General features: G+C 54.1%; 41 protein-coding genes and 1 other RNA gene (1 of these 42 cut by a window edge). 23 read left to right on the top strand and 19 right to left on the bottom strand.

Annotated features, from left to right (window positions below; all coding sequences use genetic code 11):
* The 3 genes from yidC to rpmH all read right to left on the bottom strand — a co-directional run.
* A protein-coding gene (yidC, locus tag RZA33_RS11985; protein ID WP_317507948.1) for a membrane protein insertase YidC crosses the window boundary here: on the bottom strand, positions 1 to 317 show its 5' end (the start). The gene continues 1,372 nt to the left of window position 1, outside the view; only the first 317 of its 1,689 coding nucleotides appear in the window; its start codon is at positions 315 to 317; its stop codon lies off the left edge, out of view.
* A gap of 121 nt (positions 318 to 438) precedes the next feature.
* Positions 439 to 831, bottom strand: coding sequence for a ribonuclease P protein component (rnpA, locus tag RZA33_RS11990; protein WP_317507949.1), 393 nt, complete (start codon positions 829 to 831; stop codon positions 439 to 441).
* A gap of 13 nt (positions 832 to 844) precedes the next feature.
* Positions 845 to 979: a 50S ribosomal protein L34 gene (gene rpmH, locus RZA33_RS11995; RefSeq protein ID WP_088698236.1), complete on the bottom strand. Its 135-nt coding sequence runs from the start codon at positions 977 to 979 to the stop codon at positions 845 to 847.
* Positions 980 to 1,512: 533 nt separating this feature from the next.
* Here rpmH and dnaA point away from each other — a divergent pair.
* From dnaA to gyrB, 4 genes are all read left to right on the top strand, one after another.
* Positions 1,513 to 2,979 (top strand): chromosomal replication initiator protein DnaA, encoded by a 1,467-nt coding sequence (dnaA, locus tag RZA33_RS12000; protein ID WP_317507950.1) that lies wholly within the window; start codon positions 1,513 to 1,515, stop codon positions 2,977 to 2,979.
* A 60-nt stretch (positions 2,980 to 3,039) separates the two neighbouring features.
* Positions 3,040 to 4,143, top strand: a complete 1,104-nt coding sequence (dnaN, locus tag RZA33_RS12005; RefSeq protein ID WP_317507951.1) for a DNA polymerase III subunit beta — start codon at positions 3,040 to 3,042, stop codon at positions 4,141 to 4,143.
* 131 nt (positions 4,144 to 4,274) lie between these two features.
* A complete protein-coding gene (recF, locus tag RZA33_RS12010) occupies positions 4,275 to 5,378 on the top strand; it encodes a DNA replication/repair protein RecF (RefSeq protein WP_317507952.1) in 1,104 nt (367 codons plus the stop codon).
* A gap of 96 nt (positions 5,379 to 5,474) precedes the next feature.
* Positions 5,475 to 7,895, top strand: a complete 2,421-nt coding sequence (gene gyrB, locus RZA33_RS12015) for a DNA topoisomerase (ATP-hydrolyzing) subunit B (protein WP_317507953.1) — start codon at positions 5,475 to 5,477, stop codon at positions 7,893 to 7,895.
* A 250-nt stretch (positions 7,896 to 8,145) separates the two neighbouring features.
* Here gyrB and gmhB read toward each other — a convergent pair whose 3' ends face one another.
* The 3 genes from gmhB to glyQ form a co-directional block, all read right to left on the bottom strand.
* Positions 8,146 to 8,694, bottom strand: coding sequence for a D-glycero-beta-D-manno-heptose 1,7-bisphosphate 7-phosphatase (gmhB, locus tag RZA33_RS12020; RefSeq protein ID WP_317507954.1), 549 nt, complete (start codon positions 8,692 to 8,694; stop codon positions 8,146 to 8,148).
* Between the two features lie 168 nt (positions 8,695 to 8,862).
* Entirely contained in the window at positions 8,863 to 10,929 is a 2,067-nt protein-coding gene (gene glyS / locus RZA33_RS12025; protein WP_317507955.1) for a glycine--tRNA ligase subunit beta, read from the bottom strand.
* Positions 10,930 to 11,901, bottom strand: coding sequence for a glycine--tRNA ligase subunit alpha (glyQ, locus tag RZA33_RS12030; RefSeq protein WP_317507956.1), 972 nt, complete (start codon positions 11,899 to 11,901; stop codon positions 10,930 to 10,932).
* A gap of 104 nt (positions 11,902 to 12,005) precedes the next feature.
* Here glyQ and rfaD point away from each other — a divergent pair, with 104 nt between their 5' ends.
* Together rfaD and waaF are read left to right on the top strand one after the other, a co-directional pair.
* The gene (gene rfaD, locus RZA33_RS12035) at positions 12,006 to 12,962 is read left to right on the top strand and encodes an ADP-glyceromanno-heptose 6-epimerase (RefSeq protein ID WP_317507957.1); all 957 of its coding nucleotides are present in this window, start codon (positions 12,006 to 12,008) and stop codon (positions 12,960 to 12,962) included.
* Positions 12,955 to 13,998: a lipopolysaccharide heptosyltransferase II gene (gene waaF, locus RZA33_RS12040; protein WP_317507958.1), complete on the top strand. Its 1,044-nt coding sequence runs from the start codon at positions 12,955 to 12,957 to the stop codon at positions 13,996 to 13,998. The genes rfaD and waaF overlap by 8 nt, the downstream gene beginning before the upstream one ends.
* Here waaF and RZA33_RS12045 read toward each other — a convergent pair.
* From RZA33_RS12045 to RZA33_RS12060, 4 genes are all read right to left on the bottom strand, one after another.
* The gene (locus RZA33_RS12045) at positions 13,988 to 15,640 is read right to left on the bottom strand and encodes a sulfatase-like hydrolase/transferase (RefSeq protein WP_317507959.1); all 1,653 of its coding nucleotides are present in this window, start codon (positions 15,638 to 15,640) and stop codon (positions 13,988 to 13,990) included. The genes waaF and RZA33_RS12045 overlap by 11 nt on opposite strands.
* A gap of 161 nt (positions 15,641 to 15,801) precedes the next feature.
* Positions 15,802 to 16,596, bottom strand: a complete 795-nt coding sequence (locus RZA33_RS12050) for a glycosyltransferase family 32 protein (RefSeq protein WP_317507960.1) — start codon at positions 16,594 to 16,596, stop codon at positions 15,802 to 15,804.
* A 32-nt stretch (positions 16,597 to 16,628) separates the two neighbouring features.
* The gene (locus RZA33_RS12055; RefSeq protein ID WP_317507961.1) at positions 16,629 to 17,384 is read right to left on the bottom strand and encodes a glycosyltransferase family 2 protein; all 756 of its coding nucleotides are present in this window, start codon (positions 17,382 to 17,384) and stop codon (positions 16,629 to 16,631) included.
* Complete coding sequence (locus RZA33_RS12060) at positions 17,385 to 18,413, bottom strand: glycosyltransferase family 9 protein (RefSeq protein ID WP_317507962.1); 1,029 nt, start codon at positions 18,411 to 18,413, stop codon at positions 17,385 to 17,387.
* 84 nt (positions 18,414 to 18,497) lie between these two features.
* Here RZA33_RS12060 and RZA33_RS12065 point away from each other — a divergent pair, with 84 nt between their 5' ends.
* On the top strand, positions 18,498 to 19,616 hold the full coding sequence (locus RZA33_RS12065; RefSeq protein ID WP_317507963.1) for a glycosyltransferase family 4 protein: 1,119 nt from the start codon (positions 18,498 to 18,500) through the stop codon (positions 19,614 to 19,616).
* Between the two features lie 230 nt (positions 19,617 to 19,846).
* Positions 19,847 to 20,635: a hypothetical protein gene (locus RZA33_RS12070; RefSeq protein WP_322976210.1), complete on the top strand. Its 789-nt coding sequence runs from the start codon at positions 19,847 to 19,849 to the stop codon at positions 20,633 to 20,635.
* Between the two features lie 12 nt (positions 20,636 to 20,647).
* Here the strand turns inward: RZA33_RS12070 and RZA33_RS12075 are convergent, their stop codons facing one another.
* The gene (locus RZA33_RS12075; protein WP_317507965.1) at positions 20,648 to 21,361 is read right to left on the bottom strand and encodes a 3-deoxy-D-manno-octulosonic acid kinase; all 714 of its coding nucleotides are present in this window, start codon (positions 21,359 to 21,361) and stop codon (positions 20,648 to 20,650) included.
* On the opposite strand from RZA33_RS12075, the gene RZA33_RS12080 reads away from it, so the two are divergent.
* Genes RZA33_RS12080 through waaA form a run of 3 tightly spaced genes read left to right on the top strand, consistent with a single transcriptional unit; the run spans position 21,360 to position 25,166 of the window.
* Positions 21,360 to 22,457 carry a glycosyltransferase family 9 protein gene (locus tag RZA33_RS12080; protein WP_317507966.1) on the top strand — a complete coding sequence of 366 codons (1,098 nt, stop codon included), beginning with the start codon at positions 21,360 to 21,362 and terminating at the stop codon, positions 22,455 to 22,457. The two genes, RZA33_RS12075 and RZA33_RS12080, sit on opposite strands and share 2 nt — an antisense overlap.
* Positions 22,447 to 23,877 (top strand): bifunctional D-glycero-beta-D-manno-heptose-7-phosphate kinase/D-glycero-beta-D-manno-heptose 1-phosphate adenylyltransferase HldE, encoded by a 1,431-nt coding sequence (gene hldE / locus RZA33_RS12085; protein ID WP_317507967.1) that lies wholly within the window; start codon positions 22,447 to 22,449, stop codon positions 23,875 to 23,877. Before RZA33_RS12080 ends, hldE begins: the two co-directional genes overlap by 11 nt.
* A complete protein-coding gene (waaA, locus tag RZA33_RS12090) occupies positions 23,877 to 25,166 on the top strand; it encodes a lipid IV(A) 3-deoxy-D-manno-octulosonic acid transferase (RefSeq protein ID WP_317507968.1) in 1,290 nt (429 codons plus the stop codon). The genes hldE and waaA overlap by 1 nt, the downstream gene beginning before the upstream one ends.
* 24 nt (positions 25,167 to 25,190) lie before the next feature.
* Here the strand turns inward: waaA and rpiA are convergent, their stop codons facing one another.
* Positions 25,191 to 25,865 carry a ribose-5-phosphate isomerase RpiA gene (gene rpiA, locus RZA33_RS12095; protein WP_317507969.1) on the bottom strand — a complete coding sequence of 225 codons (675 nt, stop codon included), beginning with the start codon at positions 25,863 to 25,865 and terminating at the stop codon, positions 25,191 to 25,193.
* Between the two features lie 184 nt (positions 25,866 to 26,049).
* On the opposite strand from rpiA, the gene ilvA reads away from it, so the two are divergent.
* Complete coding sequence (ilvA, locus tag RZA33_RS12100) at positions 26,050 to 27,564, top strand: threonine ammonia-lyase, biosynthetic (protein WP_317507970.1); 1,515 nt, start codon at positions 26,050 to 26,052, stop codon at positions 27,562 to 27,564.
* Positions 27,565 to 27,973: 409 nt separating this feature from the next.
* On the opposite strand, the gene RZA33_RS12105 is transcribed toward ilvA, so the two are convergent.
* The 3 genes from RZA33_RS12105 to RZA33_RS12115 all read right to left on the bottom strand — a co-directional run bounded on the left by RZA33_RS12105 (position 27,974) and on the right by RZA33_RS12115 (position 29,265).
* Positions 27,974 to 28,645 (bottom strand): 5-formyltetrahydrofolate cyclo-ligase, encoded by a 672-nt coding sequence (locus tag RZA33_RS12105; protein WP_317507971.1) that lies wholly within the window; start codon positions 28,643 to 28,645, stop codon positions 27,974 to 27,976.
* 38 nt (positions 28,646 to 28,683) lie between these two features.
* A non-coding RNA gene (ssrS, locus tag RZA33_RS12110) (6S RNA) lies at positions 28,684 to 28,866 on the bottom strand.
* 99 nt (positions 28,867 to 28,965) lie between these two features.
* Entirely contained in the window at positions 28,966 to 29,265 is a 300-nt protein-coding gene (locus tag RZA33_RS12115) for a cell division protein ZapA (protein ID WP_317507972.1), read from the bottom strand.
* Between the two features lie 181 nt (positions 29,266 to 29,446).
* Here RZA33_RS12115 and RZA33_RS12120 point away from each other — a divergent pair, with 181 nt between their 5' ends.
* The 4 genes from RZA33_RS12120 to RZA33_RS12135 all read left to right on the top strand — a co-directional run bounded on the left by RZA33_RS12120 (position 29,447) and on the right by RZA33_RS12135 (position 34,082).
* On the top strand, positions 29,447 to 30,025 hold the full coding sequence (locus RZA33_RS12120) for a YecA family protein (RefSeq protein ID WP_317507973.1): 579 nt from the start codon (positions 29,447 to 29,449) through the stop codon (positions 30,023 to 30,025).
* 30 nt (positions 30,026 to 30,055) lie between these two features.
* On the top strand, positions 30,056 to 31,426 hold the full coding sequence (gene pepP / locus RZA33_RS12125) for a Xaa-Pro aminopeptidase (protein WP_317507974.1): 1,371 nt from the start codon (positions 30,056 to 30,058) through the stop codon (positions 31,424 to 31,426).
* A gap of 94 nt (positions 31,427 to 31,520) precedes the next feature.
* Positions 31,521 to 32,762 (top strand): 2-octaprenyl-6-methoxyphenyl hydroxylase, encoded by a 1,242-nt coding sequence (ubiH, locus tag RZA33_RS12130; RefSeq protein WP_317507975.1) that lies wholly within the window; start codon positions 31,521 to 31,523, stop codon positions 32,760 to 32,762.
* Between the two features lie 39 nt (positions 32,763 to 32,801).
* A complete protein-coding gene (locus RZA33_RS12135; protein ID WP_317507976.1) occupies positions 32,802 to 34,082 on the top strand; it encodes a UbiH/UbiF/VisC/COQ6 family ubiquinone biosynthesis hydroxylase in 1,281 nt (426 codons plus the stop codon).
* A gap of 10 nt (positions 34,083 to 34,092) precedes the next feature.
* Here the strand turns inward: RZA33_RS12135 and RZA33_RS12140 are convergent, their stop codons facing one another.
* The 3 genes from RZA33_RS12140 to gpmI form a co-directional block, all read right to left on the bottom strand.
* Positions 34,093 to 35,406, bottom strand: coding sequence for a S41 family peptidase (locus RZA33_RS12140; RefSeq protein WP_317507977.1), 1,314 nt, complete (start codon positions 35,404 to 35,406; stop codon positions 34,093 to 34,095).
* A gap of 116 nt (positions 35,407 to 35,522) precedes the next feature.
* Positions 35,523 to 36,659 (bottom strand): murein hydrolase activator EnvC family protein, encoded by a 1,137-nt coding sequence (locus RZA33_RS12145; protein ID WP_317507978.1) that lies wholly within the window; start codon positions 36,657 to 36,659, stop codon positions 35,523 to 35,525.
* An 8-nt stretch (positions 36,660 to 36,667) separates the two neighbouring features.
* Positions 36,668 to 38,236, bottom strand: a complete 1,569-nt coding sequence (gpmI, locus tag RZA33_RS12150; RefSeq protein ID WP_317507979.1) for a 2,3-bisphosphoglycerate-independent phosphoglycerate mutase — start codon at positions 38,234 to 38,236, stop codon at positions 36,668 to 36,670.
* 366 nt (positions 38,237 to 38,602) lie between these two features.
* Between gpmI and RZA33_RS12155 the strand changes: the two genes are divergently transcribed.
* The 7 genes from RZA33_RS12155 to ruvX all read left to right on the top strand — a co-directional run bounded on the left by RZA33_RS12155 (position 38,603) and on the right by ruvX (position 43,307).
* A complete protein-coding gene (locus RZA33_RS12155) occupies positions 38,603 to 39,025 on the top strand; it encodes a rhodanese-like domain-containing protein (protein WP_317507980.1) in 423 nt (140 codons plus the stop codon).
* Between the two features lie 41 nt (positions 39,026 to 39,066).
* Positions 39,067 to 39,579, top strand: a complete 513-nt coding sequence (gene secB / locus RZA33_RS12160) for a protein-export chaperone SecB (RefSeq protein ID WP_317507981.1) — start codon at positions 39,067 to 39,069, stop codon at positions 39,577 to 39,579.
* 3 nt (positions 39,580 to 39,582) lie between these two features.
* Positions 39,583 to 40,359, top strand: coding sequence for a 16S rRNA (uracil(1498)-N(3))-methyltransferase (locus RZA33_RS12165; RefSeq protein ID WP_317507982.1), 777 nt, complete (start codon positions 39,583 to 39,585; stop codon positions 40,357 to 40,359).
* Between the two features lie 127 nt (positions 40,360 to 40,486).
* Positions 40,487 to 41,179: a S1 RNA-binding domain-containing protein gene (locus tag RZA33_RS12170; RefSeq protein WP_317507983.1), complete on the top strand. Its 693-nt coding sequence runs from the start codon at positions 40,487 to 40,489 to the stop codon at positions 41,177 to 41,179.
* A gap of 86 nt (positions 41,180 to 41,265) precedes the next feature.
* The gene (gene gshB / locus RZA33_RS12175) at positions 41,266 to 42,222 is read left to right on the top strand and encodes a glutathione synthase (RefSeq protein ID WP_317507984.1); all 957 of its coding nucleotides are present in this window, start codon (positions 41,266 to 41,268) and stop codon (positions 42,220 to 42,222) included.
* Between the two features lie 72 nt (positions 42,223 to 42,294).
* Positions 42,295 to 42,852, top strand: coding sequence for a YqgE/AlgH family protein (locus RZA33_RS12180; protein ID WP_317507985.1), 558 nt, complete (start codon positions 42,295 to 42,297; stop codon positions 42,850 to 42,852).
* Entirely contained in the window at positions 42,852 to 43,307 is a 456-nt protein-coding gene (gene ruvX / locus RZA33_RS12185) for a Holliday junction resolvase RuvX (RefSeq protein ID WP_317507986.1), read from the top strand. The genes RZA33_RS12180 and ruvX overlap by 1 nt, the downstream gene beginning before the upstream one ends.
* 39 nt (positions 43,308 to 43,346) lie before the next feature.
* Here ruvX and pyrB read toward each other — a convergent pair whose 3' ends face one another.
* Positions 43,347 to 44,372: an aspartate carbamoyltransferase gene (gene pyrB / locus RZA33_RS12190; RefSeq protein WP_317507987.1), complete on the bottom strand. Its 1,026-nt coding sequence runs from the start codon at positions 44,370 to 44,372 to the stop codon at positions 43,347 to 43,349.
* Between the last annotated feature and the right edge of the window lie 379 nt (positions 44,373 to 44,751).

Raw genomic sequence — 44,751 nt, forward strand, 5'->3', positions numbered from 1 at the left:
TAAACGATATCGCCACCGTGTGGATCGATGCGCACATCGAGGACATCGGTTGTTACCGCAATGAAATCCCGGCTTGACGTCTCATTTTCAGTTGCGTCAGAGATCCCTTCACCGACGTCGCTTTGCGGCGATGAGGTGCTCGGAACCGCTAAGCCTTCAGCATTCTCGACGTTACTAGGAGGCGCCGAGTTGCTGCGTTGCGTTGTTTCAGGTATCGAATCGTAATTCGGCTGCCCGTAATCCTGATTCCACTGGACGACTAGCAGGTACGCCAGTACGGCTAGTGGAATCAGTAATAAAAGTCGTTTTACGTCCATGAGGGTTCTGCCCGCTGGGTGGTGAACATGCTAATGGCGCAGTGTCATTTACTTGACTCTTGACACACGAAAGCCTGCCAGGCGGCAGGCCGAAGTCGAGCGGCAAGGTGTGCACCTAATGTCACGTGTTACGCTCTGGCGTTGGTGCTGCGATCATTGCCTGTGCGTCACGCTGAAGTCGTTTCCACATGCCGTGTAGCTGGCGATGTAAGGTGTCGTTGTCTAGGTCCTGAACGCCACGCCGAGCAAGCACCACAATATCTACAGAGGGTAAGTGATCTTGACGAAGACGTACGGATTCTCGAACGAGACGCTTGAAACGGTTGCGGTCGACGGCGCGTTTAACATTTTTTTTGCTGACCACAAGTCCAAGCCGAGGATGCCCTCGAGTACTTAAGCGAACTAATGCCATCATACCTTTGCCGTGCACTTTTAGATCAGCTTGCTCAAACACGTGACTGAAGTCCCCAGCATTTAGTAACCGTAATTGCCGGGGAAAGCCTTGCTGCGGCACACGCAATCCTAGATCAAGCGCTCAGACGCTTGCGGCCTTTGGCACGACGACGTGCCAGGATAGCGCGACCATTTTTGGTAGCCATACGAGCACGGAAGCCATGCGCGCGCTTGCGCTTAAGAACGCTAGGTTGAAAAGTGCGTTTCATAACTCGTTATTCCCACGTGGTTTAGGACGGAAAGTAAATTCCAAAAAGCCCGGTCCAGTGAGGAACTAGCCGGGGAGATTCAATTCAAGACCGGAAATTGTAGAGACTTCCTCCGCTGCGTGCAATTTTTCCTTGCACAAAAAGCATGATCGCGTCCCAGCCAGCTTGCTTTGCCAGTCTAGAGTAGCCGCTAATGTTGTCACTATTATTACTAATAAGTAGTTCTTAATCTGTTGTTATTAATAGTGGGGATACTATTTGTGGATAAGTGCTTTTAATTATTTTATTTCAGATGCTTATGCGTATAAAAAATCTGTGTGTAAGTCGCGTATAAGCAGGCGATAAGCTGTTATTTTAATGTGATTAACCGCTTTGTAAGTAGTGATATTGACGTTTATCCTTATCTATTCACAACGTTTTCCCCGCGGCTCATGAGAAGTTGTCCACAGGGGGCGTCGATACCTAAACCTGTGTGGATAACCGCGGCTTTGGGCGCTACAATGGTCGGCCGTTTTCAACCGATGGTGAGATGAGTGTCACTGACGCTTTGGCAACAGTGCCTGGACAACCTGCAGGATGAACTGAATTCACAACAGTTCAACACCTGGATACGCCCACTGCAGGCAGAAGAAGGAGAGTCCAACGAGCTGCGCTTATTAGCGCCGAATCGCTTTGTGCGCGATTGGGTGAGCGATAAGTATGCCAAGCGGATTAGTGAGCTAATGCGTGAATTGGCACCGGCTAAACCGCCTAAAGTCAGTTTGACGGTAGGTAGCCGCCGTCCAGCCACCCACGCACCCCAGCATCGCGATTTGGGCAATCCAGTCTCAGCGTCACCGTCGCGGCCTTCAGCGCCAGCGGTGCACACGCCACCTCGCGGCGACATACCCGATGAGCGCGAACTAGATAATCAGCGCGAAGCGGCTTCCGGCCGGCGTACCAATGAGCGCCAGGTCCAAGTCGAAGGCAGCCTGAAGCATGGCAGCGGACTAAATCCGAATTTTACCTTCGACACCTTTGTGGAAGGTAAATCAAACCAGCTAGCCCGCGCGGCGTCTCGTCAGGTGTCAGAAAACCCCGGTGGTGCTTACAACCCTTTGTTTTTATACGGGGGAGTGGGCCTGGGTAAAACCCACCTAATGCATGCGGTGGGCAATGCGTTAGCTACCCGGCGCGAGAATGCGCGGGTTGTGTACCTGCATTCAGAGCGTTTCGTGGCTGACATGGTCAAAGCGCTGCAGCTAAATGCGATAAATGATTTCAAGCGCTTTTACCGCAGCGTCGACGCCTTATTGATTGATGATATTCAGTTTTTTGCTGGCAAAGAGCGCTCACAAGAAGAGTTCTTTCATACTTTCAATGCGCTTTTGGAGGGTGGCCAGCAAATGATCCTCACCTCTGATCGCTATCCGAAAGAGATCAGCGGTGTTGAAGAGCGGCTTAAATCACGTTTTGGTTGGGGCCTGACGGTGGCAATTGAACCCCCTGAGCTTGAAACCCGCGTGGCTATTTTGATGAAAAAGGCTGACCAGGCGAAGGTCGATTTGCCGCATGACGCGGCTTTCTTTATCGCTCAGAAAATTCGTTCCAATGTGCGCGAATTGGAAGGCGCCTTGAAAAAAGTCATCGCTGACTCCCACTTCATGGGTAAAACGATTACCCAGGATTTCATTCGTGAATCGTTAAAAGATCTGTTGGCGCTTCAAGATAAGCAGGTAGGTGTTGATAATATTCAGCGCACGGTGGCTGAGTACTACAAGATTAAGGTCGCGGACTTGCTTTCCAAGCGCCGTTCGCGCTCTGTGGCACGCCCACGGCAAATGGCCATGGCGTTGGCTAAAGAGCTGACCAATCATAGCTTGCCGGAGATTGGCGACGCCTTTGGTGGTCGCGATCACACAACAGTGTTGCATGCTTGTCGCAAGGTGAAATCCTTACAGGAAGAGAGCGCGGATATTCGAGAAGACTATAAGAATTTACTGCGCCTATTAACCAGTTAATCATTCCATGGCCGGACCTGACGTAAAACAGGTTTTCCAGGATATAGAACCGGAGTATTGATGAAATTTTCGATTTCCCGAGAGGCGCTGCTACGTCCGCTGACTCTGGTCGCTGGCGTAGTCGAGCGGCGTCAGACATTGCCCGTGCTCTCCAATGTCCTTATTCAAGTCGAGGGTGACCAGGTGTCACTCACCGGCACAGACTTGGAAGTCGAGTTGATTGGGCGCACCGTGGCCAATCAGGTCGAGCAGGCTGGTTCCGCTACTGTACCTGCCCGTAAGCTGATGGATATTTGTAAATCACTGCCCGATCAGTCGGATATTCAGCTTGCCGTGGAAGATGGTCGTGCCGTGCTGCGCAGCGGACGCTCACGCTTTACGCTATCAACACTGCCAGTGGCTGAGTTTCCCAATATTGAAGATGCTGACGGGAGTCAGGAAATCAGTGTGCCGCGTGGCACTTTGAAGCACCTGATTGAAACAACGTCGTTTGCCATGGCGCAGCAGGACGTACGCTACTACCTCAACGGCATGCTGTTGGAAATTCAAAGTAATTTGCTGCGCACGGTCGCCACAGACGGCCACCGTTTAGCGATGTGTTCGCGTTCGATCGAGGTCACCGTTAGCCAGCCGCAAAAGCTAATCGTGCCGCGTAAGGGGATTTTAGAACTCTCGCGCTTGTTAGACGACAGCGATGAGCCTGTTAGCTTAACGCTTGGCTCCAGCCATGTGCGTGCTCATACCGGTGATTTCACCTTTACGTCTAAGCTCATCGATGGCAAGTTTCCCGATTATGAGCGTGTGGTGCCGCGCAACGGCGACAAAGTACTGCTTGCTGAACGTGCTGAGCTGCGCCAAGTACTTTCGCGTACCGCGATTCTGTCTAATGAGAAGTACCGGGGTGTGCGCCTTTACCTTGAAGAGAATAATCTCAAGGTAATGGCCAATAACCCTGAGCAGGAAGAGGCTGAGGAGAATATCGCTGTTGAGTATAACGGCGGCGCGATGGAAGTTGGATTCAACGTAGGCTACCTCGTGGATGTGTTGACAGTACTCAACGACGATCGCGTGCAGATTACTCTGGCTGACCCCAATAGCAGCGCTCTGCTTGAAGAGCCGGGTGGTGGCGACGCACTTTATGTTGTTATGCCAATGCGCCTGTAGGCACTTTTTTTGTTGTCTAGGCAATACATAAAGCCCGCTAGGTTGGCGGCGCTTCTGGCGACAGAATCGCCGCTTCCTCATTGGGCACAATGGTTCCTACGTTCGATAGGCCTTTAAGTGGTGATGATGAAATGGGTCTAACGCTGCTTAACTTCCATGGCTTGCGCAACCTCTTGCCGGTTGATATGTCGCCGTCCCCGCGTATTAATGTGATCAGTGGCGCTAACGGTAGTGGCAAAACAAGCCTGCTGGAAGGCATTCACATATTGGGTATGGGCCGTTCGTTTCGCACCCGTCAATTAAAGCATGCCATTCAAACCGAAGAGCCACACATGACGTTGTACGGTCGGTTGAGCGGCAACCCTGAGGTCACCCTGGGAGTTCGCCGTCTACGCGCCCAGAGAGAGCTAGAATTGCGCCTGAGAGGTGATAAGAACGCCAGGTTGTCAGCGTTAGTTGAGGCGATGCCACTGCAGTTAATTAACCCTGATGCGTTTCGTTTGCTTGAGGGTTCGCCTGCCGGGCGTCGTGAATTCCTCGATTGGGGTGTGTTTCACGTGAAACATGATTTTTTGGGGATATGGAAGCGTACTCGACGAGCGGTGAAACATCGGAATGCACTGCTCAGGCGTGGTAGAATAGATCCTCAAGAAATGGCGGTTTGGGAGCATGAGCTTGCTATTTGGGGAGATCAGATGGACGCGCTTCGCCGTGCTTGGTTCAGTGACTTCCTGCCAGTATTTGAAGAAACGCTGAAGGCGCTGCTACCACTACCTGGCTTGTCATTGCACTATGCCCGTGGGTGGGATATCGAGCGCTCCCTTGCTGATGTGCTACACGCTAGCCGTGCGACGGACCAGCAAATGGGTTTTACCCAGCAGGGACCTCAGCGAGCAGATTTACGCATCAAGATAAACAAACAGCCTGCTATTGAAGTACTTTCCAGAGGCCAGCAAAAGTTAGTGGTGAGTGCTTTAAAGCTCGCCCAAGGGCGGTTTCTGGAAAGAGCAGCACAGCGGCACTGTATTTATCTGATTGATGATTTACCTGCAGAACTCGATGAAAAAAATCGTCATCAGTTTTGTGAGTTACTTGAAGATATGCAGTGCCAAGCATTTATTACCAGCGTTGAACCTTCTGCGTTAAGTGGCACTTGGCGATCTTGTACCTCAGTAAATATGTTTCACGTGAAACATACTGATCAGGGACTTGGCCGTTTAACAATCAACCGTTAGAGCCGATCAGACAGTCTGGGTCGGGCCTGATCGGTTAATTGAGCGCGGAAAGGCTAAGCGATACGGAATGAGACAGACTTCACGACGGAGTGGTCAATGAGCGAGCAGGCTTACGATTCATCAAGCATTAAGGTGCTCAAAGGGCTGGACGCGGTACGCAAGCGCCCAGGAATGTATATTGGTGACACCGATGACGGTACCGGGCTGCACCACATGGTCTTTGAATTGGTGGATAACTCCATCGACGAAGCCCTGGCCGGACATTGCAGCGAAATTCGCGTTGTCATTCACCCGGATGAGTCGGTCACCGTTAGCGATAACGGCCGCGGCGTACCTACTGAACTTCATGAAGGGGAAGGCGTTTCTGCTGCTGAAGTTATCATGACGGTGCTTCACGCAGGCGGTAAGTTTGACGACAACTCCTACAAGGTTTCAGGGGGGCTACACGGCGTTGGCGTTTCTGTCGTGAACGCCCTTTCTGCTGAATTGCGTTTAACAATTTGGCGACAGGGTGAAGTATTTGAGCAGATGTACCACCACGGGGTGCCGCAAGCGCCGCTGGGTGTGGTAGGTAAAACTGAGAAAAGCGGTACGCGGGTTCACTTCCGCCCCTCGCCAGAAACTTTCGGCAACATTGAATTTCATTTTGATATTTTGGCGAAGCGCTTGCGAGAGCTCTCCTTTTTGAATTCTGGCGTTGCGATTCGTCTAATGGACGAGCGTAGTGGCAAAGAGGAGCTGTTTCACTATGAAGGCGGCTTGAAAGCCTTTGTTGACCATTTGAATACCAATAAGAGTGTGATCAACCCGGTATTCCACTTTAACGCCGTTCGTGAAGATGGCGTTGAAGTTGAAGTGGCAATGCAGTGGAGCGAAGCCTTCACTGAAAACATTTTCTGCTACACCAACAACATCCCTCAGCGAGACGGTGGGGCACACTTAGCCGGTTTCCGCTCGGGCCTTACCCGCACGCTCAATAACTATATTGAAGCTGAAAACCTGCTTAAAAAAGCCAAGGTAAATACCACCGGTGACGACGCCCGTGAGGGGTTGACCGCGATTATCTCGGTCAAAGTACCTGATCCTAAGTTTTCGTCTCAAACGAAAGACAAGTTAGTTTCCAGCGAAGTGAAAACAGCGGTCGATCAGGAAATGAGCCGGCTGTTCTCTGAGTACCTTGTAGAGAAACCTAACGAAGCGAAAGCGATCGTTAATAAGATGCTGGACGCAGCGCGTGCCCGAGAAGCCGCGCGTAAGGCACGCGATATGACTCGGCGCAAAGGCGCGCTAGATATTGCCGGGCTACCGGGGAAACTGGCGGATTGCCAGGAGAAGGATCCCAGTCAGTCAGAGCTTTACCTAGTGGAGGGTGATTCGGCAGGCGGCAGTGCCAAGCAGGGGCGCGACCGTCGTACCCAAGCGATTTTGCCTCTTAAAGGTAAAATTCTAAACGTCGAAAAAGCGCGCTTTGACAAAATGCTGTCTTCCGCAGAAGTGGGCACGTTGATTACGGCTCTTGGTTGTGGCATCGGTCGTGAAGAGTTTAATCCTGATAAATTGCGTTATCACTCGGTTATCATCATGACCGATGCGGACGTCGATGGCTCGCATATTCGTACGCTGCTGCTGACATTCTTCTTCCGTCAGATGCCGGAGCTAATCGAGCGTGGGCATATTTTCATTGCCCAACCGCCGCTGTATAAAATCAAGCGCGGTAAGCAGGAACTTTACCTGAAAGACGAGCAGGCGATGGTGGATTACTTAACCACGACAGCTCTGGATGGCGCAGGTCTGCACGTTAATGCGAACGCCCCAGGTATTTCAGGTTCGCAGCTTGAGGCGTTGGTGAATCAATACCGCAACGTTATGAGGCGTATTGATCGCTTGTCGCGGGTTTATCCTAATGAAGTACTTAAGCAAATCGTTCATGCCTCTGCGTTGAAAGGCCAAGAAAGCCTGAAAGATCGCGTTACCATGCAGAACTGGATTGATGAGCTGCAGAAAATAATGGATGACCTAGTCGCCTATGAAGGCGGGCCGCGTTATCACTTCCACCTGCAGGAAGACAATGAGCGTGGGCTTTACTTACCCACCGTATCGCTTATTGCCCACGGGGTAACCACCGAGTATGTGTGGGGGCTGGATTTCTTTGAAAGCGCCGACTATCGGGGTATGGCCGAGTTGGGCGAAACTCTGGAAGGGTTTTTGGAAGAGGGTGCCTATATTGCCCGTGGTGAACGGCAGAAGCCGGTAGCACACTTCTCGGAAGTACTGGCATGGCTAATGCAAGAAGGCCAGCGCGGCCTTTCCGTACAGCGCTATAAGGGACTGGGAGAAATGAACCCAGACCAGCTCTGGGACACCACCATGGATCCCGATAGCCGTCGCATGCTGCGTGTGACCATCGAAGACGCCGTTGCCGCCGATATGATGTTCAATACCCTGATGGGTGATGACGTAGAACCCCGCCGGGACTTTATCGAAACCAATGCGCTGGTGGCCAACCTCGACGTGTAAAACTGACGTCAGCTATTAAGAAGTTTCACGTGAAACATCTTAATTAGTCTCAGTGCAAAGCGCCGCGATGGATTAGATTCCATGGCGGCGCTTTTTTATTGGTAGATAGAGATAAACTCTTAGGAATAAGTTGCTAGGAATAGTTTATTAGAAAATAGATTGTTAGGAAAAGCTCCAGGTAGGAGAGAGGCTCTGTTGAGTCAATGTTTTTAATATAACGCAGAAGCAACCAACACTCCGTGCCGCTTGGCTATTCAATGAGCCAATCAACGAACTGCCCTAAATCGTCAAAGACCAATGCTCCTTCAAGACCGGTACCTTGGTTTTCCGTTTTAAGCCCTTTCCCGGTTCTGACCAGTGCGGTGTTGCAACCGACTGCTTCCCCCGCCTGTATGTCTCGCAGGCTATCTCCGACTATCCAGCTACCTGTTAAGCTTTCTAATCCCAGCTGCCGCTGTATGTTGAGCAGCATGCCAGGCAATGGTTTACGACATTGACACTTATCGTCTGGCCCGTGCGGGCAATAGGCAATATAGGCAATCCGTCCGCCTTCATCTTCAACTAGACGAATCAAGCGATCATGCATGGCATGAAGTGTCGTTTCATCGTAATAGCCGCGGGCGATTCCCGACTGATTGGTTGCAATGGCGACGACGTAGCCCGCGTGCGTTAGCCGGGCAATGGCAGAGATTGAAGTGGGGTAGGGCACCCACTCGTCAAGGGATTTGATGTAGTGGTCGGAGTCATGGTTGATAACCCCATCGCGATCCAGAATGACAAGTTTCACGGCACTTAGCATAGTGACCCCATTGTTACGGTTGCCAGCGACGCTGTCTGCTGCCCGCTAGTTTTACGGCTATTTTACCCTGATCTAGCAAAAAGTGTTTCACGTGAAACACGTACTTCACCAAACAACAAAAAGCCCAACCGTTTAGGGTTGGGCTTGGGTTGCGACCGAATGTGACGGCTACTGAGGGAGCAGCGAGATATCCGCGACTTCCAAAAACAGCGCTTGAAGGCTAGCAAGTAACGCTAGCCGATTGCGTTGAACGGCAGGGTCGTCCGCCATGACCATGACCTGGTCAAAAAAGGCATCGACTGGCTCACGTAACGTTGCCAGTGTATCCAGTGCCACCTGATAATCACCTGCTGCAAATAATGGCGCTACTTTTTCCTGACTGTGAATTACCGCGTTAAAGAGTGCCTTCTCCGCGTCCTCTTGAAGCAGGGTTTGATCCACCTGGGTGCTACCATCATGAGCTTGCTTACTCAGAATATTGGAAACCCGCTTATTGGCCGCTGCCAGCGCGGCTGCTTCTTCGCGCTGGGCAAAAGCCTTAACCGCACGCAGGCGGCGAGCGAAATCGAGCGGGTTAGTCACTGGGCGAGCGCGCACTGCAAGGTATATTTCAGCGCTAATGCCTTCTTCCTGGCCCCAGGCGCGGAAACGGTCAAGCATATAAGTCAGCACATCTTCCACTAGCCCATCGACGTTAGGCAGGTTTTGGTGCTGTTCAACGGCCACGCTGAGCAGCTCGCGCAGATCAAGGTCGAGCTCACCTTTGACCAGAATGTTGAGCACGCCAATCGAGGCACGACGAAGAGCAAAGGGATCTTTTGCCCCGGTAGGGCGTTGACCAATTCCAAAAATACCCACCAGCGTGTCCAGACGATCCGCCAGGGCTAGCGCCTTACCTGTGCTAGTTTGGGGGATAGTATCGGTAGCAAAGCGCGGTAAATACTGCTCTTCGACCGCTTGAGCCACTTCAGTCGGCTCACCGTCTTGCTCGGCGTAATAGCGCCCCATAATGCCCTGAAGCTCGGGGAATTCGAGTACCATCTCCGTGACAAGGTCGCATTTGGCGAGCGCCACGGCGCGTTGGGCATGTGCCACATCACCGTTGATTCGCTCGGCGATAAAGGTGGCGACAGCCTTGCTGCGGCGGGCTTTATCCGCCAGCGTACCCAGCTGTTGTTGGAAGACCACGCTCTCCAACTGAGGAATACGCGATGCAAGCGTATGCTTGCGGTCGGTAGCGTAGAAAAACGCCGCATCGGCTAAGCGAGGGCGGATGACTTTCTCGTTACCGGCAATGACCTGGTCGGGGTCCGCGCTGTCGATATTAGCAATAGTAATGAATAGCGGCTTTAGCTTGCCTGCGTCGTCCAGCAGGTGAAAGTATTTCTGGTTGGCCTTCATGGATGAGATCAAGCATTCCGCTGGCACCTCCAAGAAGCGTTCATCGAAGCTACCGGTCAGGGCGACCGGCCACTCGACCAAGCCGCTGACTTCGACGAGTAAGTCTTCGTCGATGACGGCGGTGGCCTCCTGCACTTCGGCTTCTGACAGTACCTGCTCGCGAATGCGTTCACGGCGCTGCGCACGATCAACTAAGACGTAGGCGTTTTCGAGGGCAGAGACGTACTCATCAGCGTGCGCTAGCTGGAGTGCATCGGGGGCGTGGAAACGATGGCCATAGGTCGTGCGACTAGCCTGTAAACCCAGTGCCTCGGCGGCTACCACATCGCTACCGTAAAGTGCCACAAGCCAATGAACGGGACGTGAAAATTCAACCCGTGAAGCGCCCCAGCGCATGTTTTTAGGCACCGGTAACGTACTGATCGCTTTTTGCAAAATCGCTGGCAGCAGCGCCTGTACAGTCTCACCCTGCTGCTGTTCGCGGAATACTAGCCAGGTACCTTTATCCGTTTCCAAGCGCGCCAGCTCATCCACGCTGACGCCACAGGAGCGGGCAAAGCCTTCCGCAGCTTTAGTGGCGACGCCATCTTTAAAGGCAGCCGCCAGCGCTGGGCCACGGCGCTCGACGTGACGGTCAGGCTGTTTATCGCCCAGCTCGCTTACTTGTACCGCTAAACGCCGTGGTGTTGCAAAAGCGCTAACGCTGGTGAAGGGAATATCGGCTTCTTGCAGGCCCTTCTCAATGCCTGCGGCAAACGCATCGGAAAGCGCATCAAGGGCTGTGGGTGGCAGTTCTTCTGCTCCCAGTTCTAGTAAAAGGGTATTAACAGCCATTTAAGCGTCTCCCTGTTCAGCGAATAGCTCTTGCAACAGTTCGCGGCGAAGTTTTTCAGGTGCCATCGGGAAACCTTCGGCTTTACGCGACTCAAAGTAAGCGGTGGCGACGTTTCGCGCCATGGTACGCACGCGCAGGATAAAGCGCTGCCGCTCGGTAACTGAAATGGCGTGACGGGCGTCCAGCAGGTTGAACGTATGCGATGCTTTCAGAACTTGCTCGTAGGCCGGCAGCGGCAAGCTGGCGCCGAGCAGCTTGCCGCACTCTTTTTCCTGGTGGTCAAAGTTAGCAAATAGCTGATCAACATCGGCATGTTCAAAATTGTAGGCGGACTGTTCGCGCTCGTTTTGCAGGTAAACATCGCTGTAGGTAACCTTGCTGCCATCCGGTGCAACCGCCCAGACAAGGTCATAGACGCTATCGACATCCTGCAGGTACATGGCAATGCGCTCAAGTCCGTAGGTGAGCTCTCCAGTTACCGGGTAGCATTCAATGCCCCCGGCCTGCTGAAAATAGGTAAACTGGGTCACTTCCATACCGTTTAGCCAGATTTCCCAGCCAAGACCCCAAGCACCAAGGGTGGGCGATTCCCAATTATCTTCGACGAAACGCACGTCGTGGATCAAGGGGTCTAGGCCGAGCCGTTTAAGGGACCCCAAATAAAGCTCCTGCAGATTGCTTGGCGATGGCTTCATTACTACCTGGAACTGATAGTAGTGCTGGAGTCGATTAGGGTTCTCGCCGTAGCGGCCGTCAGTCGGGCGCCTTGAGGGCTGCACGTAAGCAGCGTTCCAGGTTTCGGGGCCAATCGCGCGGAGGAAAGTGGCGGGGTGGAAAGTGCCTGCGCCGACTTCCATATCGAGCGGCTGGAGGATGACACAACCCTGTTCTGCCCAGTATTGCTGCAGAGCAAGGATCAAGCCTTGAAAGGTCGACACATCGGGTGTCGATTGGTTTGTCGAGACACTCATCGCGGAAAGCACCGTTGGCCATGAATTCATAAGGCGTCAAGTATACAATCCTAGGCAGATAGGTGACAGGCTCCAACAGAGCCGCTTTAAGTAAGGAGTACAGTATGATTGTGGTAACAGGCGGTGCCGGTTTTATTGGGGCCAACTTAGTCAAAGCACTGAATGCCCGCGGCCGTAACGATGTGGTGGTGGTTGACGATCTGCGCGATGGCACCAAATTCGTCAATTTAGCCGACTGCACGTTGGCAGACTATCTCGATAAGGACGACTTTCTTACCCGAATAAAAGCAGCTCTGCGCGGTGAAAACGTCGACCTGCCCAACATCGACGCCATTTTCCACGAAGGTGCCTGCTCGGATACCACCGAGTGGGATGGTCACTACATGATGGAAAATAATTTTGAGTACTCCAAAGTACTGCTTAATTACTGCGAGCAGCAGGGGATTCCCTTCTTATACGCGTCGTCAGCCGCCACCTATGGCGGCAGCGAAGTGTTCAAAGAGCTGCCCGAGTGTGAAAAGCCACTGAATGTTTACGGTTATTCAAAACTGCTGTTCGATCAGCATGTGCGCGCGCGCTGGGACGAGTTAACCACTCAGGTGGTGGGCTTTCGTTACTTTAACGTCTACGGCCCTCGTGAACAGCATAAGGGCAAAATGGCCAGTGTGGCCTATCATAACCATCTGCAAATTCGTAATGGCGAAACGCTCAAGCTGTTTGGCGGCTATGATGGTTTTGATGCCGGCATGCAGAGTCGCGACTTTGTTTATGTGGGCGATGTGGTCGATGTGAATCTTTGGTTTTTGGATCATCCTGACAAGTCAGGTATCTTTAATCTTGGCACCGGTCGGGCTGAGCCTTTTAAAGCCATTGGTGAGGCTGTTATCGACTTTTACGGTAAAGGTGAGATCAACTACATTGCCTTCCCCGAAGAACTTAAAGGACGCTACCAGAGCTATACCCGAGCTGACATTGGTCAGCTACGTGAGAGCGGCTGTGATGTTGAGTTTAAAACCGTTGCTCAAGGAGTGAAGGCCTACTTGGGGTGGTTAAATGGTTAACTCCGCTCAGCGCTTGCTGGTGATTGGCCCCTCGTGGGTCGGCGATATGGTCATGGCACAAAGCTTGTTTATGACCTTAAAAGCCCGCCAGCCCAATGCGACGATTGGGGTGGTCGCACCGGCTTGGTCACAGCCTATTCTAGAACGCATGCCTGAGGTGGACGAGGTGCTGCCGTTGGCAGTGGGCCATGGTGAATTTGGTTTGGCTAGCCGGCGTGAACTCGCCAGCCGCCTGCGTGGGCGCTTTGATCGCGCCATTGTGTTGCCGCGTTCCTGGAAGGCGGCACTGGTGCCTTTTATGGCACGGATTCCCGAGCGTATTGGCTTTATCGGTGAGCACCGCTACGGGCTTCTCAAGGAGCGCCGTAAACTCGATAAGCAGGTGCTTGACCAAACGGTAAAGCGTTTTGTGTCGCTAGGGCTTCCCCTGGAAGAGGCGAGTAGCGGCGACTTTGAGTTACCTAAACCACGCCTGCAGATTGATCGCGATAATTTGGTCAATTTACGCCTGACCCACTCGCTTTCATCACGGCCGGCAATTGGTATGATGCCCGGCGCCGAATATGGCCCTGCCAAGCAGTGGCCAATTAGCTACTTTCACGCGCTGGCAAAGCGGTTGGTGCAAGATGGCTTTGAGATACGCGTCTTAGGTGGAGCGAAGGATCATCCGGCGGGGGAGGCGATTGTGCAGGGTCTTGCACACGGTCACAACTTATGCGGTAAAACCCAGTTGGCCGACGCAGTTGATCTGTTGGCAGATTGCCGACACGTCGTCACCAACGACTCAGGCTTGATGCATGTGGCCGCCGCGGTCGGTGTACGTATTCATGCGTTATACGGTTCTTCTTCGCCTGTGTACACGCCGCCGCTCACCGATAATGCGGTTATTCATTATTTAGCGCTTTCCTGCTCTCCTTGCTTTCAGCGTACCTGCCCGCTGGGGCACACTAATTGTCTTAATCAGCTCAGTGTCGATCAGGTTTATCAAAGTCTACACGCAGATCAGCAGAGAGAGCACGTGATCGCTAACGGATGAGCTCAACTTCATCGGCGATATCGGCAGGCGTTTCTAGAACTTGCTCTTGAGGAGATTCTTGGGCATTACGGCGCTGAGGGGAAATCCCCTCCCAAAGGCGGTGCTGGAGCGCTGTTTCTTCCCTTAAGCGCTCGTTGAGCACCTCAATGCCGTGCCTTTCTACCAGCGTAGGCTCATCGCTGAATAGAGAAGTGCCCAATCCGGCACGCTGCTCTTCGAGGCGAAAGCCTAGCGCATCCAACAGGGTAGGAAAAACATCCAGCATCGTGGCATCGCGGCGTATGCGCTGTGGCTCAATGTCTTCACCCAGCATAATCAGCGTGTTATCTCTATCCATGGCCGTCAACTGATCCCAAACAGAAACGCGCATCGTCAGGTGGTCACTGAGCAGCACAACTAACGTATTGTCGAGAAGCCCCTCTTCCTCTAGACGCTCAACCAAATCACGGGCAAGCCACGCCGAACACTCAACCGAGTAAAGGATATCCTGGCCATCGAACTCGCCCTGCCGTTCCACGCAGGATTGTGAAGGGTAGCCATTGGGTGCATGGCCTGTGAGGTTAAGGTTAAACATCCCCCACGGTCCGTTATTTGCTTGGTCGAGACGACGTATTTCGTCGGCGGTGATGTCATAAAGCGTGTCGTCATACAGGCCCCAGCTATTCACATATTCAGGATCATCCAACAGAGGGGCTAACTCTTCACGTCCTTTTACCGTATCGAAACCGTGGCCTTGGTAGAATAGCCCCTTGCCTGCAAATTGAGTACTAGCGCCGCCTAAGTAACTAAGCTGATAGCCTTGCGCTGCCAATATATCGCTCAGACAATCAACGCCTGGGACTACCTTAGAAAGAGGCTCAAACTGAGCATCATGGAGTAGACCCGCTGGCATCAAGGGGACGCCGCACTGGCTGGCGATCATACCTGCCATCGTCCAACCGGTGTTATCCATCTGGCGTACGCCCTCAAACACCGCGCCACGCTCACCAAGCGCATTGATATCTGCGTAAGCATCACCAAACTGCTCATTGGCATAAGTGCGCTCTATACTTTCCAAGTACAAGACGAGCAGATTGGGCGCATCGCGTAGCTCGCTAGTCGGTGGCGATACATAACGTCGGTCCAGCCAGCTCCCATCATCCGTGACTATCGCTGCGCTGCGCAGGCCCAAGCCATATAACAGTGGATTGCAAGCGAGTAGGACAATAGCGAAAAACCGTTCGGCGAATCGCCAGCGTTGATCATGACGTGTTAACCAAGTGACCGATGCCAGTACAGCGATCATGACGGCTGTATAAAGAGCAGCGATAACCAATTTTCCCGGCCCGCCGTGTTCAGCCATGCCCGCCTGCAGGTGGAAAAATACCGCGCCGAGATCGACAATGCCGAAGCTGTCGGCCAAGTAAATGTAAATGCCCAAAAGGCTCAATGGGACTAGCGACCACGGCCACATTTTACGGTAACGCGCATTAACGGGATGGCCCCAGCGCAGCTTTAGACCCACAGCCACCCAGGCGGCAGCAATAAAAAATAGCGCCCACCACGGCAGGCGGGTTAGAACCGTGACGGTATAGCCTAGGCTTAGGCCGGTAGTGACTAGAGGCAGCCATGGGGCAAGTTTGAGTGACCTTAAGACGGGCATGTGCCCCTTACGGTGGCTGAGAAATGAGGATATAAAAAACACAGCTTTCTTGACCTTGGTATGAGAGTTATGATGATTCTTAACTTTAGCATTACCTAGGCATTTGCTGTAGTTATAGGCGAAATAATCAAGGTAGACGTGCTAACCGTTGTGCTTTATGGTCAGGCTGTATTCTCACTCTCTGGGCGAATAACCGAAGTTTTCCGCTGTTCTTTATTCCACTTTCCCTGGGGCTTATCAATATACTGGAAGTGCTCGTTAGTAAAGCTGCCCTGGTTTACTGCATAACGATAGTGAACTGTCGGCACTTTCTCAGGATTTAAAAGCATATTAAATACGCCTGGTCCTGTTATGTGGAATACATTCGTCAAAGTATTCTCTTTTATGTTCTCTACGATTTGGTCAATTAACTTAGCAAGGTTAGGATTTGCAGGAGCGCTGGCAATAAAGTAGTTACTAAACTCACCTCGGCGCGTGGTGACAAAGATTTCTTTTTCTTTTGAACCAATCAATTGGGAGAGAGGCCAGATTTGGTGCGCATCGATATCCAGGTATACACCGCCAAACTTATGAAGCACCAGTACACGCCACAGATCGGCTTGGGCCGCACCAATCTGTAAACGGTTATAATGGGGAAGTACATCAGGGTAATATGCATTAATAAAGTTATTTCGCGCTTCAGTGCTCATGAAGCGGTACTCGAAATCTGGAGCCATCAGTCGGTTGAATAGATAGTTGAGATAGACAGGTAGTGTTACTCTATTGGTAAAATTGGTTTGCCAAATAATGCTTGAGATAACCTTTTTTTTGTTGTTTTTAAACAGCGGCGGAGAGTATTCTGGTAGAGTGAAGCGTATTTTTGGAAAAATCCAATAAAGAGGGTAGTTTAGCATTTTCAAAGTGTTGGCAAAAAGTTTTATGACTCTGCTTGTGGCTACAATGAGAATTTTTTGCATAGCGTTTTACCGGCGTTGGAGTGGGGTTGTATTTATTCGGTAGCAGTTTTTTTATGCAACTCATTAAGCTTTGCATACTTCATATAAGCATGGAAAGCGGTAGTAATTGCTACTAAAAAACCATCTGCTCCCTGGAAAACTCCACCTTTGAAAATTAGTTTTCTTATGAACGCATTAGTGCTGTGAAGTATCGGATTGAAAACGCATGGCTTTTTACCACGTTCTTTCATTGCCCAGGCATCTCTGGTTGATAATGCATTGATGCGGTAAATCCAGTCGGATAGATCCCTATAGGTTAAGTGTTCTATATGTGTCTTTGTTTGGTAAATGGACGGGGCTTTTACAGACGAGTGGGCTTTTTTATTGAGATAGCCGGAAGTCGTTCTATTATATAGCCTTACAACACTGTCTGGATAAAAGCCGGCAGCTTTGATCCAGTGCTCGCCAACATAATTTTTACGATGAAAACCATAAGCTATCTGAATATCATCAAGTTTCAATGTATTGATAATGCTGACAGCATCCTCACTTAAACGCTCATCAGCATCTAAAGAAATAATCCAATCATTTTTTGCATACGGTACGCCGAAAGCTTTCTGTGGTCCATCACCCAGATAGTCTTGTGTGTAGATTTTTGCACCGTAGGCTTTAGATATTTCAGCGGTTTTATCGTCGCTACCGGAGTCTACTACAATAAGCTCATCGCACACTTTGCTAAGAGAAATTAGGCATTCGCCAATGTTGTAGGCTTCGTTTAAAGTGATGACAATTCCGGTAATTGGCTTCATTCATATTCCTTTGCTTAATAAAGCTTTCACTATTTCTTGGGCCGCTGCATCGATATCAATCGCACTCATATCCTGCTGATCAGCACTCCCAGGCGGGCTAAACGCCAGACGCTTCTCAGCGCTGTTACAGGTTTGCCAGCGCAATGGCGTCGCGGAGCGTTTGCCAGGGTAAAAACCGGCCGTCGCAAGATTGAGGCAGCCAGCGATGTGTAATGGCCCCGTCGAGCCTGCAATCAGCATGTCAGCACCTGCAAGCTTTAGGGCAAAGGCGTCCACACCTGTGCTGGCAGGGAAGTGATCTGCCATTACGCCGTTTTCGGCTAACTGGTCAATCAGCGCTTGAGCCCGAGACTGTTCACTCGGCCCGGCGCTTATAAGCCAGCGAAGAGGCAGGTTATGCTGGCTTATCTGAGTAATGAGCGTCGCATACTGTGAAATTAACAGGTTGACGGCTGAGCCGCCACTGCCCGGGTGAACAACCATCACATGCTCCGACGGGTCGCGGATAAGTGTTTGTCGTTGAGTATACTGCTGGGTGTCACTCAGGGGCCAAAAAGGCGGTGAAGGCAGAGATGAAAGCTTCAGCGATAGACGTTCCACCAGCTTGCAGGCCAAATCGACATTGTATCGGTATTCCGGCTTAGCAGATTGCGAGCGTCTTTGGCGTACCCGAACATTATAGAATATTTGGCACCACTTGGTGGCGGGAGCGACGCGCAGTGGAATGCCCGCTCGAACACCCAGCCAGCCAATACGTGGTGTTGAGAAAAGTGTCAGCAGTGCATCAAACTTCGCTTGTTTCACTTGGCGAAGCAGCCCTTGCTGCGCGGCTTTATTCGCCTGGCTGCTGGGGTCAATGATAACGTCATCTACCCAAGGGCAGGCCTTGGCCAGCAGGGCCGTATAAGAGGGAACCAAAACGGTAACATGAGGGGTAGGCGAGGCTTTTTTTAAACACGCTAGGGCCGGCCAAGCCAGCATAAAATCGCCGATTTTGTCGTTACGCACGACAAGCAGTTTCTGCGCCATGATTTAGGCCCCGTTAATACCAGCCTGTATACTACAAGATATCGTATTGATTGTTTAACGGTACACGGCTGGGTAGGGTAAACAATGCAAAATAAGGTACTGCAACTGTGTCTTTCCGATGGTAAAGGCGGAATGGAGTTATACGTAGACCGCGTAATTGAAGACCTGCAGGCAGAAGGGTGGGATGTCATCGGTATTTGCTTGAAGGGCTCGAAGGTAGAAGCCTACATGCAGCGCCATGGTGTACCTTACAAAGCCTTTGCCAGTAACGGACACGCTCTGACCAATATCTTCTCGCTAAGGCGCTGGTTGGTGGCAACGAAGGTGACCATTATACATTGCCATAAATCGAGTGATTTGCGCCTGACTACGCTATTAAAAGCGCTGCTACCAACATTAAATATCTTTTATACCGATCATGTGGGGGGGCAGCGGCCTAAGAAGAGCCCCTATCACCGGATTGCTTATAGTAGCGTGAAGCGCGTGTTTTCCATTAGTCAGGCAACACATCAGCGCAATATTGGCAATTTGCCCGTCCCGCGGGAGCGGGTGGCCTGCTTAACTCATGGGGTGGATATCGCTAAGTACCAGCCCTGTCATGATCTTGCTGCCATTCGTGCCAAGCGAATGGCTCTGGGCGTACTGCCTGATGCAGTGCTAATAGGGCTTCCCGGCCGTGTTACCCCAGGTAAAGGGCAAGATGTGTGGGTGAATGCGTTGCTTAAGCTAGACCCCGCATTAAACTTTCATGCGCTCTCCATCGGCGGGACTGACTATGCTACAGGCGGCGTTGAGGCGTTTTATGCCCAGTTAGAACAAGTCGTTGCGGGCACCTTCTTGGCTGAAAAAATCACCTTTTTAGGGCACCGCAACGATCTAACGGAAATCTTGCCAGCCCTGGACATGGTGTGTATTCCTTCAAAGAATGAAGCGTTTGGTCTGACGATCATTGAGTCTATGGCCTGCGGCATACCGATCATTGGCTCCAATACCGGCTCGCTGCCGGAGTTAGTAGATGCCGATTCAGGCTTGCTAGTGGGGGCATTTGATGTCCATGCATGGCGTGATGCTATGGACACCATGATTCGGGATGCTGCCAAGCGTCAAACAATGGGGAAGGCCGCTCGACTCCGTGTTGAACAGCACTTCAGCAACAAGCAGCACGTGAAACGCTTAATTGAGTATTACACTGCGTCTGAATAGTTTTTATTCTGAATAACGCGGCTGCAGCGGTCGAGATCAATCAGCACAGTAAACGCGATGTTTTTGCGAATTATAATTCCCTGAATTCAGGTTTTAACAGCAAGATTACTCTGCTCCCTACGGAGAGTGTTATGCAACGTCAATTTCCGATACCCCCTGGAGGAGACCCAGCTTTTTCTTCACTGGCTGACTCCCGAATGTACTGGCCGGTACAGCGTGCGCGTCTCCAGATGGCTGTGCGTGATGGCTTTCAAGCGAGGATAGGTGTCCCTCTTGAGCGTATGGTTTTCGGACTATGGAAGCATGATTTTCCTGGAAGTGAATGGGCGGAGCAGTTGGGCTTACCGCGGCGTGTTGTTGAGCAGCAACTAGATACGCGGCTAATACTGCATGTGAATCCCCGTGAACTGGTGCGCCTTCGTGATTGGAGTGAGCTTCCTAAGCGCCTTAGGCCTTTATCGTCGGCGTTTATTTGGAGCGGCGATTGGGACTTGCGGCGAGAAGATCTACGTGATGGTTCGCGCTATCGTTTTATCAGCGATATTGATGCGCATCGCGATGATCTGACTGGCAGCGAGGCCTTTCGCCGCCTCAAAGAGCAAGTCGATGAAGGCCACCCTTGGTCCTCTCACCAGCAAGGACTTTTGCTGGATACTGAAGAGCGAATCCTTATTTATCTGCGTGTTTATCTGAAATTTATGGATGATATGGCCCTTAATGGGTTTGAACAGCAGAAGGGTAAAGATAGATTAGGCGTGGCAGTCAGTAGAAATGGCCGTTTGATAAAAATAAATAGAGGCCTACACCGACTTGCGATGGCGCAATATTTAGGCTTAGCGACAGTACCTGTGGAAGTGAAAGCAGTGCATAGAGATTGGTGGGAAAAAGTAACGCAAAAGGCTCATGGCGCTGAAGCGTTTGAGCGCATGCTAACAGCATTACAGTATTGTGTGCCGGAGACAGAATCCGGCCCTTTAGATACTCAGCAATCACTACAAAAATTTACATGGCCCCTTTAAAGAAAATGTAGATTAGCTTGTGGCTCGGTATCCTTGGATGAGGGGAGAGATGACCAGCGAAGGTTTAAACTTGTGTATAGATCGCTCCAGCCGTTTTAAATTTTCTTCCTGCCATTTCCCAGGCTCACGAAGTCGGCAGCGATCAAAGTCAATCAACCAAGGCTCGCCAATGGGGTCGATCAAAATATTACGCGCGTTCAGGTCAACGTGGTCAAGCCCTACTTGATGAAAACGCCGAACCATGACCCCTACACGCTTTAACAATGCTTCATTGGCTAGATCGTTAACGAGTAGCTCTGCCAGGGCTTTGGCACCCGCAATGCGCACGGTGATCAATGCGGCTTCATACGTAAGCCCATAGCGGGTAACGCAGCTCGCTACGGGGCGGGGCACCCGGAGCCCCTGCTCAAAAAGGGTGGCAGTTAAACGCAATTCACGAAATGCTCGGGTGCGCTCGGCGCCTGTCCACAAATAGCGTTTTTTACTTAGTTTGGCCGCCATGCCACCCCGACGATAAGGCCTTAGTGCCCACTGTTCAGTAGGCGTTGCCTGCACAAACAAACTGCTACCCCGGCCGGGGGCTTCACCGACAATTAGTTCTCGCTCACGCCAGTAATCGCTAGTGAACAGAGCCGGTTTGATTTGGTGTGTTTCAGGCGCGTCACATAAACTGTCTGCATCATGTAAAATCAGATTATTTTTTTGCCGGAGTGCTGTTAAGCGCATGAAGCCCTCGTTACCTGTTCAGCCTAACCATATTGCCATTTTGCGTCTCTCCGCCTTAGGAGATGTGTGCAATCTCGTGCCCACTGTGCGGGCGTTGCAGCGCCAGTGGCCTGATGCGCGCATTACCTGGATTATCGGTAAGGGGGAACACAGTCTACTGGCGGGGCTTACCGGGGTCGAGTTTGTTGTTTACGACAAGTCGACCGGTATTGCTGGGATGCGCGCGTTATGGCGGCAGCTTGCCGATACGCGCTTCGATGTGCTGCTGCATATGCAGCAGGCCATTCGTGCTAGCGTGCTGTCGCTTGGGCTGAAGGCTGATGTACGCGTAGGCTATGACAAGGCGCGCGCCAAAGATGCGCAACACTGGTTCACCCAGTATCAGCTCGCACCGCATCCCAATGCCCATGTGCTGGAGTCTTTTATGGACTTCGCCCGGGTGCTCGGAGTAGAGGATGACCGCTTAGCGTGGGATTTACCTGTGCCAGATACGGCACGTAATGAGGCTCAGGTGATCAGTGGTGAGACGCCTTACCTCGTCATAAACCCGTGTAGTAACGTTCGCCTACGTAATTTTCGCAATTGGTCGGTCGAGGGGTACGCTAGCGTGATTGAGCACGCTTGGGTGCAGCACGGTCTTAAAAGCGTATTGACCGGTGGCGGTAGTGCCCTGGAGCGAGAAATCGGCGATCAAATCGAAGCGCTTTGCCAGCCAGCCAGTGTGATTAATGCCATTGCTGGTACCTCTTTAAAAGGAGTTTTAGCGCTGATCGATCAAGCCCAAGCGGTGATAGCGCCGGATACCGGGCCTATCCATATGGCCAATGCCATGGGTACACCTGCGTTGGGGCTTTATGCCTCCACTAATCCCCAGCGCGCCGCACCCTATTTATGGCGGGACTTTGCGGTTAATGCCTACCCCGAAGCCGTGCGCACCTATCTGCATAAATCGGTAGACGAAGTGAGTTGGGGCCAGCGGGTACGCCACCCAAGCGCTATGACGCTGATTAAAGCCGACGATGTCATTGCCAAGTTGGATACACTGCTGGCACATACCGCTTCAACCACCAGCGCAGGGAGCACCGATGAAAATTGATTTAACCGCCCTAGAGCACGCCCGTGTACTGGTCGTGGGGGATGTGATGCTAGATCGCTACTGGCATGGTGGTACCTCGCGCATTTCCCCTGAAGCGCCGGTGCCGGTGGTGCGCGTGGAAGATGTAGAAGACCGCCCAGGCGGAGCGGCTAATGTGGCGCTGAATATTACCTCGCTAGGCGGCCATGCGGTGCTGGCGGGCGTTATCGGTATCGATGAGAACGCGCAGATTCTACAAGCCAGTTTGAATGCATCAGGTGTGAGTGCTCACTTTCAGCGTAGCGCCGAGATACCCACGATTACCAAGCTGCGTGTGATGAGTCGTAACCAGCAACTGCTGCGCCTGGATTTTGAGCAGCCTTTGGACAGTGTCGAGACCAGTGAGCTGGTGGCTCAAGTAGAAAAGGCGCTCCCCGATTGCGACATAGTGATCCTTTCCGACTACGGTAAAGGCACACTGAACCAAGTAGAGAACTTGATAGCCAGCGCAACAGACCAGGGCAAGCGTGTGCTAATCGATCCGAAAGGGCAGGATTTCAGCAGATATCGAGGGGCGAGTTTAATCACCCCCAACCTCACCGAGTTTGAAGCGGTGGTCGGCCATTGCGCGACCGATGATGAGTTATCCCGCCGAGGCGAAGCGCTACGTGCGGAGCTTGAGCTGGAAGCGCTGCTAATTACCCGCAGCGAAAAGGGCATGACGCTGATCCGCGAAGGGCATGCGCCGCTGCACTTACCCACCCGCGCTCAGGAAGTTTTCGATGTCACAGGGGCGGGCGATACCGTTATTGGCCTAATGGGGCTAGCGCTTGCGGCAGGCCACGCCTTTCCCGAAGCGATGATGTTGGCCAATTTGGGCGCCGGTCTGGTAGTGGCCAAACCGGGTACAGCCACGCTATCGATCGCTGAGCTCTACACTGCATTACACGGCGATAAGCTAGCCGAGTTTGGCGTGATTGAGCCCGATATGCTGATTGAGGCGGTACGTGCCGCCCAACTGCGCGGTGAGCGGGTGGTCATGACCAACGGCTGCTTCGATATTCTGCACGCGGGCCATGTTGCGTACCTGGAGCAGGCTAAGCGCCTGGGTGATCGTTTAATCGTCGCGGTTAACGACGACGCCTCTATTGGTCGCCTGAAAGGGCCCAAGCGGCCGATTAATCCGCTTAACCGGCGTATGCAGGTGTTGGCAGGGTTAGGTGCCGTCGATTGGGTAGTGCCCTTTAGAGACGACACCCCCCAGGCGCTGATTGAAGCGGTGCTTCCCGATATATTGGTCAAAGGTGGCGATTACCGGCCAGAAGATATTGCCGGGGGCGCAGCCGTTATGACCAATGGTGGCGAAGTTAAAGTGCTGGGCTTTGAAGACGGCGTTTCGACCTCGGCGATGATTAGCTCCATTATTGATCGCGAGCGCTAATGGCTTCGCTTGCCTGGCCACGGCTTGCCTACTCAGCGGCATTGTATGCGCTCTCACCACTGATTGGCTGGCGTGTATGGCGTGAGCAAGTACCCACTTACTCGCGCCTTCAACGGCTGGGATTACGCCTTCAGCCGCTTCCTCCCGCGCCACGTATTTGGCTGCACTGTGCGTCTGTGGGAGAAGTGCGCGCCGCACGCCCGTTAATTGAAGGGCTACTTGCGCATTACCCGGCGCATAGCCTACTGCTTACGACCATGACGGCTACAGGGGCTCAGCAGTCTCAAGCGCTTATTAGCGAGCAAACTCCAAGCGATCAAGCAAGGCTTACCCATCGCTTCCTACCGTTGGATTTTCCCGGTGCTGCTAGACGCTTTGTACGTAGTGTTCAGCCCGAACTCGCGATCCTGTTTGAAACCGAGCTGTGGCCCAACCTGATCCACGCCTGCCGCCAGCGGGGTGTGCCGGTGGCAGTGGTGAATGGTCGTCTATCGCCCCGCACTTTTAAGCGCTACCAACGTCTGCGCCCGCTAATGACCAGCACGCTCGCCAATATTAGCTGGCTAGCCGCAAAATCACCGGCAGATGCCGAACGCTTTAATGCCCTTGGCTGCAGCACGGATATCACCCGCATCGTTGGTTCGCTCAAATTTGAGATGGCTAGTAAAAACAGAGCACAGGAAGAGGGTGAGCACTTACTTCAAGAGTGGGGAGAGCGTCCAGTTTGGGTGGCAGGCTCGACCCGAGACGGCGAAGAAGCGCTATTGCTAAAGGCCCATCGCCAAGTGCTGCAACGCTACCCTGATGCGCTGCTAGTGTTGGTGCCGCGCCACCCTCAGCGCTTTGATGAGGTGGCCGCGTTGTGCGAGAAAGAGTGGGTGTTAAGCCGCCGCAGCAAGCAGCAGCCCGTGACGGCGCAAACCCAGGTGTATCTGGGGGATACGCTAGGTGAACTATCAGTGCTTTATACAGCAGGCCGTGTGGCCTATGTAGGCGGTAGTCTGGTGCCGCTGGGGGGGCACAATGTGTTAGAACCGGCGGCCCTGGGCAAGCCGGTTATCAGCGGCCGCTCGATTGAAAACTTTGCTGATGTGGCTGAACCGCTGCAAGCGGCAGGTTCGCTAACGCTGGTTGATAGCCCGGACGCCGTGGCAGACGCTGTGGCCGACTATTTTGCTAACCCTGAGCGCGCCCAGCAGGCTGGGCTGGCAGGGCGCGCAGCTATTGAGGCACACAAAGGTGCCCTGGCTCGCACCCTGACAGGATTGGCGTTGCTACTACCCCGTTAGCGCAGTGGCGTTATGTAAGCGTCTTTATTTTAGCGCTATGCGCTCTACGCCATCTGCTTTACCCAACAGCAGAACGTCGGCGCCGCGGGCGGCAAATAAACCATTGGTCACTACGCCGACGATAGCGTTGATTTTTGCTTCCATGGCCACTGGGTCTGCGATCATAAAATCGAAGCAGTCGATAATTTGGTTGCCGTTGTCGGTAACCACCCCCTGGCGGTAGACGGGATCAGCCCCCAATGCGACAAGCTCGCGGGCGACATAGGAGCGCGCCATGGGGATGACTTCTACCGGCAGCGGAAAGCTGCCTAACTGGGGCACGTATTTTGAACCGTCGGCGATGCAGACAAAACGCTTGGCACAGGCAGCCACGATTTTTTCGCGGGTCAGTGCTGCGCCACCGCCTTTAATCATATGTAAGTTAGCATTTACTTCGTCTGCGCCATCTATATAAAAAGGCACTGTGCCGACGCTGTTGAGCTCAAACACTTCAATGCCCAGTTTCTCTAGGCGCTCGGCGCTGGCGTTTGAGCTGGCCACCGCGCCTTTAAAACGGTCGCGCAGCGGGCCTAGACGATCAATAAACAGGTTGGCCGTGGAGCCAGTGCCAATGCCCAGGACAGTGTCTTTTTCCAGCTGCGGTTCAATCTCTTTAATCGCTGCATCCGCCACGGCGGCTTTCAATTCATCCTGGTTCATCGCTGGTTTCATAATAAGCCTAATAAGTTATTAGATAAGAGTAAGTCAGAGGAGCGTTCGTCATAACAGAGGTAGAGCGCTAGTATAGCGGTCTAAACGTTGCCTGCCGATGTAGACGCCACTAGGTGTAATCTGCTACCAATGAATGTTCTGTCCGTTCACGTCTTTCCCTTGGGATACCCGCATGCTCGAAGCAACCGTCAAAAAGATTCTCCAAGCCCGTGTATACGAAGCCGCTTGTGAGACACCGATTTCCCCAGCTCCCTTTTTGTCGCGTCGTTTCAACAACCAGATTTTGATTAAGCGCGAAGATTTACAGCCGGTATTTTCGTTTAAGATTCGCGGTGCTTACAACAAGATGACGCAGTTAACCCAGGCGCAAAAAGACAAAGGCGTGATTGCCGCTTCCGCCGGTAACCATGCCCAGGGGCTTGCCATGGCGGCCAAACTGATGGGCGTCAAAGCGGTGATTGTCATGCCGCGCATCACGCCTGACATCAAAGTGCAGGCGGTGCGCGCACGCGGCGCCAAGGTCATTCTTAAAGGTGATGCCTTTGCCGCTGCTGCCGAACACGCGCAAGAGCTGATCAAAGAGCACGGTTATACCTATATTCCGCCGTTTGACGATATTGATGTGGTGGCCGGTCAAGGCACCATCGGCGTAGAAATTCTACGCCAACACGCTGGCCGTTTAGATGCCATCTTTGTGCCTGTAGGCGGCGGCGGGCTGATTGCGGGTGTGGCGGCGTATGTGAAATATTTACGCCCGGATATCAAAGTGATCGGTGTGGAAGCCGAAGACAGTGCCTGCCTTAAAGCCGCGCTAGAAGCCGGCGAACGCGTGATACTCGACCAGGTTGGGGTGTTTGCCGAAGGCGTCGCAGTGGCTCAGATTGGCGAGGTGCCTTTTGCCCTGATGAAAGATCTGGTCGACGACGTGATCACCGTGACCACTGATGAAATGTGCGCTGCGGTAAAAGATATCTTTGAAGATACCCGCGCGGTGGCAGAAACCTCCGGGGCGCTATCATTGGCGGGGCTGAAAAAATATATTCAGCAAACCGGCGCCGAAGGCGAGACGCTGTTATGCATTAACTCAGGTGCCAATACCAACTTTGACCGCCTGCAGCATATAGCCGAGCGTACAGAGCTTGGCGAACAGCGTGAAGCGATCCTGGCAGTCACCATTGCCGAAAAACCGGGCAGCTTTAAGAAGTTCTGCCGCACTGTTGGTAAGCGGATGGTGACCGAGTTTAGCTACCGTTATGCCGATAGTAGCGAAGCGCATATTTACGTGGGTATCCAGGTCAAACCCGGTGGCGAAGACCGCCAAGCGGTGATTGATAAGCTGCGTGAGGGCGGGTATCAGGTAGAAGACCTGACCGATAATGAACTAGCCAAGCTACATATCCGTCACCTGAGCGGCGGCCGTCCTAGCGAGCGATTTGAGGAAGAGGTCTATCGCTTTGAGTTCCCCGAACGCCCAGGTGCACTGATGAACTTCTTAACCCAACTGCCTCACGACTGGAACATTTCGTTGTTTCACTATCGCAACCATGGCGCGGCTTATGGTCGGGTTTTGGTGGGTATGCAGGTGCCTAACGGTGACCGCATCCATGTGGCGGAGTATTTAGATGCGATAGGTTATCGCTACTGGCGTGAGAGCGATAACCCAGCTTATCGACTGTTCATGGCTTAATCATACAGTCTTGTATGTAAGTGGCTGCTAACCGCGAGCGCCAAAGCTACTCAGCTTCATAAGCGTGTCAAAAGCTTTAAATAGGGGCAAAAAAAGCCTCTTTAAGCAGTTGTAAACGATGCCTTGTTAGACCTATAGTCGTGAGTGAAATTAATCCAATCTGCCATTACGTTGATAACGACAATGAATGGCAGATTTAATCCATTCGGCAATGTCAAAGGTGTTGGAGAAGCGGTATGCGGCGTAAAAAGCCTGATATGGTAATGGCGTTAATGATTGTGTTTGCATTAGGAGTACTCGCCACTGGTTACGCGCAGGCGTTGTCGGGGAGTTAGCCCTCAACGCTGCGGCATCGCTTTTAACCCGCAATAACAACATGGGCTGACCCTCTAGAGGATCGGCCCTTTTTTTATTGGCGCCGAACGCAGCCTTGATCGCTGACCACTACTTGTAAGGGTACATCCCAAGGTTCAACGGGTAGCGACGCCGCCTGCTGGCAGGCGTGGGCAACGCCAATCAGTGTAGGTGACGGGCCAGGGCGGCGCATAAAGGCAAGGCTACGGTCATAAAAACCGCCGCCCATGCCCATCCGATTCGCTTGGTTATCAAACCCCACCAGCGGCACGATCAGCGTATCCAGTGCCCACGCGGGCAAGCGATTTCGCCGTTGGGCGCTAAATCGACTATCCGGTTCCCAGATGCCAAAGCGGTTTTTCACCATCGGCGTGTCGGGGCGGTAGGCGACGAACCAGAGACGATTAGCGCTAAACGGGCACAAAACAGGCAAATAGACATCTACCTTACGTTTGCGCAACCAAGGGAGTAGCGGCGTAGGATCAATTTCGCCGCTAACGGGCAGGTAAAGACTCAAGCGTCGCGCGCGGGTAATTTCAGGCAGCGTTTGCAAGCGGTGGCACAGGCGCTTTGCTGCGGCACGCTGTTCGCGTTGAGTGAGGGCTTGGCGTTGGCGACGTAAAAAGCGGCGTAGCGCGCGCTTATCAATGCTGGGCTGTTGATCTGGAAGTGGTTGGCTTTGAAGAACTGCGCTTTGACGGGATCCGTCGTGATGGAGGTTTTTCATTACTATCTGTTTCCCCCATACGGATGTCTGATTGCGGGGTGTTCTCCAAGGTGCCGCTGTCGTTCTGGCCCTGAACCTACTGGTTCAGGTGGGTGGCCGCAGCCAGACCGTCAGGCTTTCCGACGCACGGACATGCACACGGGTCTGGCTAGCATTTGGCCCCCTGGGTATTACGCATAGGCTCGAGGGACTTTAACGACTGGCGCACACCCCAGAGAACACGGTCATCCTAACAGAGCAGCGGCGAATGCCAAAGGGGTGGCTTAAACGTTCGCAGCGTTTTCAGATGATCGACAGACAACCCTACTTTTAAGCAATGCCTAGGGCTGGCGGGTTTTGGCTAATGCCTGTTCAAGGCGAGTATTTAGCCGGTTAAGATTCTCTTCACTGGCTCGCTGTTCATCCATGGCTTCGAGAAGCTCGTGGGTGATGTTGAGCGCCGCCATAATGGCAACGCGTTCACTGCCGAGAACGCTGCTTTGGGCATTGATGCCCTGCATGGCGCGGTCTAGGTAGCGCGCGGCGCGATCCAGTTTGGCTTCTTCGCCCGTGTCACAGGCAATGATATAGCCTCGCCCTAACAGGGTTATTTCTTTGGTTGGCCGCTTGGCGTTACTCATCAAAGACTCCAGCACGGGCCAGCAAGGGGCCCAATGCGTTAACATCACTGCATAGGAAGATAGGTGTCGCTCACTATAAGAGAGGCGATTGCGCGCGGTCAACGCGCGGACGCCAGCAGCATGTACCATTGCCGTCACTCTGTCGCCTACACACCCAGTGGATAAGAGGTTATTAAAGACGATGTCATTGATTGATGAACGCCAGGACTTCTCTGACGTAGCAGATGTTTTTCTACTGCATGGCAGCATGCAGTCCCCGGCTTTTTTGGATGGCCGCTTATGCGCACTGCTGGCGCTTCGCGATGTCAGTGCCGAAGCTTGGCTGGACGAAGTTTGCCAGAGTTTAGGCGTAGAACAGCCTCGCGACCAGCCTAGCGCCGAGCGGCTGCTTGGCTGGCGGCGACAAACGCTAGAGGCGTTAAGCGCCAGCGACCTGGACTATACGCCGCTACTGCCCGATGAGTTGTTCTCGCTGGGCGAGCAGGCGCAGGGGCTTAAAGACTGGACGCTAGGCTTTATCGAGGTAGTGGATGAGGTCACTGATAACGACCTGCGCGAACGCTGGTCCCAGGCGCTCCGTGAGGCAATTAGCGACTTGGAGGCCCTAGGGCGTATCGATACCGACATCGACGATAGCCCCGAAAACGAAAATGATTTGTTCGCGCTGACTGAGCATGCCCGCATGGCCGCGATGCTACTGTATACGGAGCAGCACCCAGGCATGCCACAGGTCGAGCAAACCGACGCGCCCGTTCATTAATAACGCTGCATCATTTTGATAGGAGCCGCTATGCTGCCTGACCCTGTGTTGTCTGACGCTAAGTTACCTACGTTGCTACCCCGCCCCCCCGCGATAAGCGCGGCGGAATATCGCCACCGCCGCGACGCCCTGATGGCCCAGCTGCCAGAGAACGCCGCCGTGGTGCTCCCCGGCGCTGGGTTGATGACCCGCTCGCGGGACAGTGAATTCGCCTTCCGCCAGAACAGCGATTTTTACTACCTAACCGGCATTTGCGAGCCTGACGCCCTATTACTGCTGCTGCCGGGGCGCGCTGAAGGTCAAAGCGTGGTGTTCTGCCAGGATCGCGACCCCACGATGGAAGCCTGGACTGGGCGTCGACTGGGCGCCGCGGGCGTGGTCGTTGAACACGGTGTCGATCAGGCGTTTGAAAACGCGGATCGCGATGAGCGCTTGCTTGAACTGCTAGCGGGCCGCGAGCTGCTCTATTTGCCGCTGGACAACGCCGAGGCTATGAGTGTTGCCGAAGACGCGTTGGCTGACGCTCAGGCAGGGCTCAGGCGTGGGCGGCCGCCACTAAAAGGCTGGCTGGATATTAGCCCCCTGATTCACGCCATGCGGCTAATTAAAAGCGACGCTGAAATTGCCCTTCTGCGCCATGCGGCCTGGATATCGGCTCGTGCCCATCGTCGTGCCATGCAGGTGTCGCGTCCAGGGCTGAGCGAATTTCAGCTTCAGGCCGAGTTAGAGCATGAGTTTGTCTGGCAAGGCGCCAGTGGCCCCGCCTACAGTACGATTGTTGGCAGCGGTGCTAACGCTTGTGTTCTGCACTATATTGAAAACAGCGCTCCACTACGTGAAGACGGTTTAGTGCTGATTGACGCGGGCGCCGAATTTGACCTCTACGCGGGCGATATTACCCGCACGTTCCCGGTGGCCGGGCTGTTTAGCGACTCCCAGCGGGCGCTCTACCAGGTGGTGCTAGAGGCCCAAGAGCGCGCGGTTAACGCCATCCAGCCCGGTGCCACGCTAACGGACATTCACCTGCAGGTAGTCACGGATTTAACCGCCGGGCTGATCAAGCTTGGCCTGCTGGAAGGCGAGGTTCAGGCGCGCATCGATGACAACAGCTACAAGCGCTTTTATCTTCACTCCACCTCCCATTGGCTGGGGTTGGACGTCCACGATGTCGGCACTTATAAGCTGGATGAGCAAACACCCCGGCCACTGGCCGCAGGAATGGTGCTCACGGTAGAGCCCGGCCTGTATATCCCTAGCGATGAAGATATTCCCGAGGCCTATCGCGGTATTGGCATTCGGATTGAAGACAATGTGGTGGTGACGAATGACGGCCATGAAGTACTGACCGCAGACGTGCCTAAACAGGTTGTTGAAATCGAAGCATTAATGACTAAAAAGTAACCAGTTTTTAATGGGTTAACGGGTCTTTATGTAAATTACATTACGAAGTATTAGTTGTCTCCAAGGTGCAGCGGTATATGAGAAGGAGAAGGCGATGGAAGGGGCTGAACAAAGGACGAGTCAAACAGCTGATAATGCGCTGACCCACGACATTGTGATTGTAGGCGGCGGGCTGGTAGGCGCCAGCTTAGGCTGCGCGCTGGCGCCGCTGATTGAGCGCTATGGTTGGCGTGTGGCGATCATTGAGTCGGCGCCAATGGTTGTTCAGCCGCCGGAAAATGCCTGGCAGCCCAGTTTTGATGCCCGGGCCAGCGCGATTGCAGAAGGCTCGGCGCAGCGCTTTCAGCAGTTGGGTGTGTGGGAAGGGATGCGTGGAGAAGCCACGCCTATCAAGCGCATCCATATCAGTGAGCGAGGCCGCTTAGGGATGACCCGGCTGAGTGCTGACGAGCTGGGCGTCGACGCGCTGGGTCATGTTATCCCCAATGCCTGGATGGGCCAGGTGCTTCACCAGCGGCTTGCTCAACTGCCGCTTGAGTGGCACTGCCCGGCGAAGGTTGAACAACTCACCCCCGTGGCTAATGGTCATGAACTGCGGCTTTCAGACGGTAGCCAGTTGAAGGCAGGCCTAACGGTATTGGCCGATGGGGGGCGCTCTGGGCTTAAAGAGCAATTAGGCATTGGCAGCCGCCATGAGTCCTACCAGCAGACGGCGCTGATCGCTCACGTGGGGGTCAGCCAGCCCCATCTTGGGGTCGCTTATGAGCGCTTTACCGGCCAAGGACCAATGGCGCTATTGCCCCTGCCAGGCCAGGCCATGGAGTTGATCTGGACGCACCCCAGCGGCAGCGAAAAAGCGCGTATGGCGCTTCCCGAACGTGAATTTCTGCTCCAGCTACAGCAGGCGTTTGGTGACCGTGTCGGCCGGTTTACCCGGGTAGGTACGCGCCATGCCTATCCGCTATCGCTGGTGACGGCCGAAGAACCCGTGCGCCCAGGGCTTGCGGTGTTGGGCAATGCTGCCCACGCCTTGCACCCGGTTGCAGGGCAGGGTTTTAACCTAGCGCTGCGTGGGGTGATGGATCTGGTCGAAGCGTTGGAGCAGGGCGAGCAGGCCAGCCGGCCGCTGGGCGATATGACCACGCTGCAGGCCTTTGAAAAGCAGCGCTCTCGAGACCGTGCCAATGTGATTCGCTTTAGCGATGGCCTGGTGCGCCTCTTTGGGCTCTCTTTCCCGCTACTGCCTCACGCCCGCGCTGCCGGGTTAACCGGCCTGAATCTTATTGGCCCGCTGCGGCGGGGGCTGGCCCGGCGCGCCATGGGCTTAGAGCGCTAAGTGGTTAACCGTTAACCCATAGGTTAGAAAAGGAACACTATGCATACGGATTCATCTATTGCGAAGCCACCGGTGGAAAGCTTTGAGGCGATTATTGTTGGCGGCGGTATGGTCGGCACCGCGCTTTGTGCGCTGCTGGCCCAAGCCGGTATGCAGGTGGCGCTGGTGGAGGCAAAGCCAGGTCCGCTTAGCCTGGACGATGCAAACGCTACACTGCCGACGCCGCGGGTCAGCGCGTTAACCCCGGTCTCCCAGCGGTTGCTCACCCATTTGGGCGCTTGGCCCGTTATGCAGAAAACCCGGGTAACGCCCTACCAGGGGATGCAGGTATGGGATGCCGAAGGGAGCGGCGAGATTACTTTTTCCGCCGATGAGGCGGGGGTTGCAGTGCTGGGTCATATTGTTGAGAACGCGGTCACGCTCGCCGCTCTCAATCGTCAGGTCGTTGACCATTCCAATGTCACCCTATTTTTTGGTGCTCGCCTACAAGCGCTGCAGCGTGCAAGCTCACATCCTTCAAAGCAAGCCTCAAACGGCGACTGGCTGATACTTGACGATGGGCGACAGCTACATGCGCCGTTAATCATCGCCGCCGATGGCGCCCACTCGGTGCTGCGCGAAATGGCCGGTATAGAGGTGGCTAGCGACGATATGCAGCAGGAGGCCGTGGTGACCACCGTTAAGTGTGCCAAGCCCCATGGTGGCGCGGCGCGGCAGGCATTTATCGACGGGCGACCGCTAGCGTTTTTACCGCTAACGGTAGGGGACGACGATCGTTACTGCTCTATTGTCTGGTCGACCACGCCGGAACACGCCGCTGAGCTGAGTGAATTGCCCCGCGAAGCACTGGGGAAGGCGCTGGGGGAGGCGTTTGGCCACCGCCTAGGTGAGGTAACGGTGTGCGATAAGGCCCACCGGTTTCCGTTAATCCAGCGCCATGCGCGCCACTATGTACAACCGCATTTCGCACTGGTGGGGGACGCAGCGCACAATATCCATCCGCTGGCGGGCCAGGGAGTGAATTTGGGCTTGATGGATGCGGCAGTCTTGGCAGAAGAGGTGGTGCATGCCTGGCAGCGCGGTGCTCCTTGGGGAGAATTAAGCACTTTGAAGCGCTACGAGCGTCGGCGCCGTTTTGATAACAGCGCCATGCTGGGGCTGATGAAAGCCTTTAAAGTGCTATTTGGCAGCCACGACCCGGGGCTGACGCTAGCACGCAATTTGGGGATGAGCGGTATGAACCAGTTAGTGCCGCTAAAGCGCGTGCTCATGCGGCAGGCGACCGGGGAACGCGGCCGCCTGCCGCTCACTTGCCGTTAAACCAAGGTCGTTAACGCCGACGGCGGTCAACCACGTTAAGCGCTTTGAGCAAGTTGAGGGCTTCGCTGAGTTGATAGTCGTTGGACAGCCGCTCAGTCATTTCCTGGCGGTCTCGAGGGGCTTGTTGACTGCTTAAGTGTCCCTCCAAGTCGGCCTCACGAACTTCCAAGCGGCTCTCGGCAACCTCTAGCCTGCCGCGTACTACGGTGACGTCGGGTTCAATGCCTTGGGCTTGAATCGAGCGACCATTCGGGGTGTAGTAAAGCGCCGTAGTGAGTTTGAGGCCTTCGCCATTGCCCAGCGGCATAATTTGCTGCACAGAGCCTTTACCGAAGCTGTCGGTGCCCATGATGACGCCGCGCCGCTGGTCCTGCAGCGCGCCAGCGACGATTTCCGCCGCTGAGGCACTGCCTCCGTTAACCAGCACCACTAGCGGAACATCGCCAGCCGGCGTCGGCGAAGAGGCGGAGAACGACATCTCGGTATCTGAAAGACGCCCTTCGGTATACACGATCAAACCTTCGTCCAAGAACAGGTCGGCAACCCCCACGGCGGCTTGTAACACCCCGCCGGGGTTATTGCGTAAATCAAGTATCAACCCTTCTAGCGGCTGTTCGCGAGCCATTTGCTCAAGCGCCTCGCGGGCCTGTTCGGTGGTGCGCGACTGAAACTGGCTGATACGCAGGTAGCCGTAACCGGGCTCGAGCACCTCGTGCTTAACGCTTTCGCTGCGAATAACCTCGCGGGTCAGGGTAAACTCCCGGGGCGTGTCTTCGCCTGAGCGCAGTACACTAATCTGCAGTTCGCTGCCGGGTTCGCCACGCATCAGCGTCACCGCTTCTTGCAGCGATATGCTGTCGGTGGGGGTGCCGTCAATGGCAATAATAATATCGCGGGACAACAAGCCAGCGCGGGAAGCGGGCGTGTCATCAATCGGGGTAATCACCATCAACTGACCGTTTTGCATGCCCACTTCGATACCAATCCCGCCAAACTCACCCTGGGTGGATTCACGCAGGCTTTGATATTCCTCCTCATCCAAGTAGGCCGAGTGGGGATCCAGCTCGCTGAGCATGCCGCGCATGGCGTTGCGCAGCAGCGCTCGGTCATCGACCTCTTCAACATAGGCACGCTTAATGCGCTCGAACACCTCGGCGAATGTTTGTATGTCTTCTAATGGCAGTGCATTGCTAACATTTTGACTTTCCGCGCTAGCGTTGGGCTGGGCGAAAAGAGTCAGCGGGGCCGAGAGCAAAGCAATCGGGAGCAAGGTGGCCAAGAAGCGCTTGGCGGGGGCCGATACCTCGGTAACAGATAGCGTCATGCAGACTCCGCAAGGCGATAGGTGGCGCCTTATAGCGTCACCCTGAAGTTGAAATACTAACAGTAGCTGAGACATCATAAAATGTGGTGGCATCAACCGTTGTGCAGCTTATCCCGTCAGCGGCGCGCAATCCAACGCTGTGGGTTAATGGGTTCGCCGCTGCGACGAACTTCAAAGTAGAGGGCTGCGCGGGTTTGGCCGCCGCTGACACCCACGCGGCCGATTTCATCGCCGCGGTTGATTTGCTGGCCAGGCCTGACGCTGAATTGCTGAAGGTGGGCATGCAGCGTCATGATCTGATCGCCGTGGTCGATAATCAACAAGTTACCAAACCCCCGCATCCAGTCGGCAAACACCACGCGGCCAGCGTGAACGGCGGTGACCGGTGTGCCTTGGTTGGCTTGAATGACAATACCGTTGTAGTGCACACCGTCGCGATGGTGAAAGCTGCTGCTAATGGAACCCTGTACCGGCCAAGGCAGGTCGCCTTGGGTGCTGACAATATGCGTCGTCGGCGTGGGTTCGGCCAGCTTAGCCATCTCCGCCTGGATGTTGCGCAGCACGCGTTCGGCCTCTTCGCGGCTTTGATTAAGGTCGGCCAGCCGGTCCTCCTCGCTGCCGTAGCGATCATCCAGGTTAGCCACCACGCCGCGGCGTTCGGTAGTGCGCTCGGCCAGGAGCGCGCTTTGCTTCTCCAGCTCATCGGCCAATGTATCAAGGCGCGCCTGTCGCTCGCGTAGCTCGTTTTGGGTATCGGCCAAAGCGTTGTCGAGCCGAGCGATAGCGTTTAAACGGCGATTGCGTGCTTTGCTCAGCCGGTTCATATACGCCTGCATACGATCAAGCTCGGCGGGGTCGCCCTGATTAAGCAACAGTTTGAGCTGCGGCGTGGGGCCAAGACGGTAAAGCGCTGAGAGCTGCTGGCCCAGCGCCGCGTACTGGTCGGCGCGCTCATTTTCCAGCCGGTCACGATGCTCACGTAGTTGCGCAGTTTCATCATTCAACTGGCGGCGCTCGGCTTGCAGCGTGTCCAAGCGCTGATGGGTTTTGGCAAGCTCGGTTTCGACTGCCTCCAGCTCGCGCTCGGCGCTATCCCGGGCCTGGCCGGTGGCGCTGAGACGTTGGGCAACGGACTCGATCTCTTGGCCAATCGCATCCAACTGCTGACGCGCTGCGCTTTCGTCCCGCTGGGCGAAGCTGGCTGGCGCGAAAACTAACGCCAACCAGAGAGTCAGTGCTAAACATGACCGCATGAGCACTACTACTTGTTGTAATGAATCAGTGGATTACCTGTCATCGCCTCGGGTTGTTCCTGATCCATCATGGTGAGCAACGTAGGGGCCAGGTCGCATAGCTTGCCTTCTTCAAGTGCGGCAGAACGTTCACCGACATAGATAAGCGGCACCACAAAGGTGGTGTGGGCGGTTTGCGGTGCGCCGGTTTCGGGGTGAACCATCTGCTCGGCATTACCGTGGTCGGCGGTAATTAAGCAAGCACCGCCCGCGCGCTCAATGGCGTCGACCACGCGACCCACGCAGGTATCAACAGTCTCAATGGCTTTTACCGCGGCGTTGAAATCACCGGTGTGGCCGACCATGTCACCGTTGGCGTAATTGCAAACGATGAGATCAAACGTGCCGCCATCAATGGCGTCGACAAGCTTATCGGTAATCTCGACCGCGCTCATTTCCGGCTTTTCGTCGTAGGTGCGCACATCACGCGGTGAGGGCACCAGGATGCGCTCTTCGCCCGCGTACTCGGCTTCGTTGCCGCCTGAAAAGAAGAAGGTCACGTGGGGGTACTTCTCAGTTTCGGCAATACGCAGTTGGGTTAAACCGCGTTTGGCGACAACTTCTCCCAAGGTGTCGTTGAGGTCTGACGGCGGGAAAGCGGCAGTTAAAGGAATATCAGCGGCGTACTGGGTCATCATGACCAGCCCCTGGCCTGCGAGTTTGGGGCACTCACGGCGCTTAAAGCCGTCGAAATCTGGTTCGGCAAAGGCGCGGCTCAACTCGCGGGCGCGGTCAGAACGGAAGTTGAGGAAAATCGCCGCATCGCCATCTTGTAAGGTAATGGGCTTATCGTGAAGTGGCACGCTGCTGGCGGTGATGAACTCGTCGGTTTCGCCGCGCTGGTAAGCATCGCGTAGCGCGATTTCAGCGCTAGTGGCGTAGTACTCAGCTTGGCCATCGGTGAGCAGGCGGTAGGCTTGCTCGACGCGCTCCCAGCGGTTGTCACGGTCCATGGCGTAAAAACGGCCAATAATCGAGGCAACAAAGCCGTTATCGGCACCCACCAACTCCGCTAAGCGGGCATTGGCACGCTTAATTGAGGCCAGCGCGCTTTGCGGTGGCATATCGCGGCCATCCAAAAAAGCGTGAATAAAAATACGCTGGGCGCCGCGGCGAGCCGCCAGTTCGGCCATGGCAATAAAGTGGTCTTCATGGCTGTGCACGCCGCCGGGTGATAGCAGGCCAATTAAGTGTACCGGGCGGCCATTGGCGACGGCTTCGTCAATCGGCTGGGTGAGGTTGTCATTCACATCCAGGTCGCCATCTTCTATTGTCTTGCTGATACGGGTGAAATCCTGATAAACGATACGTCCGGCACCAATATTCATATGCCCGACTTCGGAGTTGCCCATTTGGCCGTCGGGAAGCCCGACGTTAAGACCATCGGTGTGAACGAAGGTATGGGGGCGCTCTTCCCACAATTTATCCATCACCGGTTTGTGGGCAGCCGCTACCGCATTATGGCTGCTGTCGGGGTTGTGGCCGTAGCCATCAAGAATAATCAGCGCCACGGGGCGCGGGGTGCGAGAAGTATCCATAAAAACCTCGTTAAGATTGGCAAGCCGAACGACGCGAAAAAATCGGGGTCGCGATGGGCGCACGCTTGGGGCATCATAACGCAGGCAACTGCCAGGCGTCATGATTTAGGAGCCTGTCCGGCTTAACACTGATCTACTGCGAATCCCGGTATTTTGGCCAACTTTAGTCGATCGATTTCGTTAAATAACGCGTTATTCGCCTCAATCGAGCGATAAATTTGGCTCAAAATCCGTGCTTCTCGCAACGATCGGCTAAGCCGGACAGGCTCCTAGGCCTGCGCGGGAAGCGATCTGACGTGTATACTTGTCGCGTTTTACCGGTGGCAACGCCCTTTTTTCCGTATTTACCAAGAGATTGTGTTCGCGATGATCGATCAGGTGTTCGAATTCGTACAGAACCACCCCCTGCTAGTGGGAGCGTTTTTGCTGGTGTTGGTAGCGTGGCTTGTCTACGAAGCACGTAGTGCCTCCACGAATGCACTGACGTCTACCGAGGCTACTCAGCTTATCAACCGCGAAGATGCGGTGGTGGTTGATATCCGTGAAAGCAAAGACTTCAAGGCCGGGCATATCGCAGGGGCGCGCAATATTCCGCAAAGCAACCTTGATAGCCGCATGAACGAACTGGATAAAGTGAAAGCCCAGCCGATCATTGTGGTGTGCAAGCACGGCCAAAGTTCTGGCGCCGCGCAAGCCAAGCTTGCCAAAGCGGGCTTTGAGCGGGCTTTCAAGTTGAAGGGCGGCATGGCGCAGTGGCAAGGCGACGGCCTTCCAGTGGTTAAAAAATAACCAACGCTATTTTTAATTAATCAACAATCAGGAGTTTTCCTATGGCGGAAGATAACAATACCCCGCAGGCAGGTGCTACAGCAGACGAAAAGCCGCAGCTGAAATTTTCTCTGCAGCGTATTTACGTAAAAGATATTTCGTTTGAAGCGCCCAATTCTCCCTCGGTGTTTAAGCAATCGTTCAAGCCCAAGGTGAATCTGGACCTGAATACCACCAGCACCAAGATTGCCGATGACCAGTACGAAGTCGTAGTCAAGGTGACCGCGCAGGTTAACGACAACGAAACCGGCACCACCTCTTTCCTGGCTGAAGTCGAGCAGGCGGGCCTGTTCCGCATTGCCGGCATTGAAGGCGCACAGCTGGATCAAACCTTGGGTGCTTTCTGCCCCAACCTGCTGTTCCCTTACGCCCGTGAGTGCGTGGATAACCTGGTCAACCGTGGTGGTTTCCCGCCGCTGATGCTAGCGCCGGTAAACTTTGAAGCGATGTACGCCCAGCGTAAGCAACGCGAAGCTAAGCAAGCAGAAGAGAACACTCAAGAGAACACCCACTAAGCGATGTCAAACGCCATGTTAGAAATGCACGCCGCTGATTGGTATGCCTTGCATGGCAAAATGCCGCGCTTCTTCGTGCCTGCTGCTTTTGTAGCAGGCAGTGACGTCGTATTGCCGGACGGCCCGGCGCGGCACATCACTCGCGTGCTGCGCATGGGTGAAGGCGCGCCGCTGGTACTGTTTGATGGTCAAGGGCGTGAGGCGGGCGTTCGTTTGGCGGAAGTTAGCCGCAAACAGACGCTGGCGAGAGTCGAGGCAGTATGGGCCGGTAGTGGTGAATCGCCGCTGTCCGTCCATTTAGGCCAGGCTATCTCTAAAGGCGACCGAATGGATTATGCCATTCAAAAGGCCGTCGAGCTGGGCGTCGCGGCGATTACTCCGCTGTATACCGAGCGCGGTGACGTGCGGTTGAAAGGCGATCGTGAAGATAAAAAGCTGGCGCATTGGCAGGCGGTGGCAGCCAGTGCCTGCGAGCAAAGTGGTCGCGCGGTGGTGCCCCAAATGCACTCACCAATGCCGTTATCAGCATGGCTTGACGAGCGCCAGGAGCCGCTGCGCTTGATGCTGCATCTGGCGACCGGCAATGCGTTTGATCGCCAAGACCGACCGGCGTCGGTAGCGCTCCTGATCGGCCCGGAAGGCGGTTTGAGCGAGAGTGATATCGCTGCTGCCCAAACCGCTGACTTTACGCCGCTGACGCTTGGCCCGCGTGTTTTGCGTACCGAAACAGCACCGGTGGTGGCGCTTTCGCTGCTGCAGCACTACTTTGGCGATTTGTAAGTATATATTTTTTCCTGCGCCCTCTATTAATAACCGTAGCTGCTTTTTCATGCTTACCCTGCTGTGCTTTGCCTTACCTCTATAAGGCACCATAATAATATTCTATTTTTCTTGAAGGACGTTCCCCATGGTCCGTGAGTCTCACTCCTCCCCGCGATCTGCTAGCGATGCATCTGCCCAGTTGGGTGAAGTGGCGTACCTAACGGTTACGGCTGTCAATAATATCGGAGCGTTTTTGCAGTGGGGGCAGCCTAAAGATGTGCTGCTGCCGTTTAGCGAGCAACACTTTCGACCCGATCCGGGTAAGCGCGTATTGGTCATGCTGTATAGCGACGACCAGGGGCGGCCGGTCGCGACGATGAAGCTGGATCGCTTTTTGACCGATGACGCTTGGGACCTGGAAAAAGGCGATGAAGTCGCCGTGATGGTGGCTGAGCGGACCGATCTGGGCATGAAAGTTATCGTCAACCACCGTTACTGGGGGCTTATTTACCAAGATGACGTGACTCAACCGCTGCGGCGTGGTCAATCTATCAAAGGCTATGTGAAGCAGCGCCGTGAAGATGGGCGTTTGAATATTTCGTTATTACCGCCAGGTGCCGCTCGTTTAGATGTGGTCGGCGATAAAGTAATGCAGGCCCTGCGTGAAAGTGGGGGCTATTTAGCGCTGGGCGATAAAAGTGAGGCGCACGAAATAAAAGCCCGCTTAGGTGTCAGTAAAAGTGCTTATAAACAAGCCATTGGGCGGCTTTACAAGCAGCAGTTGATCACTTTGGAGCCGGGCGCCATTCGCTTAGTGCCCGGCGCACTTAGCGAGTAATGATGAGTCGTTAGCTGGGGAAGTTGGCGCCTAGCGGGCAGTGCGGCATACTGCACACCTATTGTTCATGTTTGGATAGTGCCCCGATGAGCCAATCAAATCTGCATCTCGGTGTTGTGATGGATTCCATCAGCGACATCGCTTACAAGAAAGACACCACTATGGCTCTGCTCTGGGCTGCTCAAGAGCGAGGTTATACCCTGCACTATATGGAGCAGGGGGATCTTTTCTTGAACGCGGGGCAGGCCTACGCGCGCATGCGGCCGTTAACGGTACATCGTGACCCTCATCACTGGTACGACTTAGGCGAGCCTTCGGCACGTCCCATGGTTGAGCTGGATGCGGTGCTAATGCGTAAAGACCCACCCGTGGATGCCGAGTTCACTAATGCGTTGCACCTGCTAGGATTTGCCGAGCGTGAAGGCGTGCTGGTGGTGAACCCGACGGCTGCGCTATTACAGTGCAACGAAAAGCTGTTTGCCCAGCAGTTTCCCCAGTGCTGCGCGCCGACCTTAGTGGCCAGCCGTGACGATGTGCTGCGTGCTTTCCACGCAGAGCATGGCGACGTAATTTTCAAGCCGCTGGATGGCATGGGTGGCACCGGTATTTTTCATATCGGCCCAGACGGTCGCAATATTGGCGCGGTGATTGAGCAGCTCTCCTTGCGCGGCCAACGTCAAATCATGGCCCAGCGTTACCTGCCGGAAATTAAAGACGGCGATACGCGCATTCTGCTTGTGGACGGTGAGCCAGTGCCCTTTGGGCTGGCGCGCATACCTTCGGCGGGGGAAACCCGCGGCAATCTGGCTGCTGGTGGGCGAGGCGTCAGTCGCGAGCTAACCGAGCGTGACCATTGGCTTATTAAACAGGTACAGCCGATGATTCGTGACAAAGGGTTGATGTTTGTCGGTCTGGACGTGATCGGCGATTATATTACGGAAATTAACGTCACCAGCCCAACCTGCGTGCGCGAAATTGATGATCAGCGGGGCACGAATATTGCCGGATTGCTGCTCGATGCCGTTGAGCGCCGCTTAGCCTAAGCAAGGCCTCGCTCGGATAACTACACTCATTACGCTATGCCTGTTGGGATGCCAGCAGGCAGTGGGAGATGCATGCAAAGTTTGAAACATCACTTTTTGATGGCCATGCCACACTTAGACGACCCTAATTTTGCTGGTAGTCTCATTTATCTATGCGACCACGATGACAACGGCTGTATGGGGGTGATTACTAATCGGCCAATGGAAATTACTCTCGAGGCCCTGTTTGATCAATTGGAATTGGGTGGTGAAACAAGTCCGCATCGTAACGCGCCGGTATACTACGGCGGGCCAATGCACAAAGATCGTGGCTTTATCCTGCATGTGGGCGATAGCCAGCAGTGGGATTCGAGTATCCAGGTGGAAGATGGCATTGCGCTTACTACTTCGCTGGATATCCTCCAGGCCTTCGCGGCTGGCGATGGCCCCGAGCAGTTTTTAGTTTGTTTGGGCTGCACGGGGTGGGAAGTGGGTCAGCTTGAAGAAGAGCTTAAAGAGAACAGTTGGCTAACGGTAGAAGGCCAACGTTCGGTGCTATTCAATACCCCGCCCGTGGAGCGTTTGACGGCCGCGGCGGGCTTGTTAGGCGTCGACCTTAATCTAATGACCCGAGATGCGGGGCACGCTTAATGGCTGAGGCGGGGCAGCGCTTAATTCTGGCCTTTGATTACGGCACTCGGCGGATTGGCGTTGCTGTGGGCAATGAGCTGCTTCACAGCGCCCGCGAGCTGACACCGCTAACCGCGCGGGATGGGATTCCCGATTGGAACATCGTGACGCGCCTGCTTAACGAGTGGCAGCCGGATCTATTAGTAGTAGGGCTGCCGCTGAATATGGATGGCAGCGAGTCAGAGATGAGCACTCGCGCGCGAAAATTCGGTAATCGTTTGCATGGTCGCTACGGCAAGCCGTGTGAAATGGTCGATGAGCGAGGTACGACCCGCGAGGCCAAAATGATCGCCCGTGAGGCAGGTCATAAAGGCAACTATCGCCAAGACAGTGTCGATGGAATCGCCGCTATTTTGATTCTGGAAGGCTGGTTTGCCCACCTGGAAGGTTTGCCTGGTGGGCGTTTATCACTTTAGTCCCTATCGTTTTTTAGACCCTGCTTAACTCGCTTCGCCTTATCGGTCCAGCGTGCCCGTTTGTGACGGCACGTACCAGCGGACCGGCCGTAAATCTTGCTCAACCAGCTCATCGACATTTAACAATGTGGCAAAAATCGCCATGCGCATGGGAATACCGTTATCGGTTTGACGAAAAATCGCCAGACGCGGGTCGCCGTTAAGATTCACGTTTAAATCGTTGGCACCTGGGCGGCTGTCACGGGGCAGCGGGTGCATTACGATCGTGTTTTGGCCGCAGCGGTGATCGAGAAAATCGCGGTTAACCATAAAGTCGTCGGATAAGCCCTGGAAGCTCTCATTCATTTCGTTGGTAAAGCGCTCTTTCTGAATGCGGGTGGTGTACACCACATCTAAATCTGAGAAGTCACAGGCCAGCGACTCGCGCTGCTCGATGCGGTGGCCCCGCGACGTCACTAAATCAATCAGCTTGGATGGCATCTCAAGACCTGGCGGCGATACCAGCGTAATACGCAGTGGGTCATAAAGTGACAAGAGCTTGATCAGTGAATGTACCGTGCGCCCGAATTTTAAATCGCCAGTGAGCAGAATATGCGCTCCGCTTAAGCGTTTGCCCAGGCGCTGAAACTCTTTATCAATCGTATAAAGATCGAGCAACGCTTGGCTGGGGTGCTCGCCAGGACCATCGCCGCCATTAATCACCGGTACATTAGTCGCTGCGGCGAACTCAGCCACGGAGCCTTGGTCGGGGTGGCGCATCACAATTGCGTCGCAGTAGCCACTCATTACCCGGCTGGTGTCGTAAAGCGACTCCCCCTTAGCCATGGAAGAGAAGGTAAAGCCTGTGGTGTCACAAACACTACCGCCCAAACGGCAAAAAGCCGCGTTAAAGCTGACCCGTGTTCGGGTGCTGGCTTCAAAAAACAGATTGCCGAGGACCGCCCCTTCTAATACCCGCGTTACTTGGCGCCGCTGAGCAATCGGCTCCATTCGCGCAGCGACGCGCAACAAGTGATCAACGCTTTCGCGGTTTAGTGAGTCGACGGTTAGCAGGTGGTGGCTCATGGCGGGTCTCGACAAAGTGGTGGAAAGAGCGGTAAATAAAGCTAGTGTAACCGCCAATCAGCTTGGTGCCGAAGGGGTTTCACCCGCTAATGGCTGCTAATCTGTAATTTTTTAACAAACCCCATTGCCAACCCGCCAGTGAGATCGTATAGTACGCATCCGCTGCCGGGGACGCCTAGCGTTACCAGCGGTGAATGAGGTGTAAAAGCCTTGGTTTGTCAGGAAGTTAGAGCAGGTTTCATTGTTCGCTTCACTCGCTAAAATCAGCGATTGACAATCACCAGGAAATGCGTAGAATACGCCTTCCTCGCTGCGGCAAGCCAGTTCAACGGCTAGCCAGTTAAGCACAGCGAAACAGCTCTTTAACAATTTGATCAGG

It is taken from the genome of Halovibrio sp. HP20-59 (genome assembly GCF_033052795.2).
Taxonomy (GTDB): domain Bacteria; phylum Pseudomonadota; class Gammaproteobacteria; order Pseudomonadales; family Halomonadaceae; genus Vreelandella.

Bases quoted from the DNA above. Each gene is read 5' to 3' on its own strand.
- gpmI (WP_317507979.1), bottom strand. From the start codon at position 38,236: ATGGATACTTCTCGCACCCCGCGCCCCGTGGCGCTGATTATTCTTGAT.
- rpiA (WP_317507969.1), bottom strand. From the start codon at position 25,865: ATGAACCAGGATGAATTGAAAGCCGCCGTGGCGGATGCAGCGATTAAA.
- RZA33_RS12060 (WP_317507962.1), bottom strand. From the start codon at position 18,413: ATGGCGCAGAAACTGCTTGTCGTGCGTAACGACAAAATCGGCGATTTT.
- waaA (WP_317507968.1), top strand. From the start codon at position 23,877: ATGGCTTCGCTTGCCTGGCCACGGCTTGCCTACTCAGCGGCATTGTAT.
- gyrB (WP_317507953.1), top strand. From the start codon at position 5,475: ATGAGCGAGCAGGCTTACGATTCATCAAGCATTAAGGTGCTCAAAGGG.
- glyS (WP_317507955.1), bottom strand. From the start codon at position 10,929: ATGGCTGTTAATACCCTTTTACTAGAACTGGGAGCAGAAGAACTGCCA.
- dnaN (WP_317507951.1), top strand. From the start codon at position 3,040: ATGAAATTTTCGATTTCCCGAGAGGCGCTGCTACGTCCGCTGACTCTG.
- RZA33_RS12155 (WP_317507980.1), top strand. From the start codon at position 38,603: ATGATCGATCAGGTGTTCGAATTCGTACAGAACCACCCCCTGCTAGTG.
- RZA33_RS12115 (WP_317507972.1), bottom strand. From the start codon at position 29,265: ATGAGTAACGCCAAGCGGCCAACCAAAGAAATAACCCTGTTAGGGCGA.
- glyQ (WP_317507956.1), bottom strand. From the start codon at position 11,901: ATGAGTGTCTCGACAAACCAATCGACACCCGATGTGTCGACCTTTCAA.
- RZA33_RS12045 (WP_317507959.1), bottom strand. From the start codon at position 15,640: ATGCCCGTCTTAAGGTCACTCAAACTTGCCCCATGGCTGCCTCTAGTC.
- ubiH (WP_317507975.1), top strand. From the start codon at position 31,521: ATGGAAGGGGCTGAACAAAGGACGAGTCAAACAGCTGATAATGCGCTG.
- RZA33_RS12135 (WP_317507976.1), top strand. From the start codon at position 32,802: ATGCATACGGATTCATCTATTGCGAAGCCACCGGTGGAAAGCTTTGAG.
- recF (WP_317507952.1), top strand. From the start codon at position 4,275: ATGGGTCTAACGCTGCTTAACTTCCATGGCTTGCGCAACCTCTTGCCG.
- ruvX (WP_317507986.1), top strand. From the start codon at position 42,852: ATGGCTGAGGCGGGGCAGCGCTTAATTCTGGCCTTTGATTACGGCACT.
- gshB (WP_317507984.1), top strand. From the start codon at position 41,266: ATGAGCCAATCAAATCTGCATCTCGGTGTTGTGATGGATTCCATCAGC.
- RZA33_RS12145 (WP_317507978.1), bottom strand. From the start codon at position 36,659: ATGCGGTCATGTTTAGCACTGACTCTCTGGTTGGCGTTAGTTTTCGCG.
- rfaD (WP_317507957.1), top strand. From the start codon at position 12,006: ATGATTGTGGTAACAGGCGGTGCCGGTTTTATTGGGGCCAACTTAGTC.
- gmhB (WP_317507954.1), bottom strand. From the start codon at position 8,694: ATGCTAAGTGCCGTGAAACTTGTCATTCTGGATCGCGATGGGGTTATC.
- RZA33_RS12170 (WP_317507983.1), top strand. From the start codon at position 40,487: ATGGTCCGTGAGTCTCACTCCTCCCCGCGATCTGCTAGCGATGCATCT.
- RZA33_RS12140 (WP_317507977.1), bottom strand. From the start codon at position 35,406: ATGACGCTATCTGTTACCGAGGTATCGGCCCCCGCCAAGCGCTTCTTG.
- waaF (WP_317507958.1), top strand. From the start codon at position 12,955: ATGGTTAACTCCGCTCAGCGCTTGCTGGTGATTGGCCCCTCGTGGGTC.
- RZA33_RS12105 (WP_317507971.1), bottom strand. From the start codon at position 28,645: ATGAAAAACCTCCATCACGACGGATCCCGTCAAAGCGCAGTTCTTCAA.
- RZA33_RS12120 (WP_317507973.1), top strand. From the start codon at position 29,447: ATGTCATTGATTGATGAACGCCAGGACTTCTCTGACGTAGCAGATGTT.
- RZA33_RS12070 (WP_322976210.1), top strand. From the start codon at position 19,847: ATGGCTGTGCGTGATGGCTTTCAAGCGAGGATAGGTGTCCCTCTTGAG.
- RZA33_RS12165 (WP_317507982.1), top strand. From the start codon at position 39,583: ATGTCAAACGCCATGTTAGAAATGCACGCCGCTGATTGGTATGCCTTG.
- RZA33_RS12080 (WP_317507966.1), top strand. From the start codon at position 21,360: ATGAAGCCCTCGTTACCTGTTCAGCCTAACCATATTGCCATTTTGCGT.
- RZA33_RS12075 (WP_317507965.1), bottom strand. From the start codon at position 21,361: ATGCGCTTAACAGCACTCCGGCAAAAAAATAATCTGATTTTACATGAT.
- ilvA (WP_317507970.1), top strand. From the start codon at position 26,050: ATGCTCGAAGCAACCGTCAAAAAGATTCTCCAAGCCCGTGTATACGAA.
- RZA33_RS12055 (WP_317507961.1), bottom strand. From the start codon at position 17,384: ATGAAGCCAATTACCGGAATTGTCATCACTTTAAACGAAGCCTACAAC.
- hldE (WP_317507967.1), top strand. From the start codon at position 22,447: ATGAAAATTGATTTAACCGCCCTAGAGCACGCCCGTGTACTGGTCGTG.
- secB (WP_317507981.1), top strand. From the start codon at position 39,067: ATGGCGGAAGATAACAATACCCCGCAGGCAGGTGCTACAGCAGACGAA.
- RZA33_RS12180 (WP_317507985.1), top strand. From the start codon at position 42,295: ATGCAAAGTTTGAAACATCACTTTTTGATGGCCATGCCACACTTAGAC.
- pepP (WP_317507974.1), top strand. From the start codon at position 30,056: ATGCTGCCTGACCCTGTGTTGTCTGACGCTAAGTTACCTACGTTGCTA.
- pyrB (WP_317507987.1), bottom strand. From the start codon at position 44,372: ATGAGCCACCACCTGCTAACCGTCGACTCACTAAACCGCGAAAGCGTT.
- RZA33_RS12065 (WP_317507963.1), top strand. From the start codon at position 18,498: ATGCAAAATAAGGTACTGCAACTGTGTCTTTCCGATGGTAAAGGCGGA.
- rpmH (WP_088698236.1), bottom strand. From the start codon at position 979: ATGAAACGCACTTTTCAACCTAGCGTTCTTAAGCGCAAGCGCGCGCAT.
- RZA33_RS12050 (WP_317507960.1), bottom strand. From the start codon at position 16,596: ATGCAAAAAATTCTCATTGTAGCCACAAGCAGAGTCATAAAACTTTTT.